The following is a 50,849-nucleotide window of genomic DNA, read 5'->3' as shown; positions in this document are numbered from 1 at the left end:
TCGGTTCGCTCGACTTGCATGTATTAGGCACGCCGCCAGCGTTCATCCTGAGCCAGGATCAAACTCTCCAATAAAGTTTGTCTAGCATCATAAATAAAAATTGACGTTTCACGTTGTTTGTTTCGTTCAGTTTTCAAAGAACTCATCTGCCGCTCAAAGCGACTTTATTAATATAACATTTCGTTATTTCTCTGTCAACAACTTTTTTCATCTCTAAGTTGTTGACCTCGTTGCCGTTCGTGACAACGAATATAAATATACCAGTTCATAAATTAAAATGCAATAGTTTTTTATAATTTTTTTCACCTTATAAAACAATATAAAAAAAGCTTTGGAGAAAACTCCAAAGCCTAGTCTTGTTTATGTCTCATCGCAGGGAATAGTAGTATGTCACGAATAGACGGCGCATTCGTTAATAACATAACAAGACGATCAATACCGATTCCTAATCCACCTGTAGGAGGCATACCATACTCAAGCGCTTCGATATAATCATCATCCATCATGTGCGCTTCATCGTTACCTTGTTCACGCTCTTTTAACTGCGCTTCGAAACGTTCTTTTTGATCGATTGGATCATTTAATTCTGTAAATGCATTCGCGTGTTCACGAGCAACAATAAATAACTCAAAACGATCTGTAAAGCGTGGATCTTCTTCATTCTTTTTCGCAAGAGGAGAAATTTCCACTGGATGACCATAAATAAATGTTGGTTGAATTAAATGTTCTTCTACTTTTTGCTCAAAGAACTCATTAATAATATGACCAACTTCCATTGTATCCTTAATTTCCACACCGTGTTCCTTCGCTAACGCACGAGCTTCTTCTACACTCATCGGTTTCCAGAAGTCTGCTCCTGAATGCTCTTTAATCGCATCTACCATGTGAAGTCTTGTCCACTCTGGCTCTAAATTAATTTCATATTCGCCATATTGAACCGTCGTTGTACCTAAAACTTCTTTCGCAATATGAGCAACCATGTTTTCTGTTAGTTTCATAATATCTTTATAATCTGCATACGCTTCATATAACTCAATCATCGTAAATTCAGGGTTATGACGAGTTGATACACCTTCATTACGGAATACGCGACCAATTTCGTATACCTTCTCTAATCCACCTACAATTAGGCGTTTTAAATGCAACTCAATTGCAATACGCATATAGAATTCCATATCTAACGCATTGTGATGTGTAATAAACGGACGCGCAGATGCTCCGCCTGCAATCGCATGCAACATTGGCGTTTCTACCTCTAGATAACCATTGTTATCTAAATATCTTCTCATCTCACGGATGATTTTACTACGAGTTACAAACGTTTCACGACTTTCCATGCTCGTAATTAAATCTAAGTAACGTTGACGGTAACGTTGTTCAACATCTTTTAATCCATGATATTTATCAGGAAGTGGACGAAGAGATTTTGTTAATAGAGTAAAACCAGTTGCTTTAACTGAAAGTTCTCCAACCTTTGTTTTAAATACTTTCCCTTCAATTCCTACTAGGTCACCTAAATCAGCTGTATTAAACAGTTCATACTGCTCATCACCAACTGTATCTTTGCGAACATAAATTTGAACTTGGCCATGTAAATCTTGGATATGCGCAAATCCCGCTTTCCCTTTACCGCGTTTTGTCATAATACGACCAGCAATTGAAACAAAAATTTCTTTCTCTTCTAACTCTTCTTTAGAAAGTTCTCCATACAAACTTAACAATTCTTTCGTTGAATGCGTACGTTCAAAACGTTTACCAAATGGATCGATTCCTTGTTCACGTAAGTTATGTAGCTTCTCGCGACGAACGAGCAATTGGTCATTTAATTCTTCGTGGTTCATGTTATCCATGGTATTGATATCACTCCAGCTCTATTAAAATTTACAATATATATAGTATATCATTTTCTATCCAACTAGAAAAACTGCCAGCAACGCGCTGGCAGTTCTTATTTCTTAGACGTAATTATAGGTAGTAACAACAGGAATGTCAAACACTCCTTCTATCACTTGCCATTATCCAACTTGAATAGATTTTTGTTTCGCTTCTACTTCTTCTACGAACGCTGTCAATAAAGAAGCAAGATCGGCACGTGTATTACAACCGTTAATTCCATTGCGCACTCTCGCATTACCGCTAACACCTTTTAAGTACCACGCTGCATGTTTACGCATTTCTCGAACTGCGATGTCTTCATTTTTCAAATCAATAAGACGATCTAAATGCAGCATACATACGTCCATTTTTTCGCGTACAGATGGCTCTGGCATTAATTCACCAGTCTCTAAATATTTCACTGTACGGTAAATCATCCATGGATCACCAAGCGCTGCACGCCCAATCATTACACCATCTACACCAATTTCATCTAACATACGCTTCGCATCTTGTGGCGTTTCTACATCACCATTTCCGATAACAGGAATATTAACAGCTTGTTTTACTTGCTTAATAATATTCCAATCCGCTTTCCCTTCATACATCTGAACACGAGTACGACCATGAACAGCAACCGCCTGGCCGCCTGCACGTTCAACTGCCTGAGCATTTTCAATTGCAAAAATGTGATCTTCATCCCAGCCGATACGCATTTTTACCGTCACCGGCTTCTCAACTGCATCTACTACCCCTGCTACCATTTCGTACACTTTACTCGGATCAAGTAGCCACTTTGCCCCTGCATCACATTTTGTGATCTTCGGCACTGGACATCCCATATTAATATCGATAATATCCGCCGTTGTATTTTTATCTACATATTTTGCAGCTTCTACAAGCGTTTCTTTTTCCCCACCGAAAATTTGTAGACTTAATGGCTTTTCTCTCTCATCAATATATAGCATATCTAACGTTTTTTGATTGTTAAATAAAATCGCCTTATCACTTACCATTTCCGCACATACTAATCCTGCACCAAATTCTTTTACCGTTAAGCGGAATGCAGAGTTACACACCCCCGCCATCGGCGCTAGTACAACCGGATTTTTCATTTCAATGTTTGCAATCTTTAACACTTTATTGCCTCCCGTTATTATCCCTACTTCGGCATTAATTCTTCTATTGAAACGTTTAACGTCTTTGCAACCTCTGCAACAAAATCCCGAGACGGAACTCGATTCCCTCTCTCTACTTCACCTAAAACCGATACAGATACTCCTAACTCTTTCGCAAATCCTTCTTGTGTATAGCCTTTTAATTTACGAAAAGCGCGAATGCGTCTTCCCCATTTCTCTGCTTCCATACCGTTACTCCCTCTCGCCTTTTCATTTCTTCTACTTGTGAACATGAAATGTTTCGGTTAATTTCTTGATTAATCTCCATCAACGGAACGATAACAAAAGCTCTTTCAAACATCCGCGGATGCGGAACAACAAGATTCTCTGCTTCAATATTTTCGTGATTATAGAGCAAAATGTCAAGGTCAATGGTACGAGGTCCCCATTTGATTTCCCTTTTTCTTCCTAGCTCATTCTCCACCTTTTGTGTCACCATCAATAATTCTTGAGGCAATAAATTGGTAGAAATTTTTATAACTAAATTTAAAAAACAGTCTTGTTCTGTAAACCCAACCGGATCTGTTTCATAAACAGATGATACATCCTCAATTTCAATAGCTGGATGTGCACCCAACAGCTCTATAGCTTGTGATAAATACATATAGCGCTCACCCATATTCGAACCTAAAGCAATATAAACTACATTATTCATGAGCGCCCTCTCTCAATCTCCACCGCCACCGCACGATAATGTCCTGGAATTGGCGGATCTGGTTTAATAACTTTTACAATACAATTCATAATACAATCGTACCGTTCTAATATATCCGCCGCAATATTTTCCGCAATACTTTCCACAAGTTTATACGTTTTCTCTTCTACCACACATCTACATAGCTCATATAACTCTCCATAATTTACGGAATGCTCTAAGTCATCGCTCATTCCAGCTCTCTTCAAATCTAATTCTACAGTTAAGTCTACTTTAAAACGCTGCCCTAATTTATTTTCTTCAGGAAATACACCATGGTAACCGTAGAACTCCATATCATGAACAAAAATTTTATCCAAACCCTTTACCCCCTTAACATAGCGTCCATCATCTTCGCCATGCGGGACATCTCTTTCACATCATGAACACGTACAATTTCACAGCCTTTTTGAATGCCAAGACAAACCGTTGCACCAGTTCCTTCTAAGCGTTCTTCTACTGGCAAATCTAACGCATGACCAATAAATGATTTTCGAGAGGTTCCAAGAAGAAGTGGATATCCTAATACTTTCAACTGCTCTAGATTTCGCATTACTTCTAAATTTTGCTCAAATGTTTTCGCAAATCCTATACCTGGATCTAAAATAATATTCTCATCACTTACACCTGCACGTTTCGCAATTGTAATACTCTCATACAAATCAGCAATCAAATCCGCCATCAGATTTCGATAATTTGTATTCTCGCGGTTATGCATTAAAATAATTGGTACATTATAATGCGCCGCCACTTTCGCAATGTCTGGTTCTGCTTTCGCTCCCCAAACATCATTAATAATATGTGCACCAGCTTCAATAGCTCGTTTGGCAACCTCCGCTTTGTACGTATCGATAGATATAGGAACATCTACCGCTTGTGATACAGCTTGAATGATTGGTACAACACGTTGCACTTCTTCTTCTTCTGACACCTTAGCAAAACCAGGTCGAGTAGACTCTCCACCAATATCAATAATATGCGCACCGTTCATTACCATCTCTTTCGCACGGCAGACAGCTGCTCCAACTTCATTATAATTACCGCCATCTGAAAAAGAATCAGGTGTAGCATTCAAAATACCCATAATGAACGTCTTTTCATTTAAGTTCAATGTATATTCACCGCACCGCATGTTAGACATCTCCTTTTAACAATTCATTTCTACTCCAAAGCTTTTCACGATACGTTTCATATACACACAAAAGCTTAGTTGTAACCAATCCTTCTTTACCCGGGAAATGCACTTCTCCAATGCACCAAATCGGGACAATTTCCTGAATGGAATTTGTTACAAACACCTCATCAGCTGTAAGTAACTCTTCTTGTAAGAATAATCCTTCTCTTACCTTGAGCCCCAATATTTTAGCGGCTACTAATATGAAAGCACGAGTAATCCCATTTAAAATGCCAGTCTGTAGCGATGGTGTATACAATATGTCATTTTTCACAAAAAAAAGGTTCGAAACAATCCCTTCCGCAATATACCCTTCTTCTGTAAGAAAAATCCCTTCTTTTGAAGTTGCATTCCCAATCTCACGTTTTCCCAAAATATTATTTAAATAATGATGTGACTTTAAACGAAATTCCCCTTCTGGCGTATTGCGTGTTTGTCTTAAAATGACTCCTTCCTTTTCTACTACATCACCAGGAGCCGATAAAGGTTTTATAAAAACAATAACAGAAGGCTCTTCATACATATCTGTCTGCAAGCCAATCTCCCCGCTACCTGCAGACACGTTAAAACGAACATACGCATTTTGCAAATGATTTCTTACCATTAATTCTTTTAATATGCTTTTCACATCTTCTTTTGTCATTTTCCACACAATATGTAATGACGAAAGAGCGGTCATAAGCCGTTCATAATGATCATCTAATAAGAAGGGGTGCCCGTTGTAAATACGGAACGTTTCAAATACACCAAGGCCATATAAATATCCATGATCATAAGGAGAAATTTTAGCTTCACTCGCCTCTACAAATGAACCGTTCACATAAATTAACATACAGAAGTACTCCGGCTGTAATGACGGATGAAATTTTGCAACAATTCTTTACCATGGGAAGTCATAATAGATTCTGGATGGAATTGTACACCTTCAATCGGTAATGTTTTATGACGAAGCGCCATAATTTCTCCTTCCTCTGTCCAAGATGTTACTTCCAAGCACTCTGGTAATGTTTCTTTTTTTACAATTAAAGAATGGTAACGCGTTGCTGTAAATGGATTTGGAATATCACCAAAGATTGTTTTCTCATCATGATGCATTAAGGACGTTTTCCCATGCATCAAACGCTCCGCACGAACAACATCCCCTCCAAATACTTGAGCGATAGATTGATGCCCTAAACAAACGCCAAAAATCGGAATCTTCCCTGCAAAATGACGAATCACATCCATACTAATCCCCGCCTCATTCGGACTACACGGCCCTGGAGAAATCATTAAGAAATCAGGGTGCATCTGTTCAATATCTTCAATTGTAATTTCATCGTTACGTTTGACGATAAGTTCTTGTCCTAATTCTCCAAGAAATTGCACTAAATTAAACGTAAAGGAATCATAATTATCAATCATTAATATCATTTCTCTCACCTAACCGTTTCTTCGCTACTTTCTTTTGCACGCCATAATGCTATTGCTTTCTTTAAAGACTCTTTATACTCATTTTTCGGATTAGAATCAATAACAATTCCTGCCCCCGCCTGTACATACGCTTGTCCATCTTTCGCAAGTAACGTACGAATGACAATATTTAATTCCATATCTCCTGAATAGCCAATCCAACCAATTGACCCAGTATAAATACCACGGCGAACTGGTTCTAACTCTTCAATGATTTCCATGGTCCGAATTTTTGGCGCTCCGGTAATCGTCCCACCCGGAAATACAGCCTTTACACCATCAAAAGCACCTTTTCCTTGCTGTAATTCCCCGCGTACATTTGAAACGATATGCATAACGTGGGAATATTTTTCAATTACCATAAATTCATCTACTTCTACTGTCCCATACTCACAAACACGCCCTAAATCATTTCTCTCTAAATCAACAAGCATAACGTGTTCTGCACGCTCTTTTTCATTTTCAATTAGCTCTTTTGCAAGCTTTTGATCTTCTTGTTCATCTTCCCCTCGAGAGCGTGTCCCCGCAATCGGACGTGTACTTACTTCATTACCTTGCTTTTTAATTAATAGCTCTGGTGAAGCACTTACAATTTGAAGATCCCCAAGTTCTAAATAGCCCATGTATGGAGAAGGATTAATTTCACGAAGCTTCGTATAAATTTCCAACGGATGCGTTTGCAATGTTTTTTCTTGTCTTGTAGACAAATTCACTTGAAATACATCTCCTGCGCTAATATAATCCTGAATTCGCCCAACAGCTTCAACAAACCCTGCTTCTGTAAAGGAAACCGCCCCTTTATTCGTTTCAGGTCGAATAAATTGCATTGTCACTTTCGGCAAATCTTGTAACCAAAGCTCTTTTAATTCATTTAAGTGTTGCTTCGCTTGCTCCTCGTCATTTGTATAATGCGTAATAATCCATAACACCTGTTCTTTCTGATCATAAACAAATACATCATCAAACAATAAGAAAAATATATCTGGTACATTTACATCATCTTCTGCAAGAGAAGGTATTTTCTCAATATAACGGATACAATCATAACTGAAATAACCAATTGCACCACCTTGAAACGGCGGATATGCATCATTATGTTCCGTTTTCCATCGTTCCATATACTGTTGCATTAGGTGCAATGGATTTCCCTTTTCTATTGTTTCCTTTCCATTTTCCCATATATGTAGTGTTTCATCTTTCCCACGAACAATCGCTACAGGATCAAGTCCAACAATACTATAACGTCCCCCGCGGCCACTTTCTAAAATGATATGATGAGGTTTATTTTGCGAAAGGAACTTATACTGTTTAAAAAAGTCTAACTGATATGGAACTGAAATAGCTAAAGATTTTCGTCGCTGCATATAAACACCTCGTCTTATTTTATCCTGTTCTAACGATCGATTAAAAAACATTGAACCGTCCACAGAAACCCGATTTGATTCAACTAACACTTATTTTACATGAAGTTTTCTAGTCGTTCACTCTTTTCCTATTTTCAAACGAAAAAAGAAAAAGCATCCCTTTTTTGAGGAATGCTTTCCATACATTAAAACTTATGACTCAAACTGATAAAGTGGTGTACTTAAATAACGCTCACCATTACTTGGAATAATGACAAGTACTTTTTTGTCTTTTCCAAGTTTTTTTGCAACTTCTGTCGCCGCATAAATAGCTGCTCCAGATGAAATACCAACTAAAACTCCTTCTTCACGCGCTATTCTTCTTGCATATTCAAATGCTTGTTCTGCCTTTACTTGAATAACTTCATCATATACATCTGTATCTAATGTTCCAGGAACAAATCCAGCACCGATACCTTGAATTTTATGAGGACCTGGTTTTCCACCCGATAATACCGGAGAATCAGCAGGCTCTACGGCATAAATTTTAATATCTTCATACGTCTCTTTTAATATCTCACCAACACCCGTGATTGTTCCACCTGTACCAACACCTGAAATGAATGCATCTAATTGATCGCCCATCTGCTCGACAATTTCCGGACCCGTAGTTAAACGATGAATTTCTGGATTTGCTTCATTTTGGAACTGTTGAGGCATAAAGTATCCATGTTCTTTCGATAACTCTGTTGCCTTACGAATTGCCCCGCCCATCCCTTCTGATCCTGGCGTTAACACTAACTCCGCTCCATAAGCACGCAATAAATTGCGACGTTCAATGCTCATCGTTTCCGGCATAACTAAAATTGCCTTATACCCTTTTGCCGCCGCTACCATCGCTAAACCAATCCCTGTGTTTCCACTTGTTGGCTCAATAATCGTATCGCCTTCTTTTAGTAATCCTTGTTTCTCAGCAACTTCAATCATCGCTAAAGCAATACGATCTTTTACACTACTCCCAGGGTTCATGAACTCTAATTTCAAATAAATATCTGCACTACCTTCTTCTGCAACGCGGTTTAATTTCACAATCGGCGTTTTTCCGATTAACTCTGAAATTGACTGTGCCACTCGCATCTCCGTCACTCCTAACACCAAGTATTTTCATTGGATTTATGTACATTCTGTCAAAAAGAAGGTTATTTGTCAATCTATTTAGATGATTTGAAATAGACAAATAACCTTTTCTTCCTTACAAAGTTTCTATTAATTTTGTTATATCTTCTTTAGAAAAGTTATATCGTTCATTACAAAAATGACAATGTACTTCTGTCTCTTCTTCTTCATCACGCACTTGCGTTAATTCAGTTTTCCCTAAGCTTATTAATACGCCTTCAATACGCTCACGAGAACATGTACAATTAAATTGTACATCCATTGTCTCTAAAATTTTTACATTTTCCTTTCCTAACAACTCATATAGCAACTCTTCAGGAGTTAAACCTTGCTCAATAAGCTTAGAAACAGGAGGGATTTTTTGCAAACGATCTTCAAGAACCGAAATTGTCTCTTCTTGTGCATCAGGCATGATTTGTAAAATAAACCCACCCGCAGCTAAAATACTATCATCGCCATTAACAAGAACTCCAACACCAACAGAGGAAGGTGTTTGCTCAGAAACGGCAAAATAATACGTAAAATCTTCTCCTAACTCTCCTGAAACAAGTGGAACTTGACCAATAAACGGCTCACGCATACCAATATCTTTAATAATTGTTAAGAATCCTTCTGTCCCTACGGCTTGATATACACGCAGTTTCCCTTGTTCCGTCGCTTCAAAATCAACATGCGGGTTCGTTACATAACCACGTACATCCCCATTCGCATGTGCATCTACTAAAATTGGACCAAGGGGACCATTACCCTCTACTTTAATCGTAAGTTTCTGATCCCCCTTAAGCATTGCCCCCATCATTGTACCCGCTGTTAAAGAACGCCCTAATGCTGCAGAAGCAGTTCTCCACGTATCATGACGTCTTTGTGCTTCGCTCACCGTATTTGTTGTACGTACACTATAAACGCGAACTTCTCCGTTAAACGCTAACGCTTTTACTAAATAATCTTTCATTTTCGTTTATTCACCTTTCTCGTGTTGTAGATTGGCATTACGCTCATATAACATATATAAACCTTTAAGCGTCAAAAATGGATCGACAATATCGATAACATTCGATTCCTCTGCAATTAATTTTGCTAATCCACCTGTTGCAATAACAGTTGGCTCTTGTTTAGCTTCTTCTTTCATTCGCTTTACAATACCTTCTACTTGTCCAACATAACCATATAAAATACCAGCTTGCATTGCACTTACTGTATTCTTTCCGATAATACTACTCGGTCTTGTAATTTCAATACGCGGTAATTTCGCTGCTCTACTATATAATGCTTCTGCAGAAATCATAATCCCAGGTGTAATTACCCCACCCATGTAATGTTTATTCTCGTTAATATAACAATATGTAGTTGCCGTCCCAAAGTCGACAATAATAAGAGGACTTCCATATAACTGAATACCAGCTACCGCATTTACAATACGATCGGCTCCCACTTCACGCGGATTTTCATACTTAATATTTAAACCCGTCTTAATTCCAGGTCCAACTACAAGAGGTTTAATTTTAAAATACTTCTCACACATACGCTCTAAAGCAAACATAATAGGCGGTACAACTGACGAAATAATAATTCCTTTTATATCATGAAAAGCAATTCCTTCGTGTTCAAGTAATTGTTTTACGAGCATTCCATATTCATCTTCCGTTTTATGACGATCTGTTTCCATACGCCAATGCTGAAGAAGTTTACCATTTTCAAACACACCAAGTACCGCATTTGTATTCCCTACATCCAATACAAAAATCATATTCTCACCACTTATCTTATTTAATGTATATTTGTGCAATATGTACAGAGTTTATCCCGCTGCTAGAAGTTTCACTTTATAACCTCATCATACCATATTTATACACATGTTCAGCTTTCCTATCCTCATCATTTTACAAAAATCCATTTTCTTTTTTCAATGTTTAAGCCCTGTTATATCGCAAAGAAAAAAGGAGCGACAATTGTCACTCCTTCGGTTCTTCTTTATCTTCTGACGCTTCATCTTCTTTTTTCATTGTGATATTTACCTTTACATCACTTTCAGAAGATGTTTTACGCTCCGGTAATGTACCGTGTTCACATAAATGATTAATTTGCTCTGCATCTAACGTTTCCACTTCAAGTAACGTTTTTGCGATAAGATCAAGTTTATCACGGTTTTCAGTAAGAAGTTGTTTTGCACGAGCATAACATTCTTTCATAATGCTTTGCATTTCCATATCAATTTCATGTGCAATTGCATCACTATAGTTTTGCTCAGAATGGAAGTCTCTTCCTAAGAATACTTGACCTCCTTGTGAGCTACCGAATTGCATTGGTCCAAGCTTATCACTCATACCAAACTCAGTTACCATACGTCTAGCTATTCCAGTCGCACGTTGGAAGTCATTATGAGCTCCTGTACTTACTTCTCCAAATACAATTTCTTCAGCCACTCGTCCACCAAGTAAACCCGTAATTTTATCAAGCAATTCTGGCTTTGTCATGAAGTAACGATCTTCTTTTGGAAGCATTACTGCATATCCACCAGCTTGACCTCGCGGTACAATCGTTACTTTATGAACGATATCCGCTTCATCAAGCACTACCCCAATTACAGTATGTCCCGCCTCATGGAATGCAACGATATTACGTTCTTTCTCAGAAATAACACGACTTTTCTTAGCTGGACCCGCAATAACACGATCCGTTGCTTCATCAATATCGCTCATATCGATCTTCTTCTTATCCTGTCTCGCTGCTACAAGAGCTGCTTCATTTAATAAGTTTTCAAGATCAGCACCAGAGAACCCTGGTGTACGCGTTGCAATAGCACGTAAATTAATATTTTCATCTAATGGTTTATTGCGCGCATGTACTTTAAGCACTGCCTCACGACCATTTACATCTGGACGATCCACTGTAATTTGACGGTCAAATCGCCCTGGACGTAATAACGCTGGGTCAAGAATATCAGGTCGGTTTGTTGCAGCAATGATAATAATACCTTCATTTGCTCCGAAACCATCCATTTCTACAAGCAATTGGTTTAATGTTTGCTCACGCTCATCGTGACCACCACCAAGACCTGCCCCACGCTGACGACCTACCGCATCAATTTCATCAATGAAAATGATACAAGGTGCGTTTTTCTTTGCATTTTCGAATAAGTCACGTACACGAGAAGCACCGACACCGACAAACATCTCTACAAAGTCAGAACCACTAATAGAGAAGAATGGAACGCCTGCCTCACCTGCAACGGCACGTGCAAGTAATGTTTTACCTGTCCCTGGAGGTCCAACTAATAAAACCCCCTTCGGAATACGAGCACCAACCTCCGCAAACTTACGAGGGTCTTTTAAGAACTCTACAACCTCAACCAGTTCTTGTTTTTCTTCATCCGCTCCAGCTACATCTCTAAAACGGACCTTTTTCTTATCATCATTGTATAACTTCGCTTTACTTTTACCGAAGTTCATAACACGGCTGCCGCCGCCTTGCGCTTGGTTAAGTAAGAAGAAGAATAAAATGAAGATAATTACAAAAGGAATGATGGAAGTGAAGAATGTTACCCAAGCACTTGTTTCTTCTGCTGGTTGATATTTCACTTCTGTACCTTGTGCTTTGTCATTAATTTTCTTTTGTAATTCTTCAGTGTTAGGTGCATAAGTTACAAACTGTTTTTCCTGACTATCAGTACTCAGTTGTCCCTTTACCTCAAACACACCATTTTTCGGTTGAAGTTGTACATTACGAACCTCACCCTTTTCAAGTTTAGCAATGAATTTATTGTAGCTAATTGGCGTTGTTTTTTGCGTTGAACCATTAAAATAGCTCACGATACCAATTACCACTAAAAATATAAGTAAATAAAAGATGGTATTACGGAAGATCCGATTCATCCCTAACCTCCTCTCACAGCATACAAACTATAATAGTAAATAGTAACATAGAAAAACTTTCCTATCCAATTGTAATGCTTATGCTTAATATTATTAATTGGAATATACGCTCGGCTTCAATACACCAACGTAAGGAAGATTACGATATTGTTCCTTATAGTCTAATCCGTATCCCACAACAAATTCGTGCGGAACAGTAAACCCAACATAATCCGCTTTAAGGTCAACTTTTCGGCCAGTTGGCTTATCTAATAACGTTACAATCTTCACAGATTTTGCTTTACGATATTTAAATAAGTCTACCAAGTAGCTTAATGTAAGGCCGCTGTCGATAATATCTTCTACGATTAAAATATCGCGTCCCTCTAAAGAAGTATCTAGATCTTTTAAAATTTTCACTTCACCAGTTGAAACAGTTGAATGACCGTAGCTAGATACAGCCATAAAGTCCATTTCAAGATATGCATCTGTGCGCTTTAATAGGTCTGCCATAAATGGCATTGCACCTTTTAGTACACCGATTGCAAGAGGTACCGTATTTTTATAATCCTCTGCAAGAATTGCGCCTAATTCCCTTACTTTTTCTTGTATTTGCTCTTCAGAAATTAATACTTTTTCGATATCTTGATTCATCATTTCATTATCCTCCTGGAAGACTTCTTGCTTTTGTAATGAACAATAATATATGTATCCTTATCTACTGTTTCTCGCGAAATAGCAAATGCAGATCGTTTCAACAACGGAACCCAAATAACATTTCCATTCGCATCACAAACAATTGGCCAGTCTGCTCTTTTCTCCTTCGGTACTTTTGCCTCAATAAAAATAGACTTTATCTTCTTCGTACCATTCATACCTTGAATTGACATTCGATCGCCATCTTCCCGCGGACGAACGATAAGTGGAGATGTTATTTCATTATATTTTGCAACAAACATCATCTCATTCACCATACTAGGTACACAATCGCTAATCTCTACTACAAACTCATCACCATTTACTAATGTTACCTTTCCAGGCACTTGTAAAACATGAGAAGAAAAAACAACCTTTTCTTCAACAAAACGGAAAATACATTCTTCATATGTACGAACAACCTCTAATCCACCCGGAAAGTGAAGCACACCTGAAGGATGAGTTCGTTTGAAAAACTCAATCACCTTGTCAATATGTACAGAAGAAAGCGAAGATGGAATTTTATATTCATAAAGATAGTTTAATATTAGTTGAATCCCTCTCCTTTGTAAAGGTATAGGTATAGATTCAAATGCAGGAATTGATACGACAACTCTTTTTGTATCTTTTTTCTTAATTACTTTATTCATTTTTTCAAAAGCTAATTCCTGCAAATACGCTTCATCCTCTTGCATAAACTTACTAAAAGCTTGAAAACGTTCATGAACATTTGGATTCTCCTGCTTTAAATGAGGAAGAACATATTTTCGTAGTCGATTCCTTGTATACGTTTCTTTTGTATTACTAGGGTCAATACGAGGGTCAACATCCTTTCTCTTACAATAATCAAGAATTTCTTCTTTCGTTACTGCCAGCAAAGGTCGAATCAAAGAGCCTTTATCGAAAGCCCGCTTCACAGAAATCCCAGAATAACCCTTCGAAGTGCTACCACGCACAAGACGCATTAAAACTGTCTCAATTTGATCGTCACCATGATGACCAAGAGCTACATATTGTGCATTATGTTTTCTCATTATTCTTTCCAAAAATGCATATCGACATTCTCTTGCCGCAACTTGTGCACTCATTCGATTTTGTTTTTGATACTGCTTCACATCAATTTGTATTGCTTCACAGACAACATTAAGATTTTCACACAAATGTTTCACATATCGCAAATCTTCCTGCGATTCCTCACCGCGAAACATATGGTCAACATGAGCAACTACAATTTGCAATTTCTTCTCCTCACGCTTCTCTAACAAATAGAAGAAAAGCGCTAAAGAATCAGGTCCCCCTGACACACCAACAACAACCGTAGAATGTTCCTCTAATAAATTATGCCTTTCTACAAAAGCATCTACCTTTTTAACAAATTCATCTTTCAATGCTGCAATCACCTTTCATTGAGCTAAAACGATAGCATACCTTGATATAATGGTACAACTTTTACAAGCTTTCTGCAAAACAAAGATGTATAAATTTCACAATTTATCTTACATATGAATTTTTTCTTTGCATACAGAAATAAACAAAATTAAATATTCCATGTATAGCAAACAGGCCTCAGATATATTCCTAGGCCTTGTCATTTTCCTCTTTTAAACTACGGACATTTCCACTTCTCCAAATTATGAGAAGCGAAAAGAGAAACGTAGAGAATAACTATCCACAATTGTCATCAAGAGAGACTGCAGCCCATAAAAACCTAATTAGTTCAACTAACCACCAGCAGGAGTACCCCACTGGTGGAAGTTTCACTTTATTGAGCTTGTTTACTAACAATAGGAATTGTAGCCCATTTCGGCATATTCTTTTTTACTTTTGCCACCACAATTGTCATGTCATCATTAATATATCCATTATCAGTACGAATAACATCTTCCATAATAATATCAGCAATCTCTTGTGGATCTTCCGTTTCTAATTCTTTAATCTTCCGTTTCATCCACACTTCATGATTCTCTACATGTTTTGCACCTTCAAAAATCCCATCGCTCATCATGATTAAAATGTCACCAGATTTTAATTGTTCACCTACAACATCTACTTCAAAGTCTTCAATAATCCCCATCGGTAAATTACTCGCCTCTATTTTAAATACTTGATTGCCACGCTTTACAAAACTTGGCGTAGAACCAATCTTTAAAAACTTAGCGTTTGCATCACGTAAATCAATCATCGCCAAATCTAATGTTGTAAACATTTCTTCAGTTGTTCGCAGCGAGAGAATGGAATTGATCGATTTTATTGCAATTTCCTCATCAATACCTGATTGCAATATTTTTTGCAACAACTTCACTGTCTCTTTACTTTCCATGTGAGCCCGTCTTCCATTTCCCATCCCATCACTAATAGCCAACGCATATTTCCCCACACTTAACTCCATCATGGCATAGGAATCACCAGATACAAATCCCCCTCCTTTAGCCGCAGTAGCAAGACCTGTATCAACAGAAAACGTTTTAGCCGACCCAAAAGACACTGTACTGTAACCATTCGGATACGCTGATTGGTCTTCATGTTTCACGACAACTGTTTCATGTAAAATATCAGACAACATCGGAGCAACAAGCTTTTCACATTCCCCATGTTTATTACACGAAGCAGGAATCATCATTTCAATATCAATGTTCCCCCGATCCAAACAATAAATATCAACATGTTCAACCTCTACACCAAAATCACGAAATGCTTGTAAAATTTGTTCCTCTTGCACCTGATGATTCTCTCTTTCCTTTTGAATCTCTTTTGAGAAATCCGCCATTACTTTCGAAACACCCATAAGTTGCTCAGCAACAATTCTACGATTATCACGCATTTGCTTCCTTAACTTTTGCCCTTCATAAAAATGCTCTAATTCATCATCAATTAAACCTGTTACTTTCGTTCCTCTCACACAATATTTTTCAAAATCACGGAGCAATTTACGATTATTTTGTAATGTACCTTCCTCCGTTTCATTCATAAGTTCCTTCATATAATCATACGTTTTATCAAAATTCACAACCCAACACTGATCCTTCTTAAAGCACGTCTGACACGTCTTGGCGGTAATTGTGCTTAAAAATAAATCCGTCTCCGTGTCCTTATCCTCATCTTCTACATACCCATATATAGAAAAGCTATTAGACAATGCTTCAAACACATTTGCAAACTGATTAATTTTATTTGCCGTAACATCACGCATTCTTCTTAAATATTGTTGTTGGTCATTCGCATGCTCTTGTGTCCCCGGCATATACTTGGAAAGGCGTTCAACGATGATCTTAGGCGTTAATAAAAACAATACAATCGCTACACCTGACTCTAATAATGTCATTACAATACTTGTTTGTTTATCTACGTATAACGTAATTAAACTTGTTCCAATTAATAAACCTAAACTTACCCCTATTCGCTTTCCCTCTTTCAGTAAGCCGCCTAACAATCCAGAGAACGCCAGTAAACTTAATTGATATAAACTCGCTACATTCGCTAAACTTAAAATCAAACCTGTTACAACACCTACAGTAGAACCTGTTGCTGCCCCTGCCACAAACGCAAACACTAGTACTAAATATCTCGTGAAAATATGCTGAACTGATAAATCATAAACAAACCAATCTGTTGTACCTGTTAATACAGATGCTAGCAATATAATTAGGCAAACAATTTCTTCCGTTTCTAATGATTGTTGTTTTCCTTTTCGTTCTATTAAAAGGGGAACACTTTGCAAGAAAATCATTGTTAACACGAAGCTTAATCCTGCTTCAATTGTACTAACAAGCAAATCATACATACCAATTGTTCCTTGCGCGAAATAAACAACGATAAGATGAGCGGTTAATGCAGAAATAAATACTTGAAATGGTACAAGTCCAATCGTCTTACTTGTAAAACGACCAAAGAAGATATTATAGATGAAGAATGTAAATATAGATGCAAAGGCAAAAAATAGATTCTCTAATGAAACCGAAAATGCACCTGCCATTACAGCGAGGAATGCAAGAGCCATTTTATCACGTTTCATCACATATACAGCAGCAAAAAACGGCAAAGCAAACGGCAAAATGTTCGTTAAAATATATGCTCGTCCCAAAAGAAAACCAACCAACGCAACCACAAATCCCCAACGAAAGAAAATTTGTTCCAATTTCATCCTTAATTTGCTTGTCCACTTTTCAGCTGTCATTTGCCCATGGCCTATAGCAAGCGCACTAGAATTTGGATTGACAGTATTCCTTCCTGCTCTTGGCATATTTTGAACACCACCTGCATATTTTATTACTTGTAATTATAAAATGTATGTTGCGGAGTTTTTGTCAAAATAACAGTTTACAACATAATAATTGTTCGACCTTTTATACAAAATAGCACCATATATATACAGAGTTAAACGTAAATTTTTAAATAGATTATTGAATTTTCAAAAAATAATAGTTGTTTTTGTAGAAGAAGCGCATAACTTTACAATTCCTTAATATAAAGCAAAGTTCCCATCATTTTTATCACCGATTAGAATTTGCCAACAATTATCTCAAACTCAAAGTTGTACAGTATAGAATAACCATCCACAATAACAAAACAAAAAAAGATCATGCATAATTTGCATGATCTTTTCAGCGATGACCCGTACGGGATTCGAACCCGTGTTACCGCCGTGAAAGGGCGGTGTCTTAACCACTTGACCAACGGGCCGTTAAAATATATAGCGGCGGAGGGGATCGAACCCCCGACCTCACGGGTATGAACCGTACGCTCTAGCCAGCTGAGCTACACCGCCATGTCGTATTTAACGGACAATTAGTATATTATCTTAAATAGCATTCAAAGTCAACACGTTTTTAAGTATTTTTTATTATTTTTTCTATATGCTGTTTTCACCATAAAAAAAGCACCCTGAGTGAACACTCTGGGTGCTTCTCTTTATTTTAAAATAAACAGCAAGTTTTATCCGCGACGAGCGCCACGGCCGCCACGTTTTGACTCCGTATTACGCTTTAAAGAAGTTAAACGATCTTCACTGTCTTTCAAAAAGCGAGCCATCTTTTGCTCAAATGTTTCTTTTTGGTTACGGTTGTCACCGCCACCACGATTGTCTCTGCTAAAAGAGCGATTACGCGCAGGACGTCCAGCGCGTTGATTATCGCGTTGTTCCCCTTCTGTTTTTTCACGCTCTTTCGCTTTTTTAATAGATAAACCAATTTTACCGTCTTTCTCAACGTTAATAACTTTTACTTCTACTTGATCACCCACTTTTAAGTGATCATTAATATCTTTTACATAATTATCAGCAACTTCACTAATATGAACAAGACCAGTTAATCCTTCTGGCAGCTCTACAAAAGCCCCAAAATTCGTAATACCTGTTACTTTACCCTGTAACTTGCTGCCTACCTCGATTGACATAAAAAAAACGCTCCTCCTTAGTGGTTAAAAAGTCAAATTTTACTTCATTATATATAATCTTAAAATATAGTGTCAATACAACACCTATTACTTAGAAATGGGAAAAATTATCTCCCCAGGCTTTGAAAAGTAATAATCTCTTCTAGCAATCTCTAAAACATAATCATCATCATGTAATTTTTGAATTTCATCTTTCAGCTGTTTTTCTTTTATAGTTACCACATTTGTTTCTTTTTCCAACTCTTTTACTTTTGCTTCTTTAGCGTTAATCTCACTATTTTGTTGATAAAACGTCACACTGATACTTACAATAACTACAAAAGCAAATGCCAAAAATACAGCTAATCGACGATAAACGCGCCTTCTACCTTCATTCGATTGTATTATATGTTCTTTAACAGAATTTTGATTCTGTTCCAATACATACCTTTGTTTTAGTTCCCTCATTTTCGAGGTCCCCCTAACTTCTTTTTTATAAGTTCCCAAATTAGGAATATATGCTTCTTCATTTTCTTGAAATATTTTAAAAGTCCTGCTTGTCTCTTTATAAAAATTTTAACACGGCTAGGGAGAAGTTTCCATATAACAAAGCAAACAAATCGAACAGGAATGAAAATAATTTTCCACACTAACTGCAATATCGCTACAATAACTTTCCACAACCCGGTTCCAACTCCAACTACAAGACGAAATAAAAATAGCGCAAATGCTATAATTAGGTGAATCAAAATCGTAATTGGCTTAACAATAAATAATTGAACAACACGAACAAAAAAATAAAATGTTTGAACAAAAATGTAAATCAAAAAATTTAATACTTTCATGTACAATGACTTTAACAAACTTTGATATGCGGCAAAACCACACAGTAATGCTAAAAATACATACATACGTAACTCTGCTTCATTTACAAGCAACAATATATAAAACACAACAAGGGCTTGGACAATCCAAAATAAAATATCATAAATAAATACGAGCCAACGCTTTCGCTCTCCGCGTTTCAAAAAGCGATGATATGTATCTAAAGCCGCTCCAAGTGAAACGCCCATCCCAATCATTGAAAGCATTGTATATAATTGAACCGTTAAGCTCATTTAAACAATTTGCTAAAGAACCCTTTAGCTTTCTCCCCTTGATGCTCATCAATATAAGCCATCTCATATATTTTCCCTTTAATGGATACAAGCCCTTTTTCAACATCAAGGTTTTTCATTTGTAGATTTTGACCACGTATCGTTAAAAAGCCCATGACGGTTTCTAACAAAAATTCTTCACTATCAAAACTCTCTACCTGCTTGACTCCTGTAATATCAAGAACGCGTCTTCCTCTCATTACAATGTCATGTTCTACAGTAACATTTTGTTGATTAGAAGACGACATTGAATAGCCTTTGTTCACGTCCATCCCCCCATAACTTTATACTAGTATCAATGTATGAAAGGACAAAATTATTTAGAACAAGCTATCTTCCGCTTTTACTTCAACTTTCTCTTCACGAACAACAGTGTATAAGTTTGCAGCATCTTCTTTTTTTGTCGTTTCTTTTAATTCATTAATTTTTACCGTAACAACTTTTTGACCGAAACGAATTGTTAATTCATCTTCTACCTTTACAGTTGAGCTCGCCTTCGCTGCTTGACCGTTAATCATAATTCGTCCTTGATCTGCAACTTCTTTTGCTAATGTTCTTCTTTTGATAAGACGAGACACTTTTAAAAATTTATCTAAACGCACAACAACTCCCCCTTATTCATTCTCTATTTGCTTTGCTTCTTCCCATAATGCATCGAGCTCTTTTAAAGAAAAATCTTTCATTTCCTTCTCCATACTCGCAACCTTTGCTTCCATATATAAAAAACGGCTTATAAATTTTTCGTTTGTTTTATGAAGTGCTTCTTCCGGATTGATTTTATAATAGCGAGCAATATTCACAAATGCAAATATTAAATCCCCAAATTCCGATAACATCTTTTCTTCATCCATAACCGCCACTTCACGTTGAAATTCTTCCCATTCTTCATCTACTTTTTCCATCATCGGCTTAACATTATCCCAGTCAAAACCAACCTTTGCTGCTTCTTTTTGAATTTCATAAGCGCGCATTAACTGAGGTAAACTTTTCGGGATACTTGATAAGATAGACTCTTTTACATTTCCTTTTTCTTGTTTCTTAATTTCTTCCCAATTCGTCACAACATCATCAGCGGTCTCTACACTAACCTCTCCAAATACATGAGGGTGACGACGTACCATTTTTTCAGACAACGTGCGAATGACATCATCAATCGAGAACCAACCTTCATCTTCACCAATTTGTGCATGGAGCATAACTTGCAATAGAACATCGCCAAGCTCTTCAACAAGATGATCATCATCTTCCTCATCGATAGCTTCTAATACCTCATATGCTTCTTCAATTAAATATTTCTTTAACGTTTGGTGTGTTTGCTTTTTATCCCACGGGCATCCGTTTGGTCCGCGTAACTCCGCTATAATATCACGTAATACAGCAAATTCTTGATACAATGATTGTCGATTTAACACCGGTGGTACGTACACACTCGTTAAATTATTAAGCTCTGCCTCATGATCCAATAAATAGAGTGGCACTTTCTTCACTTGTTCAAATGACGTTCCTGCTGCAGTCACAATATATACTTCATAATCGTCCGGGAGCATTTCCATTAATGTTAGCTTGACTTCAGATGCAATAAATGCATCATACACTTGGCAGAAAATTAAGTGCTGACGAAGCTCTAATTGTCCTCTTTCAAATGATGTCGCATCAATCAATTGAAACCCTTCAATTGGATCAATTTTCAAACTTGCAAACATTGGGTCTAAAAAGCTTTGTCCACCCTCGATGCGCACATCAACGTTCTCTTTTTCTCCTTTTTGTAGTAAAAGTTGTACAGTACGCTCTGCCACAAGCGGATGACCTGGAACCGCATATAAAATATCAGCTTCCTTGGCTTTTTGAATCAATGTGTTAGAAATTGTTTCATACACTTCTTCAAATGTATCATACGCTTCATATACAGCATCAAAAGATGTGTACAATACACCTTCTTTCTCAAGCTCCTCTATAACTGGATGTTCTTTCGTTCGAATATACATGTGCGCTGCTTCTTTAACTTTTCGATATACGCCCATTGTAAGCTGGTCTAAATCACCAGCTCCTAACCCTAAAATCGTAATTGTTCTTGTCATAAAGTCCACCTCTATCCACTCTTCTTCAAAGAAGTTTGTACTTTTTCTTGTTTCATAACCGTCCCAAGTTCCTGCGCTGTAAATACTTTCAGCTTCAGAATTAAAAATGCATATAGTAACCCACCAACACCGACACATAGTAACGCTTGAATCGCTGCTAATCCTCTATGTCCCTCGTTAGCTTGTAATCCAAACCACTCAAACATATACATACATCCAGCAAGCACTAACACCATACTTAATGCTCCAATTGTCACACCTACAATAGGTTTTTTCTGTATAAGTGGCTCATTAACAACGCTAATCAGTAATACACTATTCAATATAGCAATACACAATAACGCAATCACAGTTGCAATCGCTGCACCGATTACACCAAAATGCGGCATGAATATATAATTGAGTAATAATTTCACACATGCACCACCTACAACAAACAAGGCTGGTTTTACAGTTTCTCCTAATCCTTGCAAAATAGATGCATTTGTAATTGCTAATGAACTAAACAGAATAGAAATAGATAAAATCCCTAGCATGGCAGAGCCGTCGCCATTTGCAAATAGCATAACATTTGTTGGACGAATGATACTCGCGAGTCCTAATGATGCAGCAAGCCCAATTACAAACGTAATTTTAATTGCTAGCTGTACTTTTTCGCGAATGAACTCTTGATCTCCTCTCTCTTTTGCAGCCGAAATCATTGGGGTTAAAGAAAGTGAAAATGATGTTGTCACGACCGTCCCAAGCTGCATAAGAGGAATGCTGCGATCATATACACCTTTTAACATCTTTGCTATTTCTACTGGTTCCCCATTCTGAACAAGTAAGCTGTAAAGTGAAATAGAATCTGCCATTTGTATAAAAATTAACACTAAGTTACTAATACAAATCGCAATTCCTTGCCAAAACAATGTACGAATAATGGTCTTTTTATTGGAAATCCCCTTAAAACTCTGCAGAAAAATAGAACAAAATTCCTTTCGCAAATAAAATAGCAATACAATCACACCAATAAAACTACCTGCTATAGAGCCAAACATAGCACCTGCTCCCACCGTATATAAATCAAACCCCTTTTTTATAAGAAATAATGATAAAAATACGATAATGGATACGCGAATCGTTTGTTCTATTACCTGCGATACAGCTGTTGGCACCATATTTCCAACTCCTTGGAAATAACCTCGCGCTACCGCGAGAAATGGCATTAATAAAAAGGAAAATGCAATAACGCAAATTAGTTTTTGTAAATTTGCATCTCCCATTAAAGATGCAATTGTATGTGCACCGAAAAATAATACACTACATCCTATGATCCCAATAGCCAATAAAAACCAAAAAGAAATACATATAATGGATTCTGCTTCTTTCCGTTCTCCTCGTTCTAAACGTTCTGCAATCATTTTTGAAATAATGACTGGAAAACCATATGTCGCTAAAATTAAACAAAACCCGTAAAACGGGTAAATTTGCTGATAAATATAAAAACCAATATCACCAGCTATATTTTGATATGGAATACGGTAAAAGGCGCTTAATACTTTTGTAACAAAGCTCGCAATTGTTAATATAATCGCTCCGCGCCAAAAAGCGTGGTACTTCTTCGTCTCCATAACCATGCAATCTCCCTTTTTTCTATACTCATCCTACGTATTATATCACAAAGAAAAAAACAGCTTTCTGCTTTCAATGTGATCATATAAAAAAAGGTAGCAAAATGCTACCTTTTTACTCCCACAGTACATTACGGTGTATCATAAAACTTAACTGCTTGTTAGAAACCCATTGGTGAGAGCTTTCCATCTGCGAGGAAAACACTCACTGATGGAAGTTTCGCTTTATTGTTCCATTTGTTTTGCTAGGAAGCTTGCTGCTGTATCCACAGCTTTATGTTCTACATCACTAATGATTGCTTCTTTTGAAAAAATAATAACAGCTCCAATCGGATCACCATTTGCGATAATCGGACCGATTGTATAAGATTGTACCTTTTCGGCCACTCCATCCATAATAGAAATTTCACTTTCGTCTGTCATGATAACCGATTTGCGCTCTTCCATCGCTTTCTCAACTAAATCTCCAACGCTTTTATTTAAGTATTCTTTTTTGGAAACGCCAGCGACAGCAATAATGGAATCACGGTCACAAACAAGTACGTTATGCCCTAAACTATCATATAAAGCATCTGCATATTCTTTAGCAAAATCACCCAATTCGCTAATTGGAGAATATTTCTTTAAAATAACTTCTCCATCGCGATCAACAAAAATTTCCAATGGGTCACCTTCCCGAATACGGAGAGTCCTGCGAATTTCTTTCGGAATAACAACCCTTCCTAAATCATCAATTCGACGTACAATTCCAGTTGCTTTCATTCTAATGCTGCCTCACTTTCTACTGATGATAAAAGTGGTGCTTTTACCTGTTCATGTAAAAATCACCAACTATTAAACATAGTATTTTACACATTAGTTCTTCTATACACGTCGAATGGTATTTTTTATTCTCATTTAGGCATTTATCTCTTCTTTTTTCACATCTTTTAAACCTTTTAATAAATTTTCAGCGATTGTAAGCCACTTTGCTACTTCTAGTTCACGCACATTCATCACAATTTTCAAGCGTGAACCTTCCATACCAAGACCAATCATTCGCCCTAAACTACTTCCAAGCATAAATAATTTTCCACCATCGATATTTTGACTAGTCTTTTCTGAAAACAGCAGTGTCACTTCTTGTTTCGTTTGCTTAATCAATTCGATTCCTTCTTGCGTTGCTAACACTTTAATATTTGCAATTTGTAGTAAATATCCAACTTCCTGTGGATAGTCACCAAAGCGATCAATCATTTCTTCTTGTAACTCTTCAATATCCTCAATAGTAGAAACGCCCCTAAACTGCTTATACATCATGATTTTTTGTTTGCTATCGGAAATATATGCATCTGGTAAATATGCATCTACTTCTAGATCAATCTCGACATCAAGCGTTTGCTCTTCTGCCCCCGTACCTCTTCGCTGTTCAATTGCATCTTTTAACATTTGTGAATATAAATCAAAACCAACGGAATCAATAAATCCATGTTGCTCTGCACCTAATAAATTACCTGCTCCGCGGATAGACAAATCACGCATCGCAATTTTAAATCCAGAACCTAGCTCTGTAAATTCTTTAATGGCTTGCAGACGCTTTTCTGCAACCTCAGATAACACTTTATCCCGCTTATATGTGAAATACGCATAGGCAACACGATTAGAACGCCCTACCCGACCACGCAACTGATACAACTGCGATAATCCCATACGATCTGCATCGAACACAATTAATGTATTTACATTCGGAATATCAACACCTGTTTCAATAATTGTTGTACTTACGAGTACATCGTGCTGCCCCTCTAAGAAGGAGAGCATAACCGATTCTAATTCACCTTCATTCATCTTTCCATGCGCAAAAGTTACACGCGCATCAGGAACGAGCATTGAAATTTCGTCTACTTTTCGCTCAATATCTTCAACACGATTATATAAGAAATATATTTGCCCTCCTCGTGCCAGTTCACGTTCAATCGCTTCTCTTATTAACGCTGGATTATATTCCACAACGTACGTTTGCACCGGGAACCGATTTTCTGGCGGTGTTTCAATAACAGATAAATCGCGAACACCCAACATAGACATATGAAGCGTACGCGGAATTGGCGTTGCTGTTAATGTTAGTACATCGATATTAGCTTTTAATTGCTTAATTTTTTCTTTATGCGTTACACCAAACCGCTGCTCCTCATCAATAATAAGTAATCCTAAATCTTTATATATGACATCCTTTGACAGAAGACGGTGTGTACCGATAACAACATCAACAGTACCATCTTTTAATCCTTTAATCGTTTCATTTTGCTGTTTTCTTGTACGGAAGCGACTTAATAACCCGATATTAACCGGATAATCTTGGAATCGCTCTCGAATTGTTTCATAATGTTGCTGTGCTAAAATCGTTGTCGGCACTAAAATTGCAACTTGCTTTTCATCCATAATCGCTTTAAAAGCAGCCCGGATCGCAACTTCAGTTTTTCCATATCCAACATCGCCGCAAAGCAGACGATCCATCGGACGACCGCGCTCCATATCCTTCTTGATTTCTTCAATTGAGCGTAACTGATCTTCTGTTTCTTGATAAGGAAATGATGATTCAAACTCCTGTTGCTCAGATGTATCCGGAGTAAAAGCATAACCTTTTGATGCTTCGCGCTCTGCATACAGCTTAATTAAATCATCTGCAATATCTTGAACGGATTTTTCTACCTTTGTCTTAACTTTCTTCCAATCATTTCCACCTAATTTATAAATCTTTGGGTCTTTCCCCTCGGATCCCACATACTTTTGTACTTGATCAATTTGTTCAATCGGAACGTATAGCTTGTCATTTCCTTGATACTTGATATGCAAATAATCTTTATGAACACCATTAATTTCTAATGTTTCAATTCCTAAAAATTTACCGATACCGTGATTTACGTGAACAACGTAATCACCAACTTTTAATTCAGAGTAGCTTTTAATTCTCTCCGCATTCGAAAGTTTTTGCTTACGCTGTGATTTTTTTACCTTTTTATTAAACAATTCTTTTTCGGTAATAATCGCCAGCTTTTGCATTGGCATTTCAAAACCTGCATGTAAATCACCCACCGCAATTTGAATACGACCTGGGAGCAATACATCCGTTCCTTCAATAATATCTGCTTCAATATCATAATCATTTAAAATATTCTGCAACTTCTTCGTTCTTTCTTCATTTGCACCTAATACAACTGTTGTAAACCTACTTTTCGTCCATCTATCAATTTCTGTTTTTAATAAATTCATTTGACCGTGAAAGTCTTGCATTGTTTTACATGTCAAATTCACAATATTTTGCGGATTTGTATATGGAATATGACGTAAGAATAAAGTTAAGTATAAGAAATTTCGTTTTTTATGGTTCAAAAATTGGGAAAAACTATGAGAAAAAGTTAAATCTTGAACAATCGCTCCTTCTCCAAGAAGCGATATATACCATTCTGCTTCTTCTGTTTCTAAATGATCTGCTGTTTCTTGAATTCGAGAGACCTCGTCTAGAATAACCACACCGTTTTCCGGTAAATATTCTATTAGACTAGCAGGTTCCTTATAAAATAAAGATAAATATTTGAACATCTGTTCAATTGTCTGTCCATTTTTCAATAACTCTAATTCATATGTAACAGTTTCTAATATTGTTGTTTTTAGTTTCTCATCAGATACTTTTTTTAATGTATGAACTAAACTTGATTCTAGCTTCTGAATTCCAAATGCTACTTCTTCTTTAGAAAATACAAATTCAGTAGCTGGGCCAAATGATATGCTATCCATCTTCTCTTGCGAGCGTTGTTCTTCTACAGTAAAGGAACGGATGGAATCTACTTCAGTATCAAAAAATTCAATACGAACTGGCAATTCTTCTGTTAATGGATAGATATCTAATATCCCACCGCGAACACTAAATTCACCCGGTGCCTCTACCATAGATTTACGTTCATAGCCCACAGATGTTAACACGCGAAGCAATTCATCAAGATCAATTTCTTGTCCCATTGTTAATTCAATTTGCTGTTTCTCCCACATCTCTTTTGTCGGTAGAAAACGTCGCAAACCCGCAACAGGTGCCACAATAATTCCATTTTCTCCAGCCGCTAAGCGGTTCAACACTTCAATGCGCTGCGCCTTCAATTCTGGACTCGCAACACCGATTTCTGATGCAATAGACTCATTTACAGGATATAACCAAACATTCTGCTCTCCAATTAATGAAACTAAATCTTCATACACTTTTTGCGCCTGATATAAATTATGCGTTATAACAAGCTGTGACTGCTTTGTGTTTTTATATAAACTAGCCATTAATAATGAACGCGAAGAGGTTGCCATACCTGAGATAAGCTGCTCTTTTAAACCTTCTTCTAACCCATCTATAATTGATCGTATTTCTTTATTTTCGTAAAATTGCTCTAGTAAACCTATCATTTTTCAAAACTCCTCTCAACATAAAGAGCAAGCTACTATATTTTATGCAAACATTTCGGAAAAAGAAAACAGAAAAATGCTTTGGACAAGCCAAAGCGAAGCAGTACACCCTATCCCTTATCCCTGTAAGTCTCTCACCTTCATATTCAGAAAAGAGAAGGATGGAAGTTCCCCCGTTATCAAGGGGCAAGGTGTTTAGCTAACCATCGGTAAGAAATACATGCTCTAACAGAAACCTTATTTTCATTGTAAGAACAGTTCATATTCATAATACTCTGGATAAGATGCGAGCGTTTTTTGACACGATTCACAAATTGTTTTTATATATATATTTCCGTTTTCATCAAAATGAATCATTTCTAACCGCTCTTGCTCTGTTAGTTGACCTAGCACAAGGCCGTATACTTTTTCCGCTGTAATAATACCTATTCTATATCCACAATGTCTGCAGTAATAATGTCCGTCCATAACTTCCTCCTAGCCGTACAATTACTACTATTATGGATATAAGTATAAAAAAATATTCCATTTTGGAAATGTTAATTATTGAAAATATTCATAACTTGTAAAAATGGAACTTTCAACCACTCTTCACATGCATCTGCACTTTTTTCAATTGCTCGTTTCATCTCAGGCATCTCATCTGTCGTAAAACGCCCTAATACATAATCAACTACTTTCATGCCATTTTTAGGACGATCAATCCCCATACGAACGCGTTGGAATTCCTGTGTTCCTAAATGTGCGATTGTTGATTTTATACCGTTATGTCCACCCGCACTGCCTTTCATACGAAGACGCAATTTTCCAACCGGAATATCTAAATCATCATAAATTACTATAAAATCTTCAATATCAATTTTATAGTAATCCATAAGCGGACGAATACTTTCTCCAGATAAATTCATATATGTAAGCGGCTTTAATAAAATGACTTTCTCTCCATTTACAAAGCCCGCACCGAATAACCCCTTAAATTTTTGCTCATTTAATGGGATATTCCAGCGTTTAGATAATTCATCTATTGCCATGAACCCAATGTTATGCCTTGTTAATTCATATTCTCTGCCTGGGTTACCAAGTCCTACTATTAATTTCATTGTAACACCACTTTCTTTTTTCGATACGAAAAGACGTAACCAACACTGGTTACGTCTCATTCTATCCAATTAATTAAATAGTACACTTACAGATTCTTCTTCGTAAACACGAATAATTGCTTCTCCAATTAATGGAGCAACAGAAAGTTCCTGTACTTTATCAATTTTCTTTTCTTCTGGTAATACGATAGAGTTTGTTACAACTAACTCTTTAATATTTGAATTTTGAATACGTTCAATTGCTGGACCAGATAAAACTGGGTGTGTACAGCAAGCATATACTTCAGAAGCACCGTTCTCTACAAGAGCGTTTGCTGCTAATGTAATTGTACCAGCTGTATCAATGATGTCATCAATTAGAATTGCTGTTTTTCCTTCGATATTACCTACTATATTCATTACTTCTGCTACATTTGGACGCGGACGGCGTTTATCGATGATAGCGATTGGTGCTTTTAAACGATCTGCCATTTTTCGAGCACGTGTCACACCACCATGGTCAGGAGATACAATTACAATATCCTTAAGACCTTTCTTCTTAAAGTAGTCAGAAAGAATAGGTACACCCATTAAATGATCAATTGGAATATCGAAGAATCCTTGAATTTGTGGAGCATGTAAATCTAGAGTAATTACACGAGTAGCACCCGCTGTTTCAAGTAAGTTTGCAAACAGTTTCGCTGTAATCGGCTCACGAGAGCGTGCTTTACGATCTTGGCGTGCATAACCATAGTAAGGAATAACAATGTTAATTGTTTTCGCAGATGCACGTTTTAATGCATCGATCATAATAAGCAATTCCATAATATGCTCGTTTACTGGAAAACTTGTAGATTGGATGATAAATACATCGCAACCACGAATACTTTCTTCAATGTTAATTTGAATTTCTCCATCACTAAAACGTGCAACAGAACATTTTCCTAATTCTACTCCAATGTGCTTTGCAATTTGCTCAGCAAGCGCCTTGTTAGAGTTTAAAGAAAATACTTTCAAATTAGAATTTAGATATTGAGTCGACATCTAGATTAACCCTCCACATTATGAATTTTTCTTATTCAGCAATTGAGCAACATAGTCTTCTTTATTAATTTGACGTGTACGTGCAATGGATAATGCTTTTGCTGGCACATCTTCTGTAATTGTAGAACCTGCTGCAACATAAGCACCATCTTCAACCGTTACAGGAGCAACAAGGTTTGAGTTACAACCAATAAACACACCATCACCAATTACAGTTTTAAATTTATTCTTGCCATCGTAGTTTACTGTAATAGAACCACAACCAAGATTTACATCTTCTCCCACTTCTGCATCACCAATATAGCTTAAATGAGAAGCTTTACTTCTATTTCCGAAAACAGTCTTTTTAATTTCAACGAAGTTTCCAACACGAACTTCATTACCAATAACAGATTGCGGACGAATATGAGCGAACGGTCCAATTGCAACATCGATACCAATCTTACTATCATGAACAGTAGACTGACGAATTGTTGTATTATCGCCCACTTCACTATCACGGATGACCGTATGCGGCCCAACTTCACAATTTGATCCAATAACAGTATAACCTTCAATAATTGTTCCTGGGTAAATAACCGTATCATTACCAATTTTTGCATCAACAGAAATATACGTGTTATTCGGATCAATAATCGTAACACCATTTATCATATGTTGATGGTTAATACGTTTTTTCATAATGTCTTCCGCTTGCGATAGAGCGACCCTGTCATTAACTCCTAACGTTTCATCAAAATGCTCTGTTTGATAGGCAGATACAATATGACCTTCGTTTTTCAAAATCTCAATTACATCTGGAAGGTAATATTCCCCTTGCACATTTTCATTGGAAACTTTAGAAAGGGAAGCGAATAGCGCTTTATTATCAAAACAATACGTACCTGTATTAATTTCTTTAATCGCTCGCTCTACTTCATTTGCATCTTTATGTTCAACAATTTTTTCAACGTGACCATTTTCATTACGAACAATTCGGCCATAACCAGCAGGCTCTTGTATGTAGGCTGTTAATACCGTTGCCTTTGCACCTGCTTCTTCATGCTGCTTTAATAAAGCTTCCATTGTCTTTGCTGTAATAAGAGGTGTATCACCACAAATTACTAATGTTGTTCCTTCCTCGTTCCCCAGTGCATCAGCTGCTTGCATAACAGCATGTGCAGTTCCTAACTGCTCTGTTTGCAATGCAAATTCACTTGCACTTCCTAATTGATCTTGTACCTTTTCAGCGCCGTGTCCAACAACTGTAACAAGCTTCTGCACTTCTAGCTGAGAGACTTGATCAACTACATGCTGTACCATCGGTTTCCCGCATACAGGATGTAACACTTTGTATAAACTAGACTTCATACGCGTGCCTTTTCCTGCAGCAAGAATCACTGCATATCTTTTCGACATATAGACCCTCCATCGCAACCTATTTATCCATTAAAGATATTATCCTAAATAACTATATATTTCAAGAAACACCTTATAACTATTAAATTTTACCATAACTTTTATATAATGTTTTAGTATTTCATATCTTTTTATGAAATAAGCTATACTATTCCTTTTTCACGAAAAATTGAGGTAGCTGCTATAGATACAAATTGAAAAAAAACGATATAAAAACCTCTTCTTTAGGGGAATCGCGCACCTGGCCACGCACAATCTCGGCTTGTATGTTGAACAATCAAAATCGATTTATATAATATATGGAAACAACAACAAACTCCTGTAAATGCTTACAGGAGTTTGCCAAAATTATAGAGCTCTTCTTTTAGAGCTCTTCTTATTCGAATTTTACGAAGCTCCAGCTTCTTCAAACTCAACTTCCTCTAACTCGCCTAAACGGTGATACTCAGTTAAAACCGCATCTTGAATCTTAGAACGAGTATTAGAATTAATTGGATGAGCAATATCACGGAACTCTCCATCCGGAGTACGTTTACTTGGCATTGCTACAAATAATCCATTATTGCCATCAATTACACGAATATCATGAACAACAAATTCGTGGTCTAGTGTAATAGAGGCAATCGCTCGCATGCGCCCTTCTGTGTTTACGCGGCGTAATCTTACGTCAGTCACTTCCATCTTGTGTTCACCACCCTTTTCTAAATAAGCGATATATTTCTATAAATTCCACAAATGTTCTATTTTTCCTTCAATTTTTCAAAAATTTTTAAGATAAAAATTTTTATATAAGTGAAATATATAAATGAACATAAGTTATCGCTTACAATTCCTTATTTTACAAGGGCAATAACTTCAATTTCAACGGATACATCTTTCGGTAGTTTCACTACTTGTACACAAGAGCGTGCTGGTTTATTCGTAGAAAAATATGTACTATATACTTCGTTTACCGCATCAAAATCATTCATATCTTTTAAGAATACAGTTGCTTTTACCACCGTCTCAAACGATGCTCCCGCTTCTGTTAATACTGCATTTAAATTTTGAAACACTTGCTCTGTTTGTTCCTTTACATCCCCAGTCACAACTTCACCATTTACCGTCATAGGAATTTGTCCTGAACTGTAAAACATATTATTTACAATCATACCTTGTGAATATGGACCAATCGCCTGCGGCGCTTCATTTGTTTGAACTACTTTCATCGTTCCTCACCCTTTTATATTTTTTTATCCTGCTTTTACAAGCTACCCCTAATAAGGAACCTATTGTTTTAGCAGGTGATAAGCCTCCAAAGTTGGGAGCTTATCACCTGCTAAAACCTAATGTTCACAAATAACATGCCAAAGTACCTAACTGGTAAAAGCTTATTATCAATCAATATAAAACATCCCCACCGATAACAGTTTCACTTTATAAAAAAAGATAAAGCAGTCGCTTTATCTTTTCCCTCACTCTGACGAACAGTATCCCCTTTAAAACAATCTATTAAAAAGATTGTTTATCTTATTCAACTTCTACAATCATGTCAGTAAATGGACTTAAAGAATAATTTCCTTTTTCCACTTGAATCGTCTTTTCTCTCACATCTACTTCAGACAGGCGAATTAATGAAATAAAGTTATCGACAAGTCTTTCCTCAATATCACTTGATTCCACTAAAACTCCAATACCAACAACATTTGCATTAAATTCTTCAAGCATACTCATCATACCTTGTACGGTTCCGCCGGCCTTCATAAAATCATCGATAATTAATACATTCGCACCCTCTGGAAGACTACGTTTTGCCAATGTCATCGTTTGAATACGCTTAGAAGAGCCTGATACATAATTAATACTTACTGTCGGTCCTTCTGTTACTTTATTATCTTTTCTAGCAATTACGACTGGGACATCTAAATAATTGGCTACTGCATACGCCAAAGGAATCCCTTTCGTCGCAACTGTCATAACAGCGTCAATCGGCTGTCTTGCGAATACAGAAGCAAAAAGTCTCCCTGCACCATTAATGTAACGCGGGTTACTTAAAAGATCCGTCATATATAAATAACCGCCTGGCAGAATACGATCAGGATTCTCAAATAATTTACAAAGCTCATTAATAATTTGCTTCGCTTCTTCCTGACTTATATATGGGATATACTTCACTCCTCCTGCTGCACCTGGTACCGTTTGTAATGTGCCGACCCCTTGTTGTTCAAACGTTTGTTTAATAATAACTAAATCTTCACTAATAGAAGATTTAGCAGACTGATACCGTTCAGCAAAAAAAGTGAGAGAAACTAACTGACGAGGGTTTTGAAGCAAATAATAAGTCATATCGACTAACCTTGTACTTCGTCTAATTTTCATGCTCTCACCTCAAATTACGAATATTTTAAACAAATCATAACTTATTATACGGCTTTATTCAAGAACTTCTCGCTCTCCTAACAAACGAACTGCGTATACTTGATCACAAAATCCTTTTAAACCGTTGTAAATGCGGTGCATACGTGAATCGTGATGGACTAAACCAAAAACTGTTGGACCGCTACCGCTCATTAATACCGCATCTGCACCGAAACGTTTCATCTGAGCTTTAATATGTGCAACTTCAGGATGCATAGAGAATGTTACATCCTCTAACACATTGCCAACAGCTTGACAAATCCCTTCATAATCACCATTTTGAATCGCTTCAACCATACGATTTACATCTGGATGTGTTACACGATTTAAATTTAAATTCCCATATACGTCAGCTGTTGATACACCAATATGTGGCTTGGCCAAAATAACCCAGCAAGAAGGAGGTGTCTTTATATGTTCAATTTTCTCTCCACGACCTGTTGCAATGGCAGTTCCTCCATATACACAAAACGATACATCTGATCCAATCTCTGCACCTAGTTCTGCAAGTTCATCAATTGTAAGTCCGAGATTCCACAATTGATTCAGGCCCCTTAATGCTGCAGCTGCATCGCTGCTTCCACCTGCTAATCCCGCTGCAACTGGAATCGTTTTTTCAATTGCAATAGATACCCCTTTTTTTACTTGAAAGCGTTCCTTTAACAATTTTGCCGCCTGATAAGCTAAATTTCTTTGGTCGTCTGGCACATAACGGTTATGAGATACAATTTCAATCCGGTCTTCAGATAACTCTGTTAGTTCTAACCGATCTGCTAAATCAATTGTTGTCATAATCATTTTAACTTCATGATAACCGTCCGGTCTTTTTCCTAGTACATCTAACGACAAATTAATCTTTGCTGATGCTTTAACCAGTAGCTTCAATCTATTCACCTACTCTATGTACTCAATCTTTTATCGTTTATTTTACCATAAATTTATAGTAGAACGATGACACTTTCCTAATTATAACGAAAAGCATCAAGAATGAAACTACTTATACACTATGAATACAACTTTTTCGCGTGCAAAAAGCCGAGGAATATCTCCTCGGCCACCGTAGCATAGAAGTATCTTACTGTTACTGGTTTTGTTTCATCAATTGTTGCTCTGCAATTTCAATTGCACGCTTAACCATATTACCAGCATCTTTCGCACGAATTCCGCCCCATCCTTCTTTTTGCACGACATCATAAAATCCAAGCTCTTTTGCAAGCTCTTCTTTAAATTTATTCGACATGACTCCTCTTCGTCTACTCAACGCAAGTCCCCCTTTATCGCTACGGTATATTTAGTATGTGACACTACGAATCCCTTCAACTCTGGAAAATATATGTAACAAAAAACCATCCTTAAACAGATTGTTCACCTAACATAATTTCATTATCTTGTGCATCATAAAATGTAAGCTCAACAGTTTCTGTTAATACGTCTGCATAACTATAAGAAACACGCTGAAATGTATCTTCCTGTTGATCAAGTTGAACTACAAAAACAGAACGGTATGTTTCTGCTAACACACCAGACCGTTCTATCGTCTTTCTTCTTCCACTATTTGCTTTTAGCATAAGCCTCTGACCAAGATGATGATCCAAAGCACTTTTAATTTCATCTAAACGTTTTGACATATCATGCTACACCTCGCTGTTATTGGAATGGAAAGTATAGAAATACAAGTCATACATATATAGTCTGTACGTTCTTATACTTTTTTATCCAATTCCCCAAAAGCGTGTACATAAAAAGCAAGGCAAATACTTACCTTGCTCACTCTTCATAATATTGAAAGGGCAATCCTGTTCGTAAAATTCCTTTTGTTTCAATTCCGCCAAGCCCCTTCTCACCGGTTACTGTATTGCGTATGACATCCCAAACATTAACTCGTTCCATAAAAGATGTAAAGCTCACTTTTGCTACAACATACACTGGATCTAACGCATGAATATTAACGCGGGACGGAGAACTTGCAAAATTTGCCCCGGCTCGAATTAGAGCTTCAAAATGCGATTGACACGCCCCAGCAAAAATAACAGGGTGATCTAATGAAGGATACTTTTTTCGTACTGTACGTACAGCCTGTACAAAATGCTTAGAATGACGATAAGCTGCTAAATTTCCCATTTCTCCCTTTGATTTTGTATAAGCGTCATGCCCGGTAATTACTAAGATATCAGGACGAGCATGCTCAATTAAATCTAGAACCTTCTCTTGCATCTCCGTTTCTTTACAATGAATTCCCTGTACAGGCACACCTATTTTCGTATATAAATCTAAACATTTTCTTAAATATAAAGGATCTCCATCAAGATGAAGCACTTTACCTGGCATTTGAAAATAATTTACTTCATTTGCATAGCCGCCTGTTGACTGATATTCTTGGCGCTCTCTCATTAATACATAATCTTGTTGAAATAAACGATATGTCTTTTCCATTGTTTCTCGTTCCTGCTTCACTCTTTTCGTGTAATCCCTTTGATCGACAAGAACTAAATCTTCTATGGGTGCATCTGCTACGAGCCGAAATTCTTCCCCAAACAAAATTGCTATTGTGTCTTTTATTTCTGTTACTCGAAAAAGAAGGTCGCGCTTATAAGACTTTCTCTCCACTAAATCTCCAACGTGTACAGCCATCCTTTTACCTCCAAACTCGTAGGGACATATAACTCACTACGTTCTGTTTTAGCCTATGAACTTATAGGAAAAAGGTGACAAAAAAGGTAACTCAAAACGAGCTACCTTTTACATTTTATATAAAATGAAACTTTAATCAGCCCCCACCAATGAGGCGCATGCCAGCAATTTATCTCCCACCGAACATTCTAGCCACTGAAACTGGACAACAAAGAAATGTGGAAGTGGATCGCCCAGAATGTGAGGAGGATGGAGCTTCTGACGTAGAGGTGTTTTTTACCTCATAGGAAGAAGCGAAGCCACCGAACATTCTAGCCACTGGAACTGGACAGTGCTTTCGCCAAATTTTGAGGTGGGAGTATTACTACTCATTAATGCGGGATAAAAATAAAGCATTGCTTAACTTTGCAAATTCTTCAATTGATAATGTTTCGCCTCTTCGCTTCGGATCAATTTCAACTTCTGCTAATATACGCTCAAGTAATATTTTATCCTTTGGAAAACCATTTAAATTATTAGATAAATTATTCATTAATGTTTTACGTCGCTGCGCAAAGCTAGCACGAACTACTTCAAAAAAGAACGCTTCATCTTTAACTTCCACAAGCGGCTTTGGACGTCTTAGTAAACGAATAACTGCTGAATCTACATTTGGCTGTGGTACAAATACTGTACGCGGAACCGTCATCACCGTTTCTGGTTCTGTATAGTATTGAATCGCAATTGACAACGAACCATAATCTTTTGTTCCTGGGCGAGCCGCTAGGCGATTTGCTACTTCTTTTTGCATCATCACCACAAAACCACGCACTGGTAATTGTTCCTCTAATAACTTAAATAAAATTGGTGTTGTCACATAGTATGGTAAGTTCGCTACTACCATTACATCTTGACCTTCTTCAAACTGCTCTTGAAATACTGTATTTACATCAGCTTTTAAAATATCCTTATTAATTACAGTTACATTATCATAAGGCGCTAATGTCTCTTCTAGAATAGGTAACAGGCGTTGATCAATTTCAAACGCTACAACTTTCTTAGCACGCTTTGCCAACTGCTCTGTTAATGCTCCAATACCAGGTCCAATCTCAATTGCCCCGCTCTCAGATCCAACCTCTGCATAATCTACAATACGATTTAATACATTTGTATCAATTAAAAAGTTTTGTCCTAAACTCTTTTTAAATGAAAATCCATACTTTTCAACAATATCTTTCGTACGATTTGGCGTTGCGATATCTTTCATTTCTTTTCCTCCTGTAATACTTGCTTATACGCTTTTGCAAAATCCTGCTTTGAAATTTGGAACATTTGCAAACGTTTATGTAACTGCTTTGCATTTGTATAACCGATCTTTAATAGCTTACCCATTCGTTCTCTACGGCTTTTTGCTTTTTCTCCACCAACGAGTCCCGCTTCTACTAAGTCAATCCACTCAATCTCGCTTGTGTACTCTTCCATCTCTCCATGTAAGTTTTCCAAAGCGCGCCGGATAGATTCATTAGAGGCATGTTCAATTCCAACGCCCTTCTTTCGCTTTGCTAATGCTTCTTCTTTCGGTAAGAACGCGTGCTTACAACCTGGTACTTTCTCAGAAATAATTTTACGAATACGCTCTCCTGGATAATCAGGATCTGTAAAAATAATAACACCTCGTGTTTGTTGCGCCAATTTCACCTGTTCAATCACATGATTTCCAATTGCCGAACCGTTCGTTTCAATTGTATCTGCATCTACTGCACGCTTAATGGCAACCGTATCATCTTTACCTTCTACAACAATTATTTCTTTAATCTTCATAACTTCCTCCACACTCATTTCACATCTCTAATTAGTAAAACAAAAAAACGCCTATTTTTCCATTATTATTTTCCTAGTTCATACAATTTAAAAAGCAGAGGAGAAAAAATTCCTCTGCTTACCCTATTATTGTAACACTTTAATCTTCACTTGTTTTCTTCCCCAAGCTTCTGCCTGTGATTCTGTTGGCATAAGAACATCAATACGATTCCCTTTAATCGCCCCGCCCGTATCACCAGCAACTGCATATCCGTATCCTTCTACCCATACCTTTGTTCCAAGAGGAATAATCTGTGGATCTACTGCAATTAATTTCATATTTGGATTTGCCTTATAATTATAACCTCCTGCGCTTACACCTTGGCATCCGCCGCAGTACGGGGAATACGCCGTTGCTTGCACATAAAATTCGTTAGCAACTACACCTTCTGCATCACCTAAAATTGGCTCTTCTTCTTTTGTGCCAACAGCTACAATACGATTTTTTTCTTCTTGTACTATTTCTTCTTTCTGTAAGTTTCTTAAAACTTCATTTCCATTCTCTTTGATGACTGCAAATACCTTCTTCTTTTTTCCTTCTATTCCTTCTTGAATCACCTTTTCTGTTCCCTTACGGAGTGAAGAATCTTCTTGTTTCACTTCAGTAAAAGGAATTGGCTCTTCCACTGCATCGCTTACTTTTTCTACTCGAACCACTTTGACCTTCATATTTTGCTGCATCACTTCCTGTAAAGCTGGTTCCACCCTATCCATTTCATTTAGTGATACTTGTCGTTCTTTCAAAAAGTTAGCGACAGTAGTCGAAGTCGACCATACATGTTGTTCTTGACCGCCAACATGTAATGTAACCGGGAATGCTTTTTGAATCATGATTTTTTGAGTACCTTCCAACGATGTATGCAAACTAGGATATACTTTATCATGTTCACTCATTTCAATATGTTCTTCTACTAACAAATCTTTTACTGTTTTTGCTGTTGATTGTACTTGTTTCCCTTTTCCATTCACTATAATCATAAATGGCCTCGCCTTTTCTACAACTACTTTCATTTCACCCTTAATTTTCGTAGAAAGTGCTGGATATATATAATCTTTTTCTGCCACTTGAATCTTTTCTTCCTGCAACAACTCACTTATAGTATTCGCATGTGTATAAATTTCTTGTTTCTTTCCATCTACTTCAACAGTTATTTTATCTGTTGTCCCCGCATACGCTACTGTCCCAACAGATCCTGAAATAATTAATGCACTCGTAAATCTTACTGCTAACTTTTTGCTCACTTCTAACCTGGATAATAAACTTTTAGCATTTGCAATCACAATAAAATACCCTCCCTGTCTAGATCAGAATTATTAACTCTCATTCTCCTACTATTTCTAGTAGTGTTACTCATCTGAAGATAAACATAGGTGAAGGGAGAAAAAGGGGAGGAATTCCCCCCCCTACTTCCCATTATTGAATGCCGAATAGTTTTTTTGCATTTTCTGTTGTTTTAATCGCTACTTCTTCATAAGATAATCCTTTTAATTTTGCAATTTCCTCTGCAACAAGCTTTACATAGCTTGGTTCATTTCGTTGTCCACGAAACGGATGAGGAGTTAAATATGGACAATCTGTTTCGATTAAAAGTTGTTCCATTGGAATTTCCATCGCAACTTCTTTTGGTTTCTTTGCATTTTTAAAGGTTACTGGACCGCCTAATGAAATAAGAAAGTTCATCTCCACGCATTGTTTTGCAACTTCAACACTGCCACTAAAACAATGCATGATCCCTCCTACTTCGGATGCATTTTCTTCTTTTAAAATATCTACGATGTCTTGCGTTGCATCTCGATTATGTATAATGATTGGTAAATTTACTTTTCTTGCTAGCCTAATTTGTTTACGAAATACTTCTTTTTGCACTTCTTTCGGAGATTTGTCCCAATGATAATCTAAGCCCATTTCACCAAGTGCAACGACTTTGGGATGAGCTGCTAACTCTTCCAACCATTCTAAATGTTCTTCTGTCATATCAATTGCATCAACAGGATGCCAACCAACAGCTGCATAAATGAAATCATGTGTTTCTGCTAATTCAATTGCCTTTTTAATGGTCACTTCATCAAAACCAACTACAACTGTATAAGAAACACCCACTTCTTTCATTCTTGCAATTACTTCCTGTAAATCCTCTTTAAATTGCTCTGCATTTAAATGTGAATGTGTATCAAACAACATAATAAGAACTCCTTTTATTTGAAATAAATTCTATCATAGTGGAAAATTACTTTCCTAACACCGTAATAACAACTACATTACAATTTTGATACAAAAAAGGAAATTTTAGAAAGATTTCCGACAAGAAAAAAGATGCTTCACGAATGTTACACGTGAAACATCTCTCATTTTGTCGTTATTACTTAATTTTTGTACCATTTGGTAAGTTTTGGTCGACCGTTGCTAACGACAATTTTCCATTTTCTTCACCCGCTAAAATCATACCTTGTGATAACTCACCACGTAGTTTTACTGGTTTTAAATTTGTAACACAAATGACTTTTTTCCCTTTTAACTCTTCTGGAGAGTAAAATTTGGCGATTCCAGAGACAACTTGTCGTTTTTCTGTACCTAAATCAAGTTGGATCTTTAATAGCTTGTCTGCTTTTTTTACAGGCTCCGCATCCAATACTTCTGCTACGCGTAAGTCTACTTTAAAGAAATCATCAATTGTAATTTCTTCTACCTCTGGCGCTGCTTCTGTCTTTTCTTCTATTTTTGGAGCAGATCCTTTCATTTTTTCTTTAATATATTCCACTTCTACTTCTACTTCTAAACGTGGGAATACAGGCTGGCCTTTCACAACTTTTGTACCAACTGGAATGCAGCCAATTGTCGAAAGGCTATTCCACGTTTTATATTTTTCATCTGTAATTCCAATTTGTTCAAAGATTTTCCCTGGTGTTTCTGTTAAGAATGGCATTAACAAAATTGCTGTTTGTCGAAGCATTTCTGCAAGGTGTGCCATAGCAGAAGCCAGTTTCTCACGATTGTTTTCATCTTTTGCTAATACCCACGGCTGTGTTTCGTCGATATATTTATTTGTACGGCTAACAAGCTGCCAAATTGTGCTTAGTGCTACTGAAAACTCCATGTTCTCCATTGCATCTTCCACTTTTTGTAGTGTTTCTTTTGCAAATATTACTAAAGCTTCATCAAAATCCGTTACATTTGTTTTGTAGACTGGAATTTCTCCGTCAAAATATTTATCAATCATTGCTACTGTACGATTTAATAGATTTCCTAAATCATTCGCAAGATCAAAATTAATACGCTCCACAAATCCTTCTGGCGTAAATACGCCATCTGATCCAAATGGTACTTCACGAAGTAGATAATAACGAAGTGCATCTAAACCATAACGATCAATTAACGTAACCGGATCTACTACATTCCCTTTTGATTTACTCATTTTTCCGTCTTTCATTAAAATCCAACCATGCGCAAATACTTTTTTCGGAAGTGGTAAATCAAGAGCCATTAAGATAATTGGCCAATAAATTGTATGGAAACGAACAATTTCTTTTCCTACTAAATGAACATCTGCTGGCCAATATTTTTTATACTTTTCTTCATTATCCGTTCCGTAACCCAATGCCGTAATATAGTTAGATAACGCATCTACCCATACGTAAATAACATGCTTCGGGTTACCCGGTACACGAACACCCCAATCAAAAGAAGTACGAGAAACAGCTAAATCTTCTAATCCTGGTTTAATGAAATTATTGATCATTTCATTTTTACGTGATTCTGGTTGAATGAAGCTTGGATTATCTTCATAAAACTTTAAAAGTCGATCTACATATTTCCCCATTCTAAAGAAGTAGGATTCTTCACGAACAAGCTCTACTTGATGACCACTATCTGGGCTCTTCCCACCAACTATTTTTCCATTCTCCATTACTGGATCAACAAGTTGATGCTCTGTATAAAACGTTTCATCTTGTACAGAATACCAACCTTCATATTCATCAAGATAAATATCACCTTGATCAACGAGTTGTTTAAAGATTTTTTCTACAACTTCTTTATGACGATCTTCGGTTGTACGAATAAAATCGTCATAAGAAATATCCATTTTTCCCCACAGTTCTTTAATTCCCGCTACGATGTTGTCAACGTATGCTTGTGGTGTAACATTTAATTCTTCTGCTTTTTTTTGAATCTTTTGTCCGTGTTCATCAGTGCCTGTTAAGTAGTACACATCGTACCCTTGCATACGTTTATAGCGCGCCATTGCATCTCCCGCTACTGTTGTATAAGCATGTCCAATGTGAAGCTTTCCACTTGGATAATAAATCGGAGTTGTAATGTAAAAGGTCTTATTTTCCTCTGTCATTATTTTAAACCTCCCAAATGACCTCATATGTATTTATAAACAGTATATCAAAAATTTATGTATAAAGACGAGTGTATGTACTATATCTTTATCATCTATTACTCATATTAATAAAAAATATACATTTCTATATTTCGACACTATCATTAAAATTCCAAGAATAAAATAAATCTTTCTATACATCTATTATTTTTTAGTATATATAATAAATATATATACTTTTTCGACATATAAATCGCTACAGTAGAAAATAAAAAATGACCTACGCTGGCCGCTTTAAACCTTATATGTGGCAGGAAAAGGACCTGACCGCTTCTATGCTCGGCCAGACGCCCTCGTCTCCCCTAAAAAGAAAGGGGTCTTTATATCGTTTTTTAACTTATTAATAGATGCGAAAATCTACAAAAATTTTATAATTAAAGAATTGACGGAAATGTAAATGATTGGTATCATATGTTCATAGGGTATTTTGTCGAAAAATGGCGAATTAAAATAGACTTGCAAAATATGAGGAGGAAAAACGAATATGAAATCTACTGGTATCGTTCGTAAAGTTGATGAATTAGGCCGCGTTGTAATTCCAATTGAATTACGTCGTACATTAGGTATTGCAGAAAAGGATGCTCTTGAAATTTATGTTGATGATGAAAAAATCATCTTAAAAAAATATAAACCAAACATGACTTGCCAAGTAACTGGTGAAGTTTCTGATAGTAACCTTTCATTAGCTGAAGGTAAAATTATTTTAAGCCCAGAAGGCGCAGAGCAAATCTTAAATGAACTACAACAATTTATCGCAGCAGCAAAATAAAGCTTCTCTTTTAGAGAAGCTTTATTTTTTTTCAACATGATATGCTTGATATACGTCCCTTTTCGACATATTCCGATCTTTTGTAACAACTTTAATAGCTTCTTTAGAAGAAAGACCTTTCTCCTCTATGTAGTATTCGACATGCCCCTCAACTGTTAATGCTTCCCACCACGCCTCTTCGCTAACCGCTTCTTCTGTAGAGCCTTCTACTAAAACACAAAATTCTCCACGCACTTCATTTTCCTTTGCCCAATGAATAACTTCTTCTAAAGAGCCGCGAATAAACTCTTCAAATTTCTTCGTAAGCTCACGACATAATACAACGTTTCTATTCCCTAATACATCTTTCATGGAGACTAATGTTTCCCCTAATCGATGTGGTGCCTCATAAAACATCATTGTATATGGAATATAACGCAGCTTCTCTAATTCTGCTTTACGTTCTTTTTTATGGCGCTGTAAAAACCCATAGAAATAAAAGTGTTTTGTTTCTAACCCTGATGCAATTAATGCTGTAAGCGCAGCATTGGGGCCAGGAAGAGGTACAACCGAGTACTTCTCTGCTACTGCTTGTACAACAATATCATAGCCAGGATCTGAGATACATGGCATCCCCGCATCACTGACAAGTGCTACTGTTTTTCCTTGCTCTAACATACCTAAAATTTTTTGTCCGCTCACTTCTTTATTATGCTCATGATAACTCATTACTGGCGTTTCAATTTCAAAATAATTACATAGCTTTTTCGTTTGCCTTGTATCTTCTGCTGCAATAAAGTCTGCTTCCTTTAACATACGAATTGCCCGAAATGTCATGTCTTCCAAATTACCAATTGGAGTAGGAACTAAATATAATGTTCCTCTCTCATTCACCTGAAAACTTTTTTGCTGCCACATAATAATCTCCTTTTTGTATATACTCATCTTTTTGTTTCCGTTTTAGCTGCTTGAAACGATATTCTGCCTGCATCGCAGTTCTTTTTTCTTCGTAAGTTTCAAAGTATTTTAATATAACAGGACGTCTTGCTCTTGTATAACGTGCTCCTTTCCCACTATTATGGGCCTGAATTCGCTTCTCTAAATGATTTGTATATCCTGCATAGTAGCTTCCATCAGCACATTCAACAACATAAAAATAATGTTTATTCTGCTCCATATAAAATTGCATTCATTTCCTTCGTATATTTATTATTTTCTTCATATACAAAAAGAGGTGGCAAAATTTTTAAATCTGCATTTCCATCTTTAATACCTTCAATTAATAATGTATTAGCTTCTTTACCTGCTTTTGGATACACAAATTGGAGACGCTTTGGCTCAATCTTATATTTTCTCATAAGAGTTACAATATCAAGCAAACGACCAGGGCGATGTACAAAAGCAACTTTTCCTCCTTGCTTAACAAGTTGGCTGCTAACACGTACAACATCTTCTAGTGTGCACATAATTTCATGACGGGCAATTGCTAAATGTTCATTTAAATTTTGCTCAGATGGCTTTGGCGTTTGGAAGTATGGCGGGTTGCATGTAACAACATCAAACTGATGTCTTCCCAATTGCTCTGGCATATGCTTTAAATCACCGTTAATAAGCCGAATTCTCTCTTCTAACTCATTATATTGAACACTTCTAACACCCATATTGTAAATACGCTCTTGTATTTCAACTCCCGTAATATTCCCTTTCGTACGAGAACTTAATAAAAGAGGAATCACTGCATTGCCCGTACACAAATCTAATATATTTCCTTTCTGAATAGGCATCCATGCGAAGTTCGCCAATAATATTGCATCTAATGAAAAATTAAATACTGATGGACTTTGAATAATTTTCATATCTTTTGATAGTAAATAATCTAGACGTTCATCTCCATATAACTGCATATCATTCTTTCCTTCCTTATCATTCAAACTTTATTTTAGCAAACGTTAAGACAATTTACCTATGTTTACAACAGTCTAACGTCCATTACTTCTATTTTGGTTATATGTACAAAAAATTACCTTTCCAATTTACTGGAAAGGTAATTTTATTTTTTATTTAAAAATGATAAACAGAATAAGCAATCCCCTTCTTTACGTACACTTCCATAATGCAAATTGCAAATATGAAAACCTTCCTGGTACAGGCGTGCTAGATTATCATATCCTTCACCGATATCTATTTTAGGTTTTATTTCTTTTTGCCTATTCGCTTTCTGTTTCTGCTTATTCTGAACTTCTTCAAAACGATTTCGCAAATTTTCATTTTCCATTTTAATGTGTTGGTTTTCTTCCAATAGCTCTGCAAGATGCTGCTTTAACTCTCCCAACTGTTTATAAAGATGTCCAATTTGCTCTTCCATACTGGAAACCGCTACAAAAATATCTTTTTTCTCCACAAGCACCCACCTCATTAATCTGTGGTTTGACTCGAAACGACCCCTTTATTCATTAATTCATCTAACGTATATTCTACTATCCGTTCCTTGTCTATTAATTCCACTTGAATTAATCTTTCTAAAATATTTAATCCGATTACACGACCAAGACCATGCGGTGTTTGTATCTTCTCATCTAAATCTGGAAGCTGCTCTTTTGCTGCTTCATATTCATCATTTTCATACTTTAAACAGCACATTAATCGCCCACATAACCCTGAGATTTTCGCAGGATTTAATGATAAATTTTGATCTTTTGCCATTTTTATGGATACAGGTTCAAAATCCCCTAAAAAAGTAGAGCAGCAAAGCATTCGGCCACATGGACCAATACCACCTAACATTTTTGCTTCATCACGAACACCAATCTGTCTTAATTCGATTCTTGTCCGGAAAATAGCCGCCAAATCTTTTACAAGCTCGCGAAAATCAATGCGACCGTCTGCCGTAAAATAAAAAATAACCTTATTACGATCAAATGTATATTCCACATCAACAAGTTTCATATCAAGATCATGCTCGATTACTTTCTCCTGACAAACTTGATACGCTTCTTTTGCTGCGCGTTTATTTTCCTCAACAATTGTACGGTCATTCTCATTTGCAATTCGAATAACTTTCTTTAGTGGTAAGACAACATCATTTTCATCGACTTGTTTCTTCGTGATGACAACTTTCCCATATTCGATTCCTCGTACTGTTTCCACGATTGCAAACTCATTTTCTGAGATATCAAATTGATTTGGATCAAAGTAATACACTTTTCCGGCCTTCTTAAATCGAACACCTACTACATCATACAAACGGTCATCCCTCCTGCAACCGCAACACTAACTGCTCGAATACAAGCTGCGCATTTACATTAGCGTTGATTCTATTTTTTGCTTCTAATATATTGAAAAGAGCCGATACAATGCGCTTTTGAGAATAGGAAAAAGATTGGAATAACTCTTTTTGGTCTTGAAAAACGAGACGCTCCTCTTCTTCCAATTGAACATATAATAAATCCTTATAAATAAGGAGCAACATATCTAATCCTAGCTGTAGTTGTTCTTTCTCTCCAAAATGCTTCACCCACTTCTCCTGCACAAAAAAAAGAGACGTGGTATCTTTCTCTAGGGCTTCACATAATTTTATCACTAAAGTTCGTGCTTGTGCAAACCATTCATCATTGCAAAACGATAGTGCCTCATCAAAACTATTTGTAAGTTCCGCTGCAAGATTCCCTAAAGAAATACTTACCTTTTCATTTTCTAAACGGTTAACCAAAGCACTTTTGGGAAGTGGCCTAAATGTAACAATTTGACAGCGTGATAAAATAGTGCTTAAAATTTGATGGCTTTGCTCAGTTAACAAAATTGCCGCTGTGTCACTACTCGGTTCTTCTAAAAATTTAAGCAATGTATTTGCAGCATTTGTTGTCATCTTATCGGCATGCTCAATAATATAAATTTTTTTAGTTGCTTCTAGACCTGTTTTCGAAAACTCTTCTTGTAATTCGTGAATTTGCTGTTTCTTAATGGATAGACCATCTGGTGCAACAATATATACGTTTGGGTGATTGCCCGAATCAATGCGTCGGCAATTCGTACATGTATGGCAAGGTTCTACTCCATTTCGTTGTAAACAAAGAAAGCTTTTCGTCATTTGCATAGCTGTTTCTAGTTTACCTGTTCCTTTTGGCCCTTCTAACAAATAAGCGTGGGATATACGCTCTTTTGCAATACTATTCATTAACATTTTTACAACAATGGGTTGTATAAGAGACAGTTGTTCCCACGTCTTCGCCATATTCCATACCTCACTTTTTATACTTTCTTCTATTATAACAATTTTTGTTCAATAAGCTGAGTAACTTCTTCTACAACAGCTTCCATTGGTTGATCTGCATTTACAACGACGATACGATCTGCAAATCGATCTACTAATTGTAAATATCCTTCACGAACACGTTTATGAAATTCCATGCTTTCTAAATCTAAACGATTCACTTCTCTATTACCATCTTTTCTAATGCGTGCTAAGCCAACCTCTGGTTCAATATCTAAATAGATTGTAATATCCGGCATACAATCTTCTGTTGCAAAACGATTAATTTCAAATACCTTATCAACACCAAGGCCGCGTGCATACCCTTGATAAGCAAGAGAGCTATCTATAAAACGATCACATATTACAATATAATTGTCTTCTAAGGCCGGCATGACCTTCTCTACTAAATGCTGTCTGCGTGCTGCAGCATATAATAATGCTTCTGTACGTGCCTCCATCATTGTATGCTCTTTTTTATGTAAAATAGTGCGAATTTCTTCTGAAATCATAATTCCACCCGGTTCACGTGTTGCCACTACTTTTTGTTTCTTCTTCTCAAAATATGGAATTAATTTTGTAATTAATGTAGATTTCCCTGATCCTTCTGGCCCTTCAATTGTTACAAACAATCCCTTCATTCATAAAACCTTCTTTCTCTATATATCGTATACAGTAATATTTTTTATATTTCCTTGAAAACGTGCACCAGTCTCTTCTAAATTAGAAATTTGCTTTATGTGCTCTAATGTAATTTCCTCTCCATACATGACCAACGGAATCCCTGGTGGATACGGTATAATCATTTCAGCCGCAATCATGCCTAACGCATCTCTTAATGGTACAACTTTTTTCCTATATTTTTCCAATTGCTTATATGTAAATGACAAAGAAGATAAATGATTATTATAAGGATAATTTATACACAGCTTACTATCTTCCACATCGTATGAGCATAGTGCATCTTGTAGCTTCTCAATTACTTTTATATACTCTCCATTTACTTGGAGTGGTAAAATAAGTAAAACATTATATAGGTCTGCCATTTCAACATACATACCTACCTCTTCAAATAGACGTTGTAATTCATAGCCAGAGAGCTTACAGCGTGTTTGTACCGTTACTTTTAATGCATCTAGTATTGGATAGTCTAAAACAGCAAGTTGTGGAATGCGATCTAATGCCCCGCGAAACTGCCGAGTAAATGTCGCAATTTCCTTACCTCCTTCTTCTTTTATCTTCGCTAATACAAAACGCGCTATATCTAAAGAAGCCATGATTGGATAAGATGGACTACTAGATTGCAATATATTTAAATAAGAAGAAACTTTTTCTTCATCAACTAGCGAGCTATTTACATGTAAGTATGAACCCATTGTCATTGCTGGTAATGTTTTATGTGCCGAATGAACAACAACATCAGCCCCATATGCAAGCGCTGATGTTGGAAAAGGTTCCCCGATACAAAAATGCGCTCCATGCGCCTCGTCTACTAAAACAGGGATACCATTTTTATGCGCTAACACAATACTCTTTTCTAAGTCTACACCCATACCATAATAGTTTGGATGCGTTAAAATAAGGGCTTTTGTTTGTGGATATTGCAAAATTGCATCTTCAATCGTTTCATACGGGACACCAACTGGTACACCATATTTTTCATCAATCCATGGCTCTAGAAAGACAGGACGTGCTCCAGCTAATTTAAGGCCATTCATAATTGATTTATGAGCATTTCTTTGTACAAGAACTATATCATGTTCATTACAGCACGCTAACAGCATAGCTAAATTCCCAACCGTTGAACCATTAATTAAAAAATAACTTTTTTGTACTTCGTATAGTTCTGCTAATAAACACTGTGCTTCTTCTATACATTCAAATGGACTATGAAGATCATCAAGTCCAGTAAGTTCTGTTACATCAATAGAAAGTATATCATGAAAATACTTTTGTGCTTCATAGGGAAAATTCGTTCCATTTTTATGTCCTGGAACATGAAAGGATATCGGTTTCTTACTTGCAAAAGACTTTAATGCTTCATATAAGGGCATTTTTCTTTGATCCATATTCACTCTTCCTTACTATTCATTCTCTCTATATTATACAGAGATTTTCATAAAAAAAATAATAGGCAAACATGCCTATTTTTCTATATAAATTCATTTTAATTTTTCAGCATATAAGTTGCTGCTATGCATGGCCAGACGCTCTCGTCTACCTAAAAAGATTTGTATTTTTCTAGGGCTATACTTGTATTTTTCGTAGTTGCTGTAAATAAAACATATACTTTGGATCATTTGTATTTGTTTCTATCATTTCTCGTTCACATGATTCACATATAAAACTCGTATACAAATGAATTCCACTATCCTTTTTATCTTCACACACAATACAAACTTCTTCTTTTGTTGTGACATACCCCATATTATTCGCCTATTTATCGTATTCTATCTAACCATTACTATATAAAATTAGACCAACGATAAATAAACTGTTCCTCCCCTCTATAAGAAATAACAATATACATTTATAAGCGTTAACAATTTTTCGAAATATATACACCTTTTATACTTTTAGTGTATGAATCATTTCTAGGCGAAGTGTCTGTCTAATACTTAGTTAAGCTTGCTAGCCCAAAATAGGATAAAGTGAAACTTCCATCAGTGAGGAGTTTCTTCATCCCCACCTATCTTCTTTGCTTCTCTCTACATTTTGAAGTGTGGGCCTTACTGTCCACGAATAGCGGGATAAAAATAAAAAGACGAGTCCACTGACTCGTCTTTCGTTTGCCTGGCAACGTCCTACTCTCACAGGGACAAAGTCCCAACTACCATCGGCGCTAGAGAGCTTAACTTCCGTGTTCGGTATGGGAACGGGTGTGACCTCTCTGCCATCATTACCAGACTTATGAAGGTATATTCCTTCAAAACTAGATAACATTTGCTTCATATTATATGGTTAAGTCCTCGATCTATTAGTATTCGTCAGCTC

Annotated in this window: 51 protein-coding genes, 2 tRNA genes and 2 rRNA genes; 1 reads left to right on the top strand and 54 read right to left on the bottom strand. The window is 36.6% G+C overall.

Annotated elements, in window-relative coordinates; translation table 11 throughout:
- The 44 genes from PLX19_RS23555 to metG form a co-directional block, all read right to left on the bottom strand.
- Positions 1-74 (bottom strand): 16S ribosomal RNA (locus tag PLX19_RS23555); the annotation flags it as partial.
- A 276-nt stretch (positions 75-350) separates the two neighbouring features.
- Complete coding sequence (lysS, locus tag PLX19_RS23550; protein WP_272191312.1) at positions 351-1,850, bottom strand: lysine--tRNA ligase; 1,500 nt, start codon at positions 1,848-1,850, stop codon at positions 351-353.
- A gap of 165 nt (positions 1,851-2,015) precedes the next feature.
- Positions 2,016-3,014: a tRNA dihydrouridine synthase DusB gene (dusB, locus tag PLX19_RS23545; RefSeq protein ID WP_272191311.1), complete on the bottom strand. Its 999-nt coding sequence runs from the start codon at positions 3,012-3,014 to the stop codon at positions 2,016-2,018.
- 23 nt (positions 3,015-3,037) lie between these two features.
- The gene (locus PLX19_RS23540) at positions 3,038-3,241 is read right to left on the bottom strand and encodes a helix-turn-helix domain-containing protein (protein ID WP_272191310.1); all 204 of its coding nucleotides are present in this window, start codon (positions 3,239-3,241) and stop codon (positions 3,038-3,040) included.
- Positions 3,193-3,708, bottom strand: coding sequence for a 2-amino-4-hydroxy-6-hydroxymethyldihydropteridine diphosphokinase (folK, locus tag PLX19_RS23535; RefSeq protein WP_272191308.1), 516 nt, complete (start codon positions 3,706-3,708; stop codon positions 3,193-3,195). Before folK ends, PLX19_RS23540 begins: the two co-directional genes overlap by 49 nt.
- Positions 3,705-4,067, bottom strand: coding sequence for a dihydroneopterin aldolase (folB, locus tag PLX19_RS23530; RefSeq protein WP_272191307.1), 363 nt, complete (start codon positions 4,065-4,067; stop codon positions 3,705-3,707). Before folB ends, folK begins: the two co-directional genes overlap by 4 nt.
- A 5-nt stretch (positions 4,068-4,072) precedes the next feature.
- Positions 4,073-4,888 (bottom strand): dihydropteroate synthase, encoded by an 816-nt coding sequence (gene folP / locus PLX19_RS23525; RefSeq protein ID WP_272191306.1) that lies wholly within the window; start codon positions 4,886-4,888, stop codon positions 4,073-4,075.
- Entirely contained in the window at positions 4,881-5,753 is an 873-nt protein-coding gene (pabC, locus tag PLX19_RS23520; RefSeq protein WP_272191305.1) for an aminodeoxychorismate lyase, read from the bottom strand. The genes folP and pabC overlap by 8 nt, the downstream gene beginning before the upstream one ends.
- Entirely contained in the window at positions 5,747-6,334 is a 588-nt protein-coding gene (pabA, locus tag PLX19_RS23515) for an aminodeoxychorismate/anthranilate synthase component II (protein WP_272191304.1), read from the bottom strand. Before pabA ends, pabC begins: the two co-directional genes overlap by 7 nt.
- A gap of 5 nt (positions 6,335-6,339) precedes the next feature.
- Positions 6,340-7,737 (bottom strand): anthranilate synthase component I, encoded by a 1,398-nt coding sequence (gene trpE / locus PLX19_RS23510; protein ID WP_272191303.1) that lies wholly within the window; start codon positions 7,735-7,737, stop codon positions 6,340-6,342.
- A 192-nt stretch (positions 7,738-7,929) separates the two neighbouring features.
- A complete protein-coding gene (cysK, locus tag PLX19_RS23505) occupies positions 7,930-8,853 on the bottom strand; it encodes a cysteine synthase A (protein WP_272191302.1) in 924 nt (307 codons plus the stop codon).
- Positions 8,854-8,968: 115 nt separating this feature from the next.
- Positions 8,969-9,844: an Hsp33 family molecular chaperone HslO gene (hslO, locus tag PLX19_RS23500; RefSeq protein WP_272191301.1), complete on the bottom strand. Its 876-nt coding sequence runs from the start codon at positions 9,842-9,844 to the stop codon at positions 8,969-8,971.
- Positions 9,845-9,850: 6 nt separating this feature from the next.
- Positions 9,851-10,639: a type III pantothenate kinase gene (locus PLX19_RS23495; protein ID WP_272191300.1), complete on the bottom strand. Its 789-nt coding sequence runs from the start codon at positions 10,637-10,639 to the stop codon at positions 9,851-9,853.
- A 205-nt stretch (positions 10,640-10,844) separates the two neighbouring features.
- The gene (ftsH, locus tag PLX19_RS23490; RefSeq protein ID WP_272191299.1) at positions 10,845-12,764 is read right to left on the bottom strand and encodes an ATP-dependent zinc metalloprotease FtsH; all 1,920 of its coding nucleotides are present in this window, start codon (positions 12,762-12,764) and stop codon (positions 10,845-10,847) included.
- 93 nt (positions 12,765-12,857) lie between these two features.
- Entirely contained in the window at positions 12,858-13,400 is a 543-nt protein-coding gene (hpt, locus tag PLX19_RS23485) for a hypoxanthine phosphoribosyltransferase (RefSeq protein WP_272191298.1), read from the bottom strand.
- Positions 13,397-14,827: a tRNA lysidine(34) synthetase TilS gene (tilS, locus tag PLX19_RS23480; protein WP_272191297.1), complete on the bottom strand. Its 1,431-nt coding sequence runs from the start codon at positions 14,825-14,827 to the stop codon at positions 13,397-13,399. The genes hpt and tilS overlap by 4 nt, the downstream gene beginning before the upstream one ends.
- A 374-nt stretch (positions 14,828-15,201) precedes the next feature.
- Positions 15,202-17,679 carry a stage II sporulation protein E gene (gene spoIIE / locus PLX19_RS23475; protein ID WP_272191296.1) on the bottom strand — a complete coding sequence of 826 codons (2,478 nt, stop codon included), beginning with the start codon at positions 17,677-17,679 and terminating at the stop codon, positions 15,202-15,204.
- A gap of 368 nt (positions 17,680-18,047) precedes the next feature.
- Positions 18,048-18,119: transfer RNA gene (locus PLX19_RS23470), tRNA-Glu, on the bottom strand.
- An 11-nt stretch (positions 18,120-18,130) separates the two neighbouring features.
- Positions 18,131-18,204, bottom strand: a tRNA-Met gene (locus PLX19_RS23465).
- 167 nt (positions 18,205-18,371) lie between these two features.
- Positions 18,372-18,830, bottom strand: a complete 459-nt coding sequence (locus tag PLX19_RS23460) for a S1 domain-containing RNA-binding protein (protein ID WP_272191295.1) — start codon at positions 18,828-18,830, stop codon at positions 18,372-18,374.
- 87 nt (positions 18,831-18,917) lie between these two features.
- The gene (locus PLX19_RS23455) at positions 18,918-19,277 is read right to left on the bottom strand and encodes an FtsB family cell division protein (protein WP_272191294.1); all 360 of its coding nucleotides are present in this window, start codon (positions 19,275-19,277) and stop codon (positions 18,918-18,920) included.
- Positions 19,274-19,927, bottom strand: a complete 654-nt coding sequence (gene yabQ, locus PLX19_RS23450) for a spore cortex biosynthesis protein YabQ (protein WP_272191293.1) — start codon at positions 19,925-19,927, stop codon at positions 19,274-19,276. Before yabQ ends, PLX19_RS23455 begins: the two co-directional genes overlap by 4 nt.
- Positions 19,924-20,214 (bottom strand): sporulation protein YabP, encoded by a 291-nt coding sequence (yabP, locus tag PLX19_RS23445; protein WP_371261891.1) that lies wholly within the window; start codon positions 20,212-20,214, stop codon positions 19,924-19,926. Before yabP ends, yabQ begins: the two co-directional genes overlap by 4 nt.
- Before the next feature lie 72 nt (positions 20,215-20,286).
- Positions 20,287-20,568, bottom strand: a complete 282-nt coding sequence (locus PLX19_RS23440) for an RNA-binding S4 domain-containing protein (RefSeq protein WP_090918134.1) — start codon at positions 20,566-20,568, stop codon at positions 20,287-20,289.
- Positions 20,569-20,580: 12 nt separating this feature from the next.
- The gene (mazG, locus tag PLX19_RS23435) at positions 20,581-22,044 is read right to left on the bottom strand and encodes a nucleoside triphosphate pyrophosphohydrolase (RefSeq protein ID WP_272191292.1); all 1,464 of its coding nucleotides are present in this window, start codon (positions 22,042-22,044) and stop codon (positions 20,581-20,583) included.
- Positions 22,045-22,055: 11 nt separating this feature from the next.
- Positions 22,056-23,657, bottom strand: coding sequence for a putative polysaccharide biosynthesis protein (locus tag PLX19_RS23430; RefSeq protein WP_272191291.1), 1,602 nt, complete (start codon positions 23,655-23,657; stop codon positions 22,056-22,058).
- 225 nt (positions 23,658-23,882) lie between these two features.
- Complete coding sequence (spoVT, locus tag PLX19_RS23425; RefSeq protein ID WP_272191290.1) at positions 23,883-24,419, bottom strand: stage V sporulation protein T; 537 nt, start codon at positions 24,417-24,419, stop codon at positions 23,883-23,885.
- 135 nt (positions 24,420-24,554) lie between these two features.
- Positions 24,555-28,085, bottom strand: coding sequence for a transcription-repair coupling factor (mfd, locus tag PLX19_RS23420; protein WP_272191289.1), 3,531 nt, complete (start codon positions 28,083-28,085; stop codon positions 24,555-24,557).
- A gap of 243 nt (positions 28,086-28,328) precedes the next feature.
- Entirely contained in the window at positions 28,329-28,553 is a 225-nt protein-coding gene (locus PLX19_RS23415; protein ID WP_272191288.1) for an anti-sigma-F factor Fin family protein, read from the bottom strand.
- Positions 28,554-28,624: 71 nt separating this feature from the next.
- Positions 28,625-29,185, bottom strand: a complete 561-nt coding sequence (pth, locus tag PLX19_RS23410; RefSeq protein WP_334313782.1) for an aminoacyl-tRNA hydrolase — start codon at positions 29,183-29,185, stop codon at positions 28,625-28,627.
- A 69-nt stretch (positions 29,186-29,254) separates the two neighbouring features.
- Entirely contained in the window at positions 29,255-30,208 is a 954-nt protein-coding gene (locus PLX19_RS23405) for a ribose-phosphate diphosphokinase (protein ID WP_098917482.1), read from the bottom strand.
- An 18-nt stretch (positions 30,209-30,226) separates the two neighbouring features.
- Complete coding sequence (gene glmU / locus PLX19_RS23400; protein ID WP_272191286.1) at positions 30,227-31,606, bottom strand: bifunctional UDP-N-acetylglucosamine diphosphorylase/glucosamine-1-phosphate N-acetyltransferase GlmU; 1,380 nt, start codon at positions 31,604-31,606, stop codon at positions 30,227-30,229.
- A gap of 387 nt (positions 31,607-31,993) precedes the next feature.
- A complete protein-coding gene (gene spoVG / locus PLX19_RS23395; RefSeq protein WP_000454042.1) occupies positions 31,994-32,287 on the bottom strand; it encodes a septation regulator SpoVG in 294 nt (97 codons plus the stop codon).
- 152 nt (positions 32,288-32,439) lie between these two features.
- The gene (locus tag PLX19_RS23390) at positions 32,440-32,814 is read right to left on the bottom strand and encodes a RidA family protein (protein ID WP_272191276.1); all 375 of its coding nucleotides are present in this window, start codon (positions 32,812-32,814) and stop codon (positions 32,440-32,442) included.
- A gap of 301 nt (positions 32,815-33,115) precedes the next feature.
- Positions 33,116-33,964 carry a pur operon repressor gene (purR, locus tag PLX19_RS23385; protein ID WP_272191275.1) on the bottom strand — a complete coding sequence of 283 codons (849 nt, stop codon included), beginning with the start codon at positions 33,962-33,964 and terminating at the stop codon, positions 33,116-33,118.
- Positions 33,965-34,018: 54 nt separating this feature from the next.
- On the bottom strand, positions 34,019-34,888 hold the full coding sequence (gene ispE / locus PLX19_RS23380; protein ID WP_272191274.1) for a 4-(cytidine 5'-diphospho)-2-C-methyl-D-erythritol kinase: 870 nt from the start codon (positions 34,886-34,888) through the stop codon (positions 34,019-34,021).
- A 196-nt stretch (positions 34,889-35,084) separates the two neighbouring features.
- Positions 35,085-35,264 carry an acid-soluble spore protein SspF gene (sspF, locus tag PLX19_RS23375; RefSeq protein WP_090918113.1) on the bottom strand — a complete coding sequence of 60 codons (180 nt, stop codon included), beginning with the start codon at positions 35,262-35,264 and terminating at the stop codon, positions 35,085-35,087.
- Positions 35,265-35,355: 91 nt separating this feature from the next.
- Positions 35,356-35,631, bottom strand: coding sequence for a biofilm formation stimulator Veg (gene veg, locus PLX19_RS23370; protein WP_035433605.1), 276 nt, complete (start codon positions 35,629-35,631; stop codon positions 35,356-35,358).
- 139 nt (positions 35,632-35,770) lie between these two features.
- Positions 35,771-36,634, bottom strand: coding sequence for a sporulation peptidase YabG (yabG, locus tag PLX19_RS23365; protein WP_272191272.1), 864 nt, complete (start codon positions 36,632-36,634; stop codon positions 35,771-35,773).
- A 364-nt stretch (positions 36,635-36,998) separates the two neighbouring features.
- Positions 36,999-37,880 (bottom strand): 16S rRNA (adenine(1518)-N(6)/adenine(1519)-N(6))-dimethyltransferase RsmA, encoded by an 882-nt coding sequence (rsmA, locus tag PLX19_RS23360; RefSeq protein WP_272191271.1) that lies wholly within the window; start codon positions 37,878-37,880, stop codon positions 36,999-37,001.
- On the bottom strand, positions 37,877-38,434 hold the full coding sequence (gene rnmV / locus PLX19_RS23355) for a ribonuclease M5 (RefSeq protein WP_272191270.1): 558 nt from the start codon (positions 38,432-38,434) through the stop codon (positions 37,877-37,879). Before rnmV ends, rsmA begins: the two co-directional genes overlap by 4 nt.
- Before the next feature lie 126 nt (positions 38,435-38,560).
- Positions 38,561-39,754, bottom strand: a complete 1,194-nt coding sequence (locus PLX19_RS23350; RefSeq protein ID WP_272191269.1) for a G5 and 3D domain-containing protein — start codon at positions 39,752-39,754, stop codon at positions 38,561-38,563.
- Positions 39,755-39,887: 133 nt separating this feature from the next.
- Positions 39,888-40,655, bottom strand: a complete 768-nt coding sequence (locus PLX19_RS23345; RefSeq protein WP_272191268.1) for a TatD family hydrolase — start codon at positions 40,653-40,655, stop codon at positions 39,888-39,890.
- Positions 40,656-40,833: 178 nt separating this feature from the next.
- Complete coding sequence (metG, locus tag PLX19_RS23340; RefSeq protein WP_272191267.1) at positions 40,834-42,816, bottom strand: methionine--tRNA ligase; 1,983 nt, start codon at positions 42,814-42,816, stop codon at positions 40,834-40,836.
- A 526-nt stretch (positions 42,817-43,342) separates the two neighbouring features.
- On the opposite strand from metG, the gene PLX19_RS23335 reads away from it, so the two are divergent.
- Positions 43,343-43,627, top strand: a complete 285-nt coding sequence (locus PLX19_RS23335; protein WP_020062162.1) for an AbrB/MazE/SpoVT family DNA-binding domain-containing protein — start codon at positions 43,343-43,345, stop codon at positions 43,625-43,627.
- A gap of 21 nt (positions 43,628-43,648) precedes the next feature.
- Here PLX19_RS23335 and rsmI read toward each other — a convergent pair whose 3' ends face one another.
- From rsmI to rrf, 10 genes are all read right to left on the bottom strand, one after another.
- The gene (gene rsmI / locus PLX19_RS23330; RefSeq protein ID WP_272191266.1) at positions 43,649-44,524 is read right to left on the bottom strand and encodes a 16S rRNA (cytidine(1402)-2'-O)-methyltransferase; all 876 of its coding nucleotides are present in this window, start codon (positions 44,522-44,524) and stop codon (positions 43,649-43,651) included.
- Positions 44,493-44,783: a GIY-YIG nuclease family protein gene (locus tag PLX19_RS23325; protein ID WP_272191265.1), complete on the bottom strand. Its 291-nt coding sequence runs from the start codon at positions 44,781-44,783 to the stop codon at positions 44,493-44,495. The genes rsmI and PLX19_RS23325 overlap by 32 nt, the downstream gene beginning before the upstream one ends.
- Positions 44,770-45,510 carry a tRNA1(Val) (adenine(37)-N6)-methyltransferase gene (locus PLX19_RS23320; protein WP_272191264.1) on the bottom strand — a complete coding sequence of 247 codons (741 nt, stop codon included), beginning with the start codon at positions 45,508-45,510 and terminating at the stop codon, positions 44,770-44,772. The genes PLX19_RS23325 and PLX19_RS23320 overlap by 14 nt, the downstream gene beginning before the upstream one ends.
- 146 nt (positions 45,511-45,656) lie before the next feature.
- A complete protein-coding gene (yabA, locus tag PLX19_RS23315) occupies positions 45,657-46,007 on the bottom strand; it encodes a DNA replication initiation control protein YabA (protein WP_272191263.1) in 351 nt (116 codons plus the stop codon).
- Positions 46,008-46,021: 14 nt separating this feature from the next.
- Positions 46,022-46,849 carry a PSP1 domain-containing protein gene (locus tag PLX19_RS23310; RefSeq protein ID WP_020062167.1) on the bottom strand — a complete coding sequence of 276 codons (828 nt, stop codon included), beginning with the start codon at positions 46,847-46,849 and terminating at the stop codon, positions 46,022-46,024.
- A 4-nt stretch (positions 46,850-46,853) separates the two neighbouring features.
- The gene (gene holB, locus PLX19_RS23305) at positions 46,854-47,837 is read right to left on the bottom strand and encodes a DNA polymerase III subunit delta' (RefSeq protein WP_272191262.1); all 984 of its coding nucleotides are present in this window, start codon (positions 47,835-47,837) and stop codon (positions 46,854-46,856) included.
- Between the two features lie 32 nt (positions 47,838-47,869).
- Complete coding sequence (gene tmk / locus PLX19_RS23300; protein ID WP_272191261.1) at positions 47,870-48,496, bottom strand: dTMP kinase; 627 nt, start codon at positions 48,494-48,496, stop codon at positions 47,870-47,872.
- Between the two features lie 18 nt (positions 48,497-48,514).
- Positions 48,515-49,924, bottom strand: coding sequence for an aminotransferase class I/II-fold pyridoxal phosphate-dependent enzyme (locus tag PLX19_RS23295; protein ID WP_272191260.1), 1,410 nt, complete (start codon positions 49,922-49,924; stop codon positions 48,515-48,517).
- A 178-nt stretch (positions 49,925-50,102) separates the two neighbouring features.
- The gene (locus PLX19_RS23290; protein WP_272191259.1) at positions 50,103-50,282 is read right to left on the bottom strand and encodes a sigma factor G inhibitor Gin; all 180 of its coding nucleotides are present in this window, start codon (positions 50,280-50,282) and stop codon (positions 50,103-50,105) included.
- Between the two features lie 364 nt (positions 50,283-50,646).
- Positions 50,647-50,762, bottom strand: a 5S ribosomal RNA gene (gene rrf, locus PLX19_RS23285).
- Between the last annotated feature and the right edge of the window lie 87 nt (positions 50,763-50,849).

Origin of the sequence: Bacillus sp. BP-3, from assembly GCF_028401955.1 — a bacterium.
Lineage (GTDB): Bacteria > Bacillota > Bacilli > Bacillales > Bacillaceae_G > Bacillus_A.
Note: the sequence above shows the minus strand (reverse complement) of the source record. Positions and strands in the feature narration are given on the sequence as shown.

Excerpts from the sequence above, each read along its gene's own strand:
- lysS (WP_272191312.1), bottom strand. The coding sequence starts at position 1,850 with ATGGATAACATGAACCACGAAGAATTAAATGACCAATTGCTCGTTCGT.
- PLX19_RS23540 (WP_272191310.1), bottom strand. The coding sequence starts at position 3,241 with ATGGAAGCAGAGAAATGGGGAAGACGCATTCGCGCTTTTCGTAAATTA.
- folK (WP_272191308.1), bottom strand. The coding sequence starts at position 3,708 with ATGAATAATGTAGTTTATATTGCTTTAGGTTCGAATATGGGTGAGCGC.
- folP (WP_272191306.1), bottom strand. The coding sequence starts at position 4,888 with ATGTCTAACATGCGGTGCGGTGAATATACATTGAACTTAAATGAAAAG.
- pabC (WP_272191305.1), bottom strand. The coding sequence starts at position 5,753 with ATGTTAATTTATGTGAACGGTTCATTTGTAGAGGCGAGTGAAGCTAAA.
- pabA (WP_272191304.1), bottom strand. The coding sequence starts at position 6,334 with ATGATATTAATGATTGATAATTATGATTCCTTTACGTTTAATTTAGTG.
- trpE (WP_272191303.1), bottom strand. The coding sequence starts at position 7,737 with ATGCAGCGACGAAAATCTTTAGCTATTTCAGTTCCATATCAGTTAGAC.
- cysK (WP_272191302.1), bottom strand. The coding sequence starts at position 8,853 with ATGCGAGTGGCACAGTCAATTTCAGAGTTAATCGGAAAAACGCCGATT.
- hslO (WP_272191301.1), bottom strand. The coding sequence starts at position 9,844 with ATGAAAGATTATTTAGTAAAAGCGTTAGCGTTTAACGGAGAAGTTCGC.
- PLX19_RS23495 (WP_272191300.1), bottom strand. The coding sequence starts at position 10,639 with ATGATTTTTGTATTGGATGTAGGGAATACAAATGCGGTACTTGGTGTG.
- ftsH (WP_272191299.1), bottom strand. The coding sequence starts at position 12,764 with ATGAATCGGATCTTCCGTAATACCATCTTTTATTTACTTATATTTTTA.
- hpt (WP_272191298.1), bottom strand. The coding sequence starts at position 13,400 with ATGATGAATCAAGATATCGAAAAAGTATTAATTTCTGAAGAGCAAATA.
- spoIIE (WP_272191296.1), bottom strand. The coding sequence starts at position 17,679 with ATGCCAAGAGCAGGAAGGAATACTGTCAATCCAAATTCTAGTGCGCTT.
- PLX19_RS23460 (WP_272191295.1), bottom strand. The coding sequence starts at position 18,830 with ATGTCAATCGAGGTAGGCAGCAAGTTACAGGGTAAAGTAACAGGTATT.
- PLX19_RS23455 (WP_272191294.1), bottom strand. The coding sequence starts at position 19,277 with ATGAGGGAACTAAAACAAAGGTATGTATTGGAACAGAATCAAAATTCT.
- yabQ (WP_272191293.1), bottom strand. The coding sequence starts at position 19,927 with ATGAGCTTAACGGTTCAATTATATACAATGCTTTCAATGATTGGGATG.
- yabP (WP_371261891.1), bottom strand. The coding sequence starts at position 20,214 with ATGTCGTCTTCTAATCAACAAAATGTTACTGTAGAACATGACATTGTA.
- mazG (WP_272191292.1), bottom strand. The coding sequence starts at position 22,044 with ATGACAAGAACAATTACGATTTTAGGGTTAGGAGCTGGTGATTTAGAC.
- PLX19_RS23430 (WP_272191291.1), bottom strand. The coding sequence starts at position 23,657 with ATGGAGACGAAGAAGTACCACGCTTTTTGGCGCGGAGCGATTATATTA.
- spoVT (WP_272191290.1), bottom strand. The coding sequence starts at position 24,419 with ATGAAAGCAACTGGAATTGTACGTCGAATTGATGATTTAGGAAGGGTT.
- mfd (WP_272191289.1), bottom strand. The coding sequence starts at position 28,085 with ATGATAGGTTTACTAGAGCAATTTTACGAAAATAAAGAAATACGATCA.
- PLX19_RS23415 (WP_272191288.1), bottom strand. The coding sequence starts at position 28,553 with ATGGACGGACATTATTACTGCAGACATTGTGGATATAGAATAGGTATT.
- pth (WP_334313782.1), bottom strand. The coding sequence starts at position 29,185 with ATGAAATTAATAGTAGGACTTGGTAACCCAGGCAGAGAATATGAATTA.
- PLX19_RS23405 (WP_098917482.1), bottom strand. The coding sequence starts at position 30,208 with ATGTCGACTCAATATCTAAATTCTAATTTGAAAGTATTTTCTTTAAAC.
- glmU (WP_272191286.1), bottom strand. The coding sequence starts at position 31,606 with ATGTCGAAAAGATATGCAGTGATTCTTGCTGCAGGAAAAGGCACGCGT.
- spoVG (WP_000454042.1), bottom strand. The coding sequence starts at position 32,287 with ATGGAAGTGACTGACGTAAGATTACGCCGCGTAAACACAGAAGGGCGC.
- PLX19_RS23390 (WP_272191276.1), bottom strand. The coding sequence starts at position 32,814 with ATGAAAGTAGTTCAAACAAATGAAGCGCCGCAGGCGATTGGTCCATAT.
- purR (WP_272191275.1), bottom strand. The coding sequence starts at position 33,964 with ATGAAAATTAGACGAAGTACAAGGTTAGTCGATATGACTTATTATTTG.
- veg (WP_035433605.1), bottom strand. The coding sequence starts at position 35,631 with ATGTCAAAACGTTTAGATGAAATTAAAAGTGCTTTGGATCATCATCTT.
- yabG (WP_272191272.1), bottom strand. The coding sequence starts at position 36,634 with ATGGCTGTACACGTTGGAGATTTAGTGGAGAGAAAGTCTTATAAGCGC.
- rsmA (WP_272191271.1), bottom strand. The coding sequence starts at position 37,880 with ATGAAAGATATCGCAACGCCAAATCGTACGAAAGATATTGTTGAAAAG.
- rnmV (WP_272191270.1), bottom strand. The coding sequence starts at position 38,434 with ATGAAGATTAAAGAAATAATTGTTGTAGAAGGTAAAGATGATACGGTT.
- PLX19_RS23345 (WP_272191268.1), bottom strand. The coding sequence starts at position 40,655 with ATGTTGTTTGATACACATTCACATTTAAATGCAGAGCAATTTAAAGAG.
- metG (WP_272191267.1), bottom strand. The coding sequence starts at position 42,816 with ATGACAGAGGAAAATAAGACCTTTTACATTACAACTCCGATTTATTAT.
- PLX19_RS23335 (WP_020062162.1), top strand. The coding sequence starts at position 43,343 with ATGAAATCTACTGGTATCGTTCGTAAAGTTGATGAATTAGGCCGCGTT.
- rsmI (WP_272191266.1), bottom strand. The coding sequence starts at position 44,524 with ATGTGGCAGCAAAAAAGTTTTCAGGTGAATGAGAGAGGAACATTATAT.
- PLX19_RS23325 (WP_272191265.1), bottom strand. The coding sequence starts at position 44,783 with ATGGAGCAGAATAAACATTATTTTTATGTTGTTGAATGTGCTGATGGA.
- PLX19_RS23320 (WP_272191264.1), bottom strand. The coding sequence starts at position 45,510 with ATGCAGTTATATGGAGATGAACGTCTAGATTATTTACTATCAAAAGAT.
- holB (WP_272191262.1), bottom strand. The coding sequence starts at position 47,837 with ATGGCGAAGACGTGGGAACAACTGTCTCTTATACAACCCATTGTTGTA.
- tmk (WP_272191261.1), bottom strand. The coding sequence starts at position 48,496 with ATGAAGGGATTGTTTGTAACAATTGAAGGGCCAGAAGGATCAGGGAAA.
- PLX19_RS23295 (WP_272191260.1), bottom strand. The coding sequence starts at position 49,924 with ATGGATCAAAGAAAAATGCCCTTATATGAAGCATTAAAGTCTTTTGCA.
- PLX19_RS23290 (WP_272191259.1), bottom strand. The coding sequence starts at position 50,282 with ATGGGGTATGTCACAACAAAAGAAGAAGTTTGTATTGTGTGTGAAGAT.